The sequence below is a fragment of the Streptomyces sp. NPDC005820 genome (genome assembly GCF_040630255.1).
Lineage (GTDB): Bacteria > Actinomycetota > Actinomycetes > Streptomycetales > Streptomycetaceae > Streptomyces.
In genome coordinates this window covers 57,672-113,403 of record NZ_JBEXXE010000024.1, presented here as the reverse complement: position 1 = coordinate 113,403, position 55,732 = coordinate 57,672, and the positions used below count along the sequence as shown (strand labels likewise).

General features: G+C 72.2%; 56 protein-coding genes and 1 pseudogene (2 of these 57 only partly in view). 30 read left to right on the top strand and 27 right to left on the bottom strand.

The window, feature by feature from the left end:
- A protein-coding gene (locus ABZ464_RS28340; protein ID WP_359280995.1) for a hypothetical protein crosses the window boundary here: on the bottom strand, positions 1–229 show its start. It extends 305 nt beyond the left edge of the window; only the first 229 of its 534 coding nucleotides appear in the window; the start codon lies at positions 227–229; its stop codon lies off the left edge, out of view.
- Positions 226–684, bottom strand: a complete 459-nt coding sequence (locus ABZ464_RS28335; protein WP_359280993.1) for an ATP-binding protein — start codon at positions 682–684, stop codon at positions 226–228. The genes ABZ464_RS28340 and ABZ464_RS28335 overlap by 4 nt, the downstream gene beginning before the upstream one ends.
- Before the next feature lie 152 nt (positions 685–836).
- Between ABZ464_RS28335 and ABZ464_RS28330 the strand changes: the two genes are divergently transcribed.
- Both ABZ464_RS28330 and ABZ464_RS28325 read left to right on the top strand, forming a co-directional pair.
- On the top strand, positions 837–1,058 hold the full coding sequence (locus tag ABZ464_RS28330; protein ID WP_359281100.1) for a DUF397 domain-containing protein: 222 nt from the start codon (positions 837–839) through the stop codon (positions 1,056–1,058).
- Between the two features lie 131 nt (positions 1,059–1,189).
- The gene (locus ABZ464_RS28325; RefSeq protein ID WP_359280990.1) at positions 1,190–2,104 is read left to right on the top strand and encodes a helix-turn-helix transcriptional regulator; all 915 of its coding nucleotides are present in this window, start codon (positions 1,190–1,192) and stop codon (positions 2,102–2,104) included.
- Between the two features lie 20 nt (positions 2,105–2,124).
- Here ABZ464_RS28325 and ABZ464_RS28320 read toward each other — a convergent pair whose 3' ends face one another.
- Positions 2,125–2,943: an SAM-dependent methyltransferase gene (locus ABZ464_RS28320; protein WP_359280987.1), complete on the bottom strand. Its 819-nt coding sequence runs from the start codon at positions 2,941–2,943 to the stop codon at positions 2,125–2,127.
- A gap of 182 nt (positions 2,944–3,125) precedes the next feature.
- On the opposite strand from ABZ464_RS28320, the gene ABZ464_RS28315 reads away from it, so the two are divergent.
- From ABZ464_RS28315 to ABZ464_RS28305, 3 genes are all read left to right on the top strand, one after another.
- Positions 3,126–3,806: a PAS domain-containing protein gene (locus tag ABZ464_RS28315; RefSeq protein ID WP_359280985.1), complete on the top strand. Its 681-nt coding sequence runs from the start codon at positions 3,126–3,128 to the stop codon at positions 3,804–3,806.
- The gene (locus ABZ464_RS28310) at positions 3,803–4,780 is read left to right on the top strand and encodes a threo-3-hydroxy-L-aspartate ammonia-lyase (protein WP_359280982.1); all 978 of its coding nucleotides are present in this window, start codon (positions 3,803–3,805) and stop codon (positions 4,778–4,780) included. The genes ABZ464_RS28315 and ABZ464_RS28310 overlap by 4 nt, the downstream gene beginning before the upstream one ends.
- Positions 4,781–4,917: 137 nt before the next feature.
- On the top strand, positions 4,918–5,277 hold the full coding sequence (locus ABZ464_RS28305) for a cupin domain-containing protein (RefSeq protein ID WP_359280980.1): 360 nt from the start codon (positions 4,918–4,920) through the stop codon (positions 5,275–5,277).
- Between the two features lie 12 nt (positions 5,278–5,289).
- Here ABZ464_RS28305 and ABZ464_RS28300 read toward each other — a convergent pair whose 3' ends face one another.
- The gene (locus tag ABZ464_RS28300) at positions 5,290–6,642 is read right to left on the bottom strand and encodes a VWA domain-containing protein (RefSeq protein WP_359280977.1); all 1,353 of its coding nucleotides are present in this window, start codon (positions 6,640–6,642) and stop codon (positions 5,290–5,292) included.
- Positions 6,639–7,496, bottom strand: coding sequence for a MoxR family ATPase (locus tag ABZ464_RS28295; RefSeq protein ID WP_359280976.1), 858 nt, complete (start codon positions 7,494–7,496; stop codon positions 6,639–6,641). Before ABZ464_RS28295 ends, ABZ464_RS28300 begins: the two co-directional genes overlap by 4 nt.
- A gap of 108 nt (positions 7,497–7,604) precedes the next feature.
- Between ABZ464_RS28295 and ABZ464_RS28290 the strand changes: the two genes are divergently transcribed.
- Positions 7,605–8,177 carry a hypothetical protein gene (locus ABZ464_RS28290; protein WP_359280973.1) on the top strand — a complete coding sequence of 191 codons (573 nt, stop codon included), beginning with the start codon at positions 7,605–7,607 and terminating at the stop codon, positions 8,175–8,177.
- On the opposite strand, the gene ABZ464_RS28285 is transcribed toward ABZ464_RS28290, so the two are convergent.
- The 7 genes from ABZ464_RS28285 to rhaI form a co-directional block, all read right to left on the bottom strand.
- Positions 8,168–8,893 carry a hypothetical protein gene (locus tag ABZ464_RS28285; protein WP_359280970.1) on the bottom strand — a complete coding sequence of 242 codons (726 nt, stop codon included), beginning with the start codon at positions 8,891–8,893 and terminating at the stop codon, positions 8,168–8,170. The genes ABZ464_RS28290 and ABZ464_RS28285 overlap by 10 nt on opposite strands.
- 55 nt (positions 8,894–8,948) lie before the next feature.
- Positions 8,949–9,578: a lactate utilization protein C gene (locus tag ABZ464_RS28280; RefSeq protein WP_359280967.1), complete on the bottom strand. Its 630-nt coding sequence runs from the start codon at positions 9,576–9,578 to the stop codon at positions 8,949–8,951.
- Entirely contained in the window at positions 9,575–11,053 is a 1,479-nt protein-coding gene (locus tag ABZ464_RS28275; RefSeq protein ID WP_359280964.1) for a LutB/LldF family L-lactate oxidation iron-sulfur protein, read from the bottom strand. The genes ABZ464_RS28280 and ABZ464_RS28275 overlap by 4 nt, the downstream gene beginning before the upstream one ends.
- Complete coding sequence (locus tag ABZ464_RS28270) at positions 11,050–11,805, bottom strand: (Fe-S)-binding protein (RefSeq protein ID WP_359280961.1); 756 nt, start codon at positions 11,803–11,805, stop codon at positions 11,050–11,052. Before ABZ464_RS28270 ends, ABZ464_RS28275 begins: the two co-directional genes overlap by 4 nt.
- Positions 11,806–11,877: 72 nt before the next feature.
- Positions 11,878–13,266: a rhamnulokinase family protein gene (locus ABZ464_RS28265; protein WP_359281097.1), complete on the bottom strand. Its 1,389-nt coding sequence runs from the start codon at positions 13,264–13,266 to the stop codon at positions 11,878–11,880.
- Between the two features lie 53 nt (positions 13,267–13,319).
- Positions 13,320–15,359 (bottom strand): bifunctional aldolase/short-chain dehydrogenase, encoded by a 2,040-nt coding sequence (locus tag ABZ464_RS28260; protein WP_359280958.1) that lies wholly within the window; start codon positions 15,357–15,359, stop codon positions 13,320–13,322.
- A gap of 135 nt (positions 15,360–15,494) precedes the next feature.
- On the bottom strand, positions 15,495–16,655 hold the full coding sequence (rhaI, locus tag ABZ464_RS28255; RefSeq protein ID WP_359280955.1) for an L-rhamnose isomerase: 1,161 nt from the start codon (positions 16,653–16,655) through the stop codon (positions 15,495–15,497).
- Positions 16,656–16,928: 273 nt separating this feature from the next.
- On the opposite strand from rhaI, the gene ABZ464_RS28250 reads away from it, so the two are divergent.
- The 11 genes from ABZ464_RS28250 (at position 16,929) to ABZ464_RS28200 (ending at position 28,579) form a co-directional block, all read left to right on the top strand.
- Positions 16,929–18,446, top strand: a complete 1,518-nt coding sequence (locus ABZ464_RS28250; protein ID WP_359280953.1) for a sugar ABC transporter ATP-binding protein — start codon at positions 16,929–16,931, stop codon at positions 18,444–18,446.
- Positions 18,443–19,513 carry an ABC transporter permease gene (locus ABZ464_RS28245; RefSeq protein WP_359280951.1) on the top strand — a complete coding sequence of 357 codons (1,071 nt, stop codon included), beginning with the start codon at positions 18,443–18,445 and terminating at the stop codon, positions 19,511–19,513. The genes ABZ464_RS28250 and ABZ464_RS28245 overlap by 4 nt, the downstream gene beginning before the upstream one ends.
- Complete coding sequence (locus tag ABZ464_RS28240; protein ID WP_359280949.1) at positions 19,506–20,501, top strand: ABC transporter permease; 996 nt, start codon at positions 19,506–19,508, stop codon at positions 20,499–20,501. The genes ABZ464_RS28245 and ABZ464_RS28240 overlap by 8 nt, the downstream gene beginning before the upstream one ends.
- A gap of 55 nt (positions 20,502–20,556) precedes the next feature.
- A complete protein-coding gene (gene rhaS / locus ABZ464_RS28235) occupies positions 20,557–21,636 on the top strand; it encodes a rhamnose ABC transporter substrate-binding protein (protein ID WP_359280948.1) in 1,080 nt (359 codons plus the stop codon).
- A 47-nt stretch (positions 21,637–21,683) separates the two neighbouring features.
- Positions 21,684–22,004 (top strand): L-rhamnose mutarotase, encoded by a 321-nt coding sequence (locus ABZ464_RS28230; RefSeq protein ID WP_359280946.1) that lies wholly within the window; start codon positions 21,684–21,686, stop codon positions 22,002–22,004.
- 47 nt (positions 22,005–22,051) lie between these two features.
- Positions 22,052–23,476, top strand: coding sequence for a BNR repeat-containing protein (locus ABZ464_RS28225; protein WP_359280943.1), 1,425 nt, complete (start codon positions 22,052–22,054; stop codon positions 23,474–23,476).
- A 79-nt stretch (positions 23,477–23,555) separates the two neighbouring features.
- Complete coding sequence (locus tag ABZ464_RS28220) at positions 23,556–24,578, top strand: LacI family DNA-binding transcriptional regulator (protein ID WP_359280941.1); 1,023 nt, start codon at positions 23,556–23,558, stop codon at positions 24,576–24,578.
- A gap of 104 nt (positions 24,579–24,682) precedes the next feature.
- A complete protein-coding gene (locus tag ABZ464_RS28215; protein ID WP_359280939.1) occupies positions 24,683–25,984 on the top strand; it encodes an alpha/beta fold hydrolase in 1,302 nt (433 codons plus the stop codon).
- Positions 25,985–26,012: 28 nt separating this feature from the next.
- Entirely contained in the window at positions 26,013–26,756 is a 744-nt protein-coding gene (locus ABZ464_RS28210; RefSeq protein ID WP_359280936.1) for a PIG-L deacetylase family protein, read from the top strand.
- A 28-nt stretch (positions 26,757–26,784) separates the two neighbouring features.
- The gene (locus ABZ464_RS28205; protein WP_359280933.1) at positions 26,785–27,702 is read left to right on the top strand and encodes a sigma-70 family RNA polymerase sigma factor; all 918 of its coding nucleotides are present in this window, start codon (positions 26,785–26,787) and stop codon (positions 27,700–27,702) included.
- A 46-nt stretch (positions 27,703–27,748) separates the two neighbouring features.
- Positions 27,749–28,579, top strand: a complete 831-nt coding sequence (locus ABZ464_RS28200; RefSeq protein WP_359280931.1) for a pentapeptide repeat-containing protein — start codon at positions 27,749–27,751, stop codon at positions 28,577–28,579.
- On the opposite strand, the gene ABZ464_RS28195 is transcribed toward ABZ464_RS28200, so the two are convergent.
- Positions 28,541–30,067: a cytochrome P450 gene (locus ABZ464_RS28195; protein ID WP_359280928.1), complete on the bottom strand. Its 1,527-nt coding sequence runs from the start codon at positions 30,065–30,067 to the stop codon at positions 28,541–28,543. The two genes, ABZ464_RS28200 and ABZ464_RS28195, sit on opposite strands and share 39 nt — an antisense overlap.
- 117 nt (positions 30,068–30,184) lie before the next feature.
- Here ABZ464_RS28195 and ABZ464_RS28190 point away from each other — a divergent pair, with 117 nt between their 5' ends.
- Both ABZ464_RS28190 and ABZ464_RS28185 read left to right on the top strand, forming a co-directional pair.
- Entirely contained in the window at positions 30,185–30,793 is a 609-nt protein-coding gene (locus ABZ464_RS28190) for a TetR/AcrR family transcriptional regulator (protein ID WP_359280925.1), read from the top strand.
- Between the two features lie 101 nt (positions 30,794–30,894).
- Complete coding sequence (locus ABZ464_RS28185) at positions 30,895–31,620, top strand: DUF2470 domain-containing protein (RefSeq protein ID WP_359281094.1); 726 nt, start codon at positions 30,895–30,897, stop codon at positions 31,618–31,620.
- On the opposite strand, the gene ABZ464_RS28180 is transcribed toward ABZ464_RS28185, so the two are convergent.
- The 3 genes from ABZ464_RS28180 to ABZ464_RS28170 form a co-directional block, all read right to left on the bottom strand.
- Entirely contained in the window at positions 31,588–32,841 is a 1,254-nt protein-coding gene (locus tag ABZ464_RS28180; RefSeq protein WP_359280922.1) for a lactonase family protein, read from the bottom strand. The genes ABZ464_RS28185 and ABZ464_RS28180 overlap by 33 nt on opposite strands.
- Before the next feature lie 94 nt (positions 32,842–32,935).
- Positions 32,936–34,015, bottom strand: coding sequence for a hypothetical protein (locus tag ABZ464_RS28175; RefSeq protein WP_359280920.1), 1,080 nt, complete (start codon positions 34,013–34,015; stop codon positions 32,936–32,938).
- A 46-nt stretch (positions 34,016–34,061) separates the two neighbouring features.
- Positions 34,062–35,315 carry an FUSC family protein gene (locus ABZ464_RS28170; RefSeq protein WP_359280917.1) on the bottom strand — a complete coding sequence of 418 codons (1,254 nt, stop codon included), beginning with the start codon at positions 35,313–35,315 and terminating at the stop codon, positions 34,062–34,064.
- Between the two features lie 171 nt (positions 35,316–35,486).
- Here ABZ464_RS28170 and ABZ464_RS28165 point away from each other — a divergent pair, with 171 nt between their 5' ends.
- On the top strand, positions 35,487–36,875 hold the full coding sequence (locus tag ABZ464_RS28165; RefSeq protein WP_359280915.1) for an erythromycin esterase family protein: 1,389 nt from the start codon (positions 35,487–35,489) through the stop codon (positions 36,873–36,875).
- A gap of 19 nt (positions 36,876–36,894) precedes the next feature.
- Here ABZ464_RS28165 and ABZ464_RS28160 read toward each other — a convergent pair whose 3' ends face one another.
- On the bottom strand, positions 36,895–37,389 hold the full coding sequence (locus tag ABZ464_RS28160; protein WP_359280913.1) for an FBP domain-containing protein: 495 nt from the start codon (positions 37,387–37,389) through the stop codon (positions 36,895–36,897).
- Positions 37,390–37,497: 108 nt separating this feature from the next.
- Between ABZ464_RS28160 and ABZ464_RS28155 the strand changes: the two genes are divergently transcribed.
- A complete protein-coding gene (locus tag ABZ464_RS28155) occupies positions 37,498–38,547 on the top strand; it encodes a DUF3626 domain-containing protein (RefSeq protein WP_359280911.1) in 1,050 nt (349 codons plus the stop codon).
- 16 nt (positions 38,548–38,563) lie between these two features.
- On the opposite strand, the pseudogene ABZ464_RS28150 reads toward ABZ464_RS28155, so the two are convergent.
- Together ABZ464_RS28150 and ABZ464_RS28145 are read right to left on the bottom strand one after the other, a co-directional pair.
- Positions 38,564–38,882, bottom strand: a pseudogene (locus tag ABZ464_RS28150) (hypothetical protein); the annotation flags it as partial.
- Positions 38,883–38,895: 13 nt separating this feature from the next.
- Positions 38,896–39,492, bottom strand: coding sequence for an HD domain-containing protein (locus ABZ464_RS28145; protein ID WP_359280908.1), 597 nt, complete (start codon positions 39,490–39,492; stop codon positions 38,896–38,898).
- Positions 39,493–39,640: 148 nt separating this feature from the next.
- Between ABZ464_RS28145 and ABZ464_RS28140 the strand changes: the two genes are divergently transcribed.
- The 3 genes from ABZ464_RS28140 to ABZ464_RS28130 all read left to right on the top strand — a co-directional run bounded on the left by ABZ464_RS28140 (position 39,641) and on the right by ABZ464_RS28130 (position 42,299).
- Positions 39,641–40,930, top strand: a complete 1,290-nt coding sequence (locus tag ABZ464_RS28140) for an ROK family transcriptional regulator (RefSeq protein ID WP_359280906.1) — start codon at positions 39,641–39,643, stop codon at positions 40,928–40,930.
- Positions 40,931–40,985: 55 nt separating this feature from the next.
- Entirely contained in the window at positions 40,986–41,213 is a 228-nt protein-coding gene (locus tag ABZ464_RS28135) for a hypothetical protein (RefSeq protein ID WP_359280903.1), read from the top strand.
- Positions 41,214–41,393: 180 nt separating this feature from the next.
- Positions 41,394–42,299 carry a hypothetical protein gene (locus ABZ464_RS28130; RefSeq protein ID WP_359280901.1) on the top strand — a complete coding sequence of 302 codons (906 nt, stop codon included), beginning with the start codon at positions 41,394–41,396 and terminating at the stop codon, positions 42,297–42,299.
- 12 nt (positions 42,300–42,311) lie between these two features.
- Here the strand turns inward: ABZ464_RS28130 and ABZ464_RS28125 are convergent, their stop codons facing one another.
- From ABZ464_RS28125 to ABZ464_RS28115, 3 genes are all read right to left on the bottom strand, one after another.
- Entirely contained in the window at positions 42,312–43,340 is a 1,029-nt protein-coding gene (locus ABZ464_RS28125) for an SDR family oxidoreductase (RefSeq protein ID WP_359280898.1), read from the bottom strand.
- An 80-nt stretch (positions 43,341–43,420) separates the two neighbouring features.
- Entirely contained in the window at positions 43,421–44,410 is a 990-nt protein-coding gene (locus ABZ464_RS28120) for an SDR family NAD(P)-dependent oxidoreductase (protein WP_359280895.1), read from the bottom strand.
- 34 nt (positions 44,411–44,444) lie between these two features.
- Positions 44,445–45,467, bottom strand: a complete 1,023-nt coding sequence (locus ABZ464_RS28115) for a PHP domain-containing protein (protein WP_359280893.1) — start codon at positions 45,465–45,467, stop codon at positions 44,445–44,447.
- A gap of 113 nt (positions 45,468–45,580) precedes the next feature.
- On the opposite strand from ABZ464_RS28115, the gene ABZ464_RS28110 reads away from it, so the two are divergent.
- Positions 45,581–45,820, top strand: coding sequence for a hypothetical protein (locus tag ABZ464_RS28110; protein WP_359280891.1), 240 nt, complete (start codon positions 45,581–45,583; stop codon positions 45,818–45,820).
- Here the strand turns inward: ABZ464_RS28110 and ABZ464_RS28105 are convergent.
- Both ABZ464_RS28105 and ABZ464_RS28100 read right to left on the bottom strand, forming a co-directional pair.
- A complete protein-coding gene (locus tag ABZ464_RS28105) occupies positions 45,817–46,497 on the bottom strand; it encodes a VanZ family protein (RefSeq protein ID WP_359280888.1) in 681 nt (226 codons plus the stop codon). The two genes, ABZ464_RS28110 and ABZ464_RS28105, sit on opposite strands and share 4 nt — an antisense overlap.
- An 86-nt stretch (positions 46,498–46,583) precedes the next feature.
- Positions 46,584–47,246 carry a DUF4230 domain-containing protein gene (locus ABZ464_RS28100; RefSeq protein ID WP_359280884.1) on the bottom strand — a complete coding sequence of 221 codons (663 nt, stop codon included), beginning with the start codon at positions 47,244–47,246 and terminating at the stop codon, positions 46,584–46,586.
- Between the two features lie 192 nt (positions 47,247–47,438).
- Here ABZ464_RS28100 and ABZ464_RS28095 point away from each other — a divergent pair, with 192 nt between their 5' ends.
- The 3 genes from ABZ464_RS28095 to tuf all read left to right on the top strand — a co-directional run bounded on the left by ABZ464_RS28095 (position 47,439) and on the right by tuf (position 51,098).
- A complete protein-coding gene (locus ABZ464_RS28095) occupies positions 47,439–48,758 on the top strand; it encodes an alpha/beta fold hydrolase (protein ID WP_359281092.1) in 1,320 nt (439 codons plus the stop codon).
- 136 nt (positions 48,759–48,894) lie between these two features.
- A complete protein-coding gene (locus tag ABZ464_RS28090) occupies positions 48,895–49,848 on the top strand; it encodes a ribose-phosphate pyrophosphokinase (protein ID WP_359280881.1) in 954 nt (317 codons plus the stop codon).
- A gap of 56 nt (positions 49,849–49,904) precedes the next feature.
- Positions 49,905–51,098, top strand: coding sequence for an elongation factor Tu (gene tuf / locus ABZ464_RS28085; protein WP_359280879.1), 1,194 nt, complete (start codon positions 49,905–49,907; stop codon positions 51,096–51,098).
- Between the two features lie 25 nt (positions 51,099–51,123).
- On the opposite strand, the gene ABZ464_RS28080 is transcribed toward tuf, so the two are convergent.
- Together ABZ464_RS28080 and ABZ464_RS28075 are read right to left on the bottom strand one after the other, a co-directional pair.
- Positions 51,124–51,504 (bottom strand): anti-sigma factor antagonist, encoded by a 381-nt coding sequence (locus tag ABZ464_RS28080; RefSeq protein ID WP_359280877.1) that lies wholly within the window; start codon positions 51,502–51,504, stop codon positions 51,124–51,126.
- A 191-nt stretch (positions 51,505–51,695) separates the two neighbouring features.
- On the bottom strand, positions 51,696–52,088 hold the full coding sequence (locus tag ABZ464_RS28075; protein WP_359281090.1) for a MarR family transcriptional regulator: 393 nt from the start codon (positions 52,086–52,088) through the stop codon (positions 51,696–51,698).
- 179 nt (positions 52,089–52,267) lie between these two features.
- Between ABZ464_RS28075 and ABZ464_RS28070 the strand changes: the two genes are divergently transcribed.
- Positions 52,268–53,722 carry an aldehyde dehydrogenase family protein gene (locus tag ABZ464_RS28070; protein ID WP_359280874.1) on the top strand — a complete coding sequence of 485 codons (1,455 nt, stop codon included), beginning with the start codon at positions 52,268–52,270 and terminating at the stop codon, positions 53,720–53,722.
- A 30-nt stretch (positions 53,723–53,752) separates the two neighbouring features.
- Positions 53,753–54,859 (top strand): NAD(P)-dependent alcohol dehydrogenase, encoded by a 1,107-nt coding sequence (locus tag ABZ464_RS28065; protein WP_359280872.1) that lies wholly within the window; start codon positions 53,753–53,755, stop codon positions 54,857–54,859.
- 23 nt (positions 54,860–54,882) lie between these two features.
- Here ABZ464_RS28065 and ABZ464_RS28060 read toward each other — a convergent pair whose 3' ends face one another.
- Positions 54,883–55,732: the 3' portion of an NADP-dependent oxidoreductase gene (locus ABZ464_RS28060; RefSeq protein WP_359280870.1), read on the bottom strand. 101 nt of this gene lie beyond the right edge of the window; only the last 850 of its 951 coding nucleotides appear in the window; the start codon falls outside the window, past its right edge; it ends in the stop codon at positions 54,883–54,885.

Genomic DNA, 55,732 nt, shown 5'->3' with positions numbered 1-55,732 from the left:
CCCAGAGGAACGGCACCGTGGCCGCGGTCGCCTGGTCCACCACGAAGCCGTACCGGCAGATACGGCGGCGCAGTTGCCCGAGCGCGCTCCGGGCGGTCTCGGCGTCGCCGCGGGCGACGGTGGTGAGCAGGGCCGGGATGCCGGCCGCGGATCCGGTGGTGTCCTGGATCTCGGGCCAGGGCACGTGTCCCAGGTCCTCGAGGGGTGGGGTTCTCTTCGTGGCAGTCATGTCATGGAGGTGCGGGTCGGCAGCATGGCCCAGACGGTCTTGCCCACGGGGGAGCGGCGGGTCCAGCCCCAGTGCTCCGACAGGGCCTCGACGATGTGCAGCCCGCGGCCGTGCTCCAGCAGTTCGTCGCCGGGGTGCGGGTAGAGGGGCGGGCTGTCGCTGGGGTCGGTGACGGCGCACATGAGATGCGAGCGGCGCAGGGTGAGTCTGAGCCGTACGTCGAAGTGGTCCGTCGACAGGTGCGGCAGGCCGTGCAGAACGGCGTTGGAGGCGAGTTCGGTGACGACGGTGAGCGCGTCGTCCGTGCAGTGGTCCACGGACCAGCCGTCGAGCGTGCGGTGGGTGAAGTCCCGTGCCTCGGCGAATCCCTCCCGGTCGCCCCTGAGGTGCAGGCTTGCGGTTCTGGACGAGTCACGGACGGACTCGTGGCTCCGGAACTGCGCAGGTGATGACACGGGGCATCTCCCTGAGGCGAGGTCAGGACGGGTTGCCGGAAGTGCGGTTGACGGCATGGTTATTATCCACGCTGACGATGTCCTCGTGCAATTTCACGGGAAATTGCGCGTACGAAGCGAGGAGAGTTGCCGTGTCGTCAGGAACCGGATCGGTGTCGAACGGAGTGCGGGCGAGCTCGCTGGGCGTCCGCTGGATCAAGAGCAGTCACAGCAACGCGGAGGGCAACTGCGTCGAGGTCGCGGCGCTGGACGGGGGTGGCGTGGCGCTGCGCAACTCCAGGGACCCCGACGGTCCGGCCCTCGTCTACACGCCGGCCGAGGTGGCGGCCTTCCTGGCGGGGGCGAAGGACGGGGAGTTCGACCACCTGCTGTGAAGCCACCTGTCGTGCGCGTGCGGGGCGTGGCTCCGGCGCGGCGCGCGGTTCAATTCCCGTGCCCCATACGGTCGTAGGCCGTCGGATGCGATAATGGGGTTGTCGTCCGTCGGTCCGTGGGGAGTCACAGGATGTCTGCCGAGTCGCCTCGAGTCTCCCGCCTCGAACCGTATCTGAACCGCGCGGAGCCCGCCCCGACCTTGCTCAAGATGCTGGTCGGGGTCCAGCTCGCGGGTATGCGGGAGGATGCCGGGCTCGCCCAGGACCAGGCCGCGCGTGCGGTGCGGTTCAGCCCGGCGAAGCTGTCGCGCATCGAGGCGGGCAAGGGGCGCCGCCCTCCCACGGAGGGCGACGTCCGCGCGCTCCTGACGCTGTACGGCGCCGAGGAGCACGAGGCCTCGGTGCTGCTGGAGCTGCTGCGGCAGGCGGGGGAGCCGGGCTGGTGGCAGCGCTACGACAAACGGCTGATGCCCGAATGGTTCGATCGGCTGGTCGGACTTCAGGAGGCGGCCACCGCGATCCGTACCTTCGAGATCCAGTATGTGCCGGGTCTGCTGCAGACCCCCGCGTACACCCGTGCCGTCGTGGAGCGCGGGCTGCCCTCGGCCGCGCCGCGGGAGGTGGAGCGCCGGGTGGAGCTGCGCACCCGGCGGAGCGAGCTGCTGCACCGCGCCGACGCCCCGCGGGTGTGGGCGATCCTCGACGAGTCGGTGCTGCTGCGCGTCCTGGGCAGCCGCGAGGTGATGCGGGAGCAGCTCGGGCGTCTGGTGGAGCTGGCCCGGCTGCCCCATGTCACCGTGCAGGTCGTCCCGTTGGACGTCACGCACGCCTCGGCGCCCGCCATTCCCGTCACCTATCTGCGTTTCGGCGGCGCCGATCTGCCCGACATCGTCTATCTGGAGCAGATCAGGAGCGCCACCTTCCTGGAGGACCGGGACGAGACGGAGGAGTACCGGGTCGCCCTGGACCGGCTGGCCGACCAGGCGCTCCAGCCGCGCGAGTCGCTGAGGATGCTCGAGGAGACCATCCGACAGCGTTACGCCTGAGATCGAGAGCCCCGGGCCGGTCAGCCCAGGCGGCCCACGCCGCCGAACTCGATCCACTCCTGGGTGAGTTGGCGGGGCGCGACCTCGGTGTCGGGCCGCCAGGTGGAGACCTCCACCAGCCCCGGTTCGAGGATCTCCAGCCCCTCGAACCACCCGGCGACGTCCTTCTCCTCCCGCACCCGGCCCCAGTGCCCCTGTGTGGCCTTGTCCATGAAGTCCGTGACGAACTCCCGTACCGCCGGGTCCTCGCTGACCAGCTGACACATCACCAGATAGCTTCCCGGGGCGAGGCGTTCGGCCACCCGGCGGACCACGGCGGGCGGGCCGTCGCTCTCGCTGTCGGGGATGCAGTGGAAGACCGAGTTGAACAGCACGGCCACCGGCTGGGAGAAGTCGATCAGCCGCTCGGTGTCGGGGTGGGTGAAGACGGCCTCGGTCTCGCGCATGTCGGCGTGGATCACGGTGGTGCGCTCGTCCTGCTCCAGCAGGGCGCGGCCGTGCACGAGGACCATCGGGTCGTTGTCGACGTAGACGACGTGCGCCGTCGGGTCGATCTGCTGGGCGACCTGGTGGACGTTGTCCTGGGTGGGCAGGCCGGAGCCGTGGTCCAGGAACTGCCGGATGCCGTATTCCTGCGTCAGGGTCTTCACGACCCGTTGGAGGAAGCGGCGGTTGTTGAGCGCGAGGGCCCGGGTGCTCGGGACGACCTTGTCGAGCTCCGCGCAGGCGGCCCGGTCGGCCGCGTAGTTGTCCTTGCCGCCGAGATAGTGGTCGTACATGCGTGCGGCTGTCGGGATCGTGGCGTCGATCTCCGTGGACAGAGGCTTCCCGGACTGCATGTTTTTCCCCCAGCTCCCGGCCGTGGCCGCGCCGTCGCGGTCGGTAACCCATCCTAGGGAAACGGGGATTGGCGACGCCACCCCTTGATCGACCCATCGCCCGAAGGGGGTGCCGGAGGGATCGGCTCCCAGGCGGATTGGATCCCTGGTCCAGTGTCTGGACGTGTGGTCTAATCACTTCCATGGATGCCAGGGAAGCGGAGCGGGACACGATCCTGCGGGTGCTCGTCCCCGTCGTGGACGGGATCGCGGCCACCTTCGGGCCGGTGTGCGAGGTCGTCCTGCACGACTACCGGCGACCGGAGAAGTCCGTGGTCGCCGTCGCCGGGTCGGTGACCGGGCGGACGGTCGGCGGGGCGATGAGCGAGATCGGCCTGCGCGTCCTGGCCCGCGGCGACGAGGCCCGCGACGAGCTGAACTACCTCACCCGCACCGGCGCCGGCGGACTGGTGAAGTCGTCCACGATGGTGCTGCGCGACTCCACCGGCGCGGTGTTCGGCGCCCTCTGCGTCAACGTGGACGTCACCGAGGTCGACCGCGTCCAGGGCCTGCTCGCCGCGCTCGCGGGCACCGCCGCGGAACCGTCGCGGGCCCCGGTGACCACCTTCGGAGACGACATCGACTCCGTCGTGGACGCCCTGCTCGACGACCATCTGCGGCGCCAGGACCAGACCTGGCCCGGCCTCGACCGGAGCCGGCGCCTCGCCCTCTTCCGCGGCCTCGACGCCCGGGGGGTCTTCGCCGTACGCGGGGCCGTCGAACAGGTCGCCACCCGGCTCGGCATCTCCCGCGCCTCCGCCTACAACTATCTGGCGCAGGCCAGGGCCACGACCACCGACTCTCCCGAGGGAGCCCGCCCGTGACCACCGCACCCCCGCCGATCACCCTCGACGACGTCCGTGACGCGGCCGTCCGGCTGCGGGGGGTCGCCCATCGCACCCCCGTGCTGCGCTCCCGCACCCTGGACGAGGCCGTCGGCGCCCAGGTGTTCCTGAAGTGCGAGAACTTCCAGCGGGTCGGCGCCTTCAAGTTCCGGGGCGCCTACAACGCGGCCTCCCGGCTGACCCCCGGACAGCTCGCCAGGGGCATCGCCGCCTACTCCTCCGGCAACCACGCCCAGGCCGTCGCCCTGGCCGCCCGGGAACTGGGCGCCCACGCGGTGATCGTGATGCCCGAGGACGCCCCGCGCTCCAAGCGGGCGGCCACGGAGGGCTACGGCGCCGAGATCGTCACGTACGACCGCTACACCGGCGACCGGGAGGCCGTCGCCCAGGCCCTGGCCGCCGAGCGGGGCCTCGCCCTGATCCCGCCCTACGACCACCCGCACGTCATGGCCGGGCAGGGCACCGCCGCCCTCGAACTCCTCGACGAGGTAGGGGAGTTGGACTCCCTCCTCGCTCCGGTCGGCGGGGGCGGGCTGATCGCCGGCAGTGCCACCGCGGCGAAGGGGCTGCGGCCCGGCATCCGGATCGTCGGCGTCGAACCGGAGGCCGGGGACGACACCAGGCGGTCCCTGGAGGCCGGCCGGCGGATCGAGATCCCGGTGCCGCGCACCATCGCCGACGGCCAGGCCCTGCCCACGCCCGGTGAGCTGACGTTCTCGGTGAACCGGCGCCTCGTCGACGAGATCGCCCTCGTCTCCGACGACGAGATCCGCGCCGCGATGCGCTTCGCCTTCGAGCGCCTGAAGATCGTCGTGGAGCCGAGTGGGGCCACCCCGCTGGCCGCCCTGCTCGCCGGCCGGGCCGGCGCCCCGGGTCGCCGGGTCGGGGTGATCGTCTCCGGTGGCAACATCGACACCGGCCGCTTCGCCGCACTGTGCGCGGGCGGCGCCTGACGCCCGGTCCCCCGAATGGCGCCCCCCGGTGGCGGGGCGGACGATGGAGGTGTGGGGTGCGGCCCCCACCGGTGACGTCCGGGCCGCCGGGGAGACCGGCCCCGGCCGTGGCGCAGCACGGCCGGAAGGAGGACGCCATGCTGGAAGTGAAGACGCTCGACAAGCCGGACGAGCGACGCGACTTTCCCCGGGGCCACCTGGAAGCCGTCCACATGAGCGGGCTCGACTTCGCCATGGCGACGTTCGAGCCCGGTTGGCGCTGGACGGAGTCGGTGGCACCCCTGGCGGGCACCGCGACCTGCCAGATCCACCACAACGGCTATGTCGTCAGCGGACGCATGCACGTCGTCATGGACGAGGGCGGCGAGACCGAGGTCGGCCCCGGCGACGTCTTCGTCATCTCCCCCGGACACGACGCCTGGGTCGTCGGTGACGAGCAGTGCGTGGTCTACGACTTCGCGGGATCGATGGCCAAGGAGTACGCGAAGGCCGACTGAGCCGAGCGTGACTCAGATCGGGAGCAACCGCCCGACCAGCGCGCCGAGTTGGTGCGCGTTGCGGCACTCGTGCATCGCGACCAGCTCGGCGTACTCGGGCGCGGCCGAGTCGCCCGTGCCCCACAGCGGGCGGGGCTCCGGGTTCAACCAGTACAGACGGCGGGCCCGTGCGGAGATCTCCCGGAGCGCCGGCAGATTCGGGTCGCTCATGTTGGTCCGCGCGTCCCCCAGCACGAACACCGTCGTCCGCGGGCCCACGGCGGCGCCGTACCGCTCCGCGAACTCGCCCAGCGCGACCCCGTAGTCGCTGCTGCCGTGAAAACCCGTCAGCCGCGCCTCGGCCCGGATCCGGGCGCCCAGCCCCTCCGGATCGGCCCGCCCGTGCTCCAGCAGCCCCGTGACCTCGTCGATCCGGTTGACGAAGGCGAACACCCGCACCTTGCTGAACTGCTCGTGCAGCGCCTGCACCAGCAGCATCGTGAAGTCGGAGAAACCGGACACCGAGCCCGACACATCGCACAGCAGGACCAGTTCGGGCCGGGCCGGCCGCCGGCGGCGCAGCACCGGCCGCATCGGCACCCCGCCCGTGGACAGCGAGCCGCGCAGGGTGCGGCGCAGATCGATCGTGCCGCGCGTGGCACGGCGGCGGCGGGCGGCCAGCCGGGTGGCCAGCTTGCGCGCCAACGGCTGTACGGTCCGCCGCAGTTCGGCCAGCCGGTCCCGCCCCGCGTACAGGAAGTCCACCCGGTCCGCGGTCGGCGCCACCGCCCGCCGCGCGATCTCGTCCCGCCCCCGCCGCTCCGCCACCCGGCGCCGCGCCTCCACCGCCACCAGGGTGCGGAACTCCTCGATGCGGCGCCGGATCTCGTCCTCGAGAAGCCGCCCCGCGAAGCCGGATCCGCCGCCCCGCCGCCGCATCTCGTCCCGGACCCGGGCCAGCAGCGTCTGCGGACGCAGCCGGTCGAGGGTCTGGTACGACGACCAGCCGTCCGCCCCCGGCGAACTCCCGTACCCGCCCAGCCCGTCGACCGCCTCGATCGCCAACTGGCCCAGCAGGGCGCTGTCGTCGGCGGCCAGGGCGTCCGCGAGCCGGTCGCGCAGGGAGTCCCGGTCACCGGGCTCGCCCACGGGCCCGCCGACGCCGTAGGGGAAGTACAGGTCGAAGACGGTGTCGAACAGCCGCCGTTGCTCCGGTGTGTGCAGCAGCGTCGCGGCGAGCCCCTCGCGCAGCAGCCCCCGGTCGGAGAACCCGAGCACGGCCACCGCCTCGGCCGCGTCCACGGTCTCACCGGTGCCGATCCGGACGCCGTGCGCGCGCAGCGCGGCCACGAACCCGGTCAGCCGCTCGGCGGCGTCGCCGCTCACACGGCGTCCAGGTCGAGCTTGGCCCCGGCCTTCAGGACGTCGTCCTGATGCTTGAGGATCACGCCCAGACTGTCCCGTACGACGGACTCGTCCAAGGTGGTGGCGCCGAGCGCGAGCAGGGTGCGCGCCCAGTCGATGGTCTCGGCGACCGACGGCACCTTGCGCAGGTCCATCGCGCGCAGCGCGGCCACCACCCGGACCACCGACTCGGTCAGCGCCGTGTCCAGACCGGGCACCTTCAGCCGGACGATCCGCCGCTCCAGTTCCTCGTCGGGGAAGCCGAGGTGCAGGAAGAGACAGCGGCGGCGCAGCGCCTCGGACAGCTCGCGGGTGGCGTTGGAGGTGAGGACGACGAACGGGCGGCGGGTCGCGGTGATCGTGCCCAGCTCGGGGACCGTGACCTGGAAGTCGCTGAGCACCTCCAGCAGCAGACCCTCCACCTCGACATCGGCCTTGTCGGTCTCGTCGATCAGCAGGACCGTCGGCTCGTCGCCGCGGATCGCGGTCAGCAGCGGTCGGGGAAGGAGGAACTCCTCGCTGAAGATGTCCGTGCGGGCCTCGTCCCAGGTCTCGTCGCGGCCGGCGCTGATGCGCAGCAGTTGCTTGGCGTGGTTCCACTCGTACAGCGCGCGGGACTCGTCCACACCCTCGTAGCACTGCAGCCGCACCAGCCGGGCCCCGGCCACCTGGGCGACGGCCTTGGCGAGTTCCGTCTTGCCGACCCCGGCCGGGCCCTCCACGAGCAGCGGCTTGCCGAGCCGGTCGGCGAGGAACACGGTCGTGGCGACCGCGGGGGAGGCCAGATAGCCGGTCTCGGCGAGACGGGCGGAGACGTCGTCGACGGACGTGAACAACGGGGCCTCCGGGGGGTGCGGTCGAGGCGGGGCAGGTCCGAGCACATATCTAAGCGCTTGTTCACCCACCTTGTCGATGTTGTCAGTGGCGGCGGCTACCTTGCACGCATGGGGATCTATCTCGCGAACGTGACGCCGCAGGACTGGTCGACGCCCGGCGAGGACGGCCATGGCGACATCGCCGCGGCCCTCGACGAGGAGCTGGCCCGGCGCGGCGTGCCGCCGTACACGCCGGGCGAGCCTGGCGGACGGGGCCGGTTCGCGGAGAAGACGAGCCCGCCGATGGACGGCTTCGACGCGCTGTGCCGGGATCGGCTGACCCCGGAGGAGCGGCACACCCTTCTCAGCTGGTCGTTCGTGGTGCCCTTCGCGCTGGAGGAGCCCGTCCTGCTGCCGATCGAGAACAGCTACGACACCGAGACCCTGGTCGTCGGAGCGCCGTACGTCCTCGCCCTCGCCGAGCGGCTCGCCGCCGCCCTCCGTCTGCCGCTCGACCTGATACCGGAGCCCTCCGGCCCCCATGAGCTCAACGCGTGGTTCCTGGACGGCGACGCGGAGAAGACCGCCGCCGCGCGCCCCGGCCCCTGGGCCGACGACCTGGACACCGCGTTCTTCACGGCGCTGTATCTGCGCGCCGCCCAGTACGCGCAGCGCCACCACTGCCCGCTGACCTACTCCTGACCCGGCTCCACCAGGAACACCGTCAGCCACTCCGCGTCCGCCGCGTGATAGCCCAGCCCGACCAGCGCCTCCGAGGCCGCCCGCATGTGCTCGGCGCCGTAGACCACGGCGACCGTGAACGGCCCGGTGCGGCTCGTGTACGCCTGGTCGAACTCGGTGAGCACCCGCACGAGCAGCCGGTCGCGGCGGCGCATCAGCAGGTCGTCGAGTCCGGGCATGCTGTCCGCCACCGCCTGCTCGGTGTCGCTCACCAGATCCTCGGTGGTCATGTGCCGGGCCAGATAGCGACGGGTGCCGAACAGCCGCATGCCCGCGCTCATCGCCGGCACCAGCGTGGCGATCATCAGGCGCTCGCGCAGCGGCAGCCGCCGGAACCCGGACTCGAACTCCCCGCCCGACATGTCCGGGCACACCACCGGCACCCCGAGCGCCCGGTAGTCGATGTCCTGGACGACCAGCCCCAGCCGCTCGCTGTACTCCAGCTGCTCGTACGACGCGACCAGGGCCTCCGCGCCGGGGGAGCGCGCCTCCCGGCCGACGCCCTCGGCGAGCACCAGGTCGCAGCGGCGCAGCCGGTCCGCCACCTCTCGGTAGAAGGCCGGCTCCCCGATGTGGATCATCGGGAAGAGCAGGAAGGACAGGCCCGTTCCGGGCCTGGTGAACCGGATGACGGCGGAGCGCACCCCGGCCAGGCCGGTCACCTCGATGAACTGCATGGGAGCCCCCTGAGTCCGCGCGCGGCACCAGGCCCATACCCGCGCGGGGCCCCGCTCAGCCGACCAGGATCACCTCGAGGGTGCGCGGACCGTGCACTCCCTCCACCCGGTCCAGTTCGATGTCGCTGGTCGCCGACGGACCGGAGATCCATGTCAACGGCCGGGCGGGGTCCAGCCGTTCGAGGGCCTGCGGAACGGACGAGACGACCTGCCCCGGCACCCGCACCACGCACACATGGTGGTCGGGGACGAGCGTGATCCGGCGCCGCCCCTGGTCCGGCCCGCCGTCCAGCACGATCGTCCCGGTCTCGGCGATCGCCACCGCGCACGCCGTGACCACACTGTCGACCCGGTCCAGCTCGTCCGCGGTGCTCTCCGCGGTGTCCTCGACCCGGTCGGCCCCGGTCGCCGACAGCCAGCCCATGTCCAGCCCGGGCGGCACGACCACCGACTTCGCCCCGCGCTCGGCCAGCAACCGGCCGATCACGGACGGCAGTTCGTCCTCGGAGCAGCGGTGCACGAGCGCCCGGTAGTCCGCCAGGTTCTCGGCCAGCAGCTCCACCGTCTCCTCGACGCCAGGCTCTCCGTGCACGTGCAGATAGCCGCGCTCGATCGGCGTCTCGTCCCCTGCCACGTCGGCGAGCGCGCGCCGCACCCGCCCCAGGATCCGTTCCCTGCTGTTCACTCGGCCCCGTCCTTTCCGCCGTTCGTGCGCTGCCACCAGTCGCGGAAGGGTTCCGCGGGTACGGCCGGCAGGTCCCGGCTGCCGCTCCACGCCTTCCCCGGTCCGGGGAGCGTACGAGGGTGCAGCCGGCGCGTCCGGGAGGCGAGCCGCTGCCCGGTGCGCAGGGCGCCGGGGCGGGCGAAGGCCCAGCGCGCCGCGCGCATCGCCGCCCGCTCGGCCGCGTGCCCCTTGGCGGGCTTGAGCACCACCTTGTTGCCGTCCCGGGTCACCGGGCCGCCCTCGACGACCCGCTCCCGCAGGTGCACCAGCACCTCGGGGATGTCGATCGCGACCGGGCACACCTCGTAGCAGGCGCCGCACAGCGAGGAGGCGTACGGCAGCGAGGCGTCGATCTCGCTCTGTGTGCCCCGCAGTTGGGGGCTGAGGATGGCGCCGATGGGGCCCGGGTAGACCGAGCCGTAGGCGTGCCCGCCGGCCCGCTCGTAGACCGGGCAGACGTTGAGGCAGGCCGAGCAGCGGATGCAGCGCAGGGCCTGGCGGCCGACCTCGTCGGCGAGGGTGTCGGTGCGGCCGTTGTCCAGCAGCACCAGATGGAAGGTCCTCGGTCCGTCGCCGTCGGTCGTCCCCGTCCACGTCGAGGTGTACGGGTTCATGCGCTCGGCGGTCGAGGAGCGGGGCAGGGTCTGCAGGAAGACCTCCAGGTCCCGCCAGGTCGGCACGATCTTCTCGATGCCGACCACCGAGATCAGCGTCTCGGGCAGGGTCAGACACATCCGCCCGTTGCCCTCGGACTCGACGACCACCAGGGTGCCCGTCTCGGCGATCATGAAGTTGGCGCCGGAGACACCGACCTTGGCCCGCAGGAACTTCTCCCGCAGATGCAGCCGGGCCGCCTCCGCCAGTTCGGCGGGCGTGTCGGTGAGCCCCTCCGGGGCCGGGCGCCCCCACTCGCTCATCTCCCTCGCGAAGATGTCCCGGATCTCGCCCCGGTTGCGGTGGATGGCCGGGACGAGGATGTGCGAGGGCCGGTCCCTGCCCAGCTGCACGATCAGCTCGGCGAGATCGGTCTCGTAGGCGTGGATGCCCTCCGCCTCGAGCGCCTCGTTCAGCCCGATCTCCTGGGTGGCCATCGACTTGACCTTGACGACCTCCGACTCGCCCGTCTCCTTGACGAGCCGGGCGACGATCCGGTTGGCCTCCTCGGCGTCGGCCGCCCAGTGCACGGTCCCGCCCGCAGCCGTGACCGACTCCTCCAACTGCACCAGATAGCGGTCGAGATGACGGAGCGTATGGTCCTTGATCCGCTTGCCGGCCTCCCGCAGCTCGGCCCAGTCCTCCAGCTCTGCCACGGCAACCGCCCGCTTGGCGCGGATGGTGTGCGTGGCGTGCCGCAGATTCCCGCGCAGCGTCTTGTTGTTGACCGCCTCGTGCGCGGCCTCAGGGAAGGCCGGCATGCCCACGAACGTGCCGCTCATACGGCCGGTTCCTCCTCCGTGCTCGCCAGGATCTCCGCGAGGTGCACCGGCCGCAGTCCCGCCTTCAGCCGGGTCATGGTCCCGCCGATGTGCATCAGACACGAGTTGTCGGCCGCGCACAGCACCTCGGCCCCGGTCGACTCGGCGTTGCGCACCTTGTCCGCGCCCATCGCCGCCGAGACGTCGGAGTTCTTCAGCGCGAACGTGCCGCCGAACCCGCAGCACTCCTCCGCGCCCGGCAGCTCCACCAGCTCAAGCCCCCGGACGGCCTCAAGGAGCCGCCTCGGCCGGTCCCCGAGCCCGAGCCCGCGCAGCCCGTGACAGGTCGGGTGGTAGGTCACCTTGTGCGGGTAGTACGCGCCGACGTCCGTCACCCCGAGCACGTCCACGAGGAACTCGGTCAGCTCGTACGTCTTCGGCACGACCGGCGCCAGCGCCGTGGCCAGTCCGCCCCCGCGCCCTTCCGCCCTCGCCCGCTCACCCATCCGCGGATACAGCTCCCGCACCATCGCCCCGCACGACCCCGAGGGCGTCACGATCGCCTCGTACTCCCCGAAGACATCGGAGAAATGCCGGGCGAGCGGTTCGGCCTCATGGCGGTAGCCGGTGTTGTAGTGGGCCTGGCCGCAGCAGGTCTGCGCCATCGGGAAGTCGACCTCGACACCCAGTCTGGTCAGCAGTTTCACCACGGCGCGGCCGGTGTCCGGATAGAGCGTGTCGTTGACACAGGTCAGGAACAGTGCGACACGCATCGCGGCTCCTTGGGGTTGATCATCGGATGAGTGCAGGGTAGTCCGGCGGAAGCGCCCGGGGGAGACCCCGGCTCACCGCGTGGCGAGCCGGGCCTGTGCCTCGCGCCAGCGCCCGGTGCCGCCCTGCGGCTCGTAGCGGGTCAGCGGCTGGGTGTGGGCGAGCAGCCGCCGCATGTCGGCACGGTCGCCCACCAGCCCGTGCGCCCGCGCCTGCACCAGCACGTTGCCGAGCGCGGCGGCCTCCGTCGGCCCGGCCACCACCGGCAGCCCGCAGGCGTCGGCGGTGAGCTGGCACAGCAGCGCGTTGCGGGTGCCGCCCCCCACGATGTGCACGACGTCCGCCGGATGCCCGGCGAGCCGCTGGGCGTCCTCGACCGCCCGGCGGTGGGCGAGGGCGAGCGAGTCGAGGATGCAGCGGGTGATCTCGCCAGGCGTCCCGGGCACCGGCTGCCCGGTGGCCCGGCACGCCTCGGCGATCCGCTCCGGCATCCGCCCGGGTGCGAGGAACGCGGCGTCCCCCGCGTCCACGACCGACCGCAGCGCGGGCACGGCGGCCGCCTCCCGCAGCAGCACCCCCAGATCGGGGTCCCCCCAGGCCCGTACACACTCCTGGAGCAGCCAGAGGCCCATGATGTTGCGCAGGTACCGGACCGTGCCGTCCAGACCCAGCTCGTTGGTGAAGTTGGCGGCCCGGCTCTCCTCGGTGAGCACGGGTGCCTCCAGCTCCAGACCGGCCAGGGACCAGGTGCCGGTGCAGATGTAGGCGAACCGCTCCCCGGTCGCCGGCACGGCCGCCACCGCGGAGGCGGTGTCGTGCGACCCGACGGCGGTCACCGGCACGGGCCCGGTCAGCCCGGTCTCCTCCAGCACCTCGCCCCGCAGCACCCCGGCGGGATCGCCCGGCTGCCGCAGCGGCGCGAACAGCTCCAGGTCGATGCCCAGCCGCGCGGCGAGCTCGTACGACCACGTCCGCGTCCGGGGATCGATCAGCTGGGTCGTGGAGGCGTTGGTCAGCTCGGTGCCCTGTTCGCCGGTCAGCCAGTAGGCCAGCAGATCGGGGATGAGCAGCAGTCGCTCGGCATGGGCGAACTGACGCGTCCCCCGGGCGGCGACGAGCTGGTACAGGGTGTTGAAGGGCGCGTACTGCAGACCGGTCGCCGCGTACAGCTCCTCGGCCGGCACACCGGCCCACACCTTCTCCGCGATCCCGTCGGTCCGCGCGTCCCGGTAGTGCACCGGATTCCCGAGCAGCGCCCCGTCACCGTCCAGCAGCCCGTAGTCCACGGCCCAGCTGTCGATGCCGACGGAGTCGACCTGCCCGGCTGCCTTCAGCCCGTCCAGCACTCCCGCGTACAACGCCAGCACGTCCCACCGCAGCCCCTCCGGAACCCGCACCGGACGGTTGGCGAACCGATGCGCCTCCGCCAGCTCCAAGGTGTCCGGCCCGACGCGGCCGACCATGACACGTCCGCTGGACGCGCCGAGGTCGACCGCGGCGTACGACCGCACGCCGGTCACCGGAGGAACGCGGCTGCCACACCCGCGTCGACGGGCACATGCAGCCCGGTGGTGTGGGTCAGCTCCCCGCCGGTCAGCGCGAACACCGCGTTCGCGACATGCTCGGGCAGCACCTCCCGCTTGAGGATGGTCCGCTGGGCGTAGAACTCGCCGAGCTTCTCCTCCTGGACCCCGTACACGGCGGCCCGCTGGGCGCCCCACCCGCCGGCGAAGATCCCCGATCCCCGCACCACACCGTCCGGATTGACGCCGTTGACGCGGATCCCGTGCTCACCCAGCTCGGCGGCGAGCAGCCGCACCTGGTGGGCCTGGTCGGCCTTGGTGGCGGAGTAGGCGATGTTGTTCGGACCGGCGAACACGGCGTTCTTCGAGGCGATGTAGACGATGTCCCCGCCGAGCCCCTGCGCGATCATCACCCGGGCCGCTTCCCGCGACACCAGGAACGATCCCCGGGCCATGATGTCGTGCTGGAGGTCCCAGTCCTTGGCCGAGGTCTCCAGCAGCGGCTTCGAAATGGAGATCCCGGCGTTGTTGACGACGAGATCGACACCACCGAAGGCGAGCGCGGCGGCCCGGAAGGCCCCGGCGATCTGCTCCTCGGACGTCACGTCGACGGTGACGGCGACGGCCTTGTCGGCCCCGCCCAGCTCCTCCGCCACCTGGGCGGCGTTCTCCCCGTTCAGATCGGCGACGACGACACACGCCCCCTCGGCGACCAGCCGGTGCGCGATGGCCCTCCCGATCCCGCTGCCCGCGCCCGTCACCAGCGCCACCCGGGTGGCCAGCGCCTTCGGCTTCGGCATCCGCTGGAGCTTGGCCTCCTCCAGCGCCCAGTACTCGATGCGGAACTTCTCCCGTTCCTCGATCGGCGCGTACGAGGACACCGCCTCGGCGCCCCGCATCACATTGATGGCGTTGACGTAGAACTCACCGGCGACCCGGGCGGTCTGCTTGTCCTTGCCGAAGGAGAACATGCCCACACCGGGCACCAGCACGATGGCCGGGTCGGCGCCGCGCATGGCGGGGGAGTCGGGCTCGGCGTGCCGCCGGTAGTAGGCGGCGTACTCCTCCCGGTACGCGGTGTGCAGTTCCTTCAGCCGGGCGACGGCCTCCTGAAGCGGAGCGGTGGGCGGCAGGTCGAGGACCAGCGGCCGCACCTTGGTGCGCAGGAAGTGGTCCGGGCAGGACGTCCCCAGCGCGGCGAGCCGGGGGTGCTCGGCCCGCGCCACGAAGTCGAGGACGACGTCCGGGTCGGCGAAGTGCCCGACCTGCGGCCGGTCCTGCGAGGCGATCGCCCGCACATACGGCGCGAGCGCGGCGGCCCGCTCCCGGCGCTCGCCCTCGGCCAGCGCCTCGTACCCCTCGACGACGGGCCCGAAGGGCTCGGCCTTACCCCGCTCGGCGAGGAACGCCTCCGCGGTGCGGATGATGTGCAGGGAGTTGCGCTCGCACTCCTCGGCAGTGTCACCCCAGGCGGTGATCCCGTGCCCGCCCAGGACGACCCCGATGGCCTGCGGGTTGGCGGCCTTGATCGCGGCGATGTCCAGGCCCAGCTGGAACCCGGGCCGCCGCCACGGCACCCACGCCACACTGTCCCCGAAGCACTCGGCGGTCAGCTTCTCCCCGTCCGCCGCACAGGCGAGCGCGATCCCGGAGTCCGGGTGCAGATGATCCACGTGCGCGGCGTCGACGAGTCCGTGCATGGCGGTGTCGATGGAAGGCGCCGCCCCACCCTTGCCGTGCAGGCAGTAGTCGAACGCGGCGACCATCTCGTCCTCGCGCTCGACCCCGGGGTAGACGTCGACGAGCCCCCGCAGCCGGTCCAGCCGCAGCACGGCCAGCCCGCTCTCGGTGAGCGTGCCGAGGTCGCCTCCCGACCCCTTCACCCACATCAGCTCGACATCCCCACCGGTGACGGGGTCGGTGTCGGTGCCCTTGGCGGACGCGTTGCCGCCGGCGTAGTTCGTATTACGGGGATCAGCACCGAGTCGGTGCGACCGCGCGAGGAGGGCGGCGGCTTCGGGGTGCGGTGACATGAACGTCCAGTCCTTACTTGAAAGAGGTGCGATTCCTTAGGGGCGCGGGGCTGCATCAATATGCGGCTCCGCCGCGTGGGCGCGACCAGCCACAACCGGCCCGCAGCCCGCGACGAAACAGATCAAGGCAGACGCTTACGCGCCCCAACCGGCCTGCTCTCCCCCGACACGCTCGGCGACAACCTTCTCGGCCCACCCCGACGCCCGGTAGGCGACAAGCGGCTCGGGGTCCAACCCCATCTCCTCGCGCACCTCACGAAGCAGCGGCCGCACATCCGTGTTGTACGCGTCCATCAGCACGGCATTCGCTTCCAGCACATCCCCGGCCGCCTGCGCGGCAGCCAACGCGTCCCGATCCACCAGCAGCGCCTTCGCCGTGGCCTCCTGCACGTTCATCACGGACCGGATGATCGCGGGGATCTTCGCCTCGATGTTGTGGCACTGATCGAGCATGAACGCCACCTCGGAGGTGAACCCACCCCCACGTACGACCTCGTACATGATCCGGAACAGCTGGAAGGGGTCGGCCGCGCCCACCATCAGATCGTCGTCGGCGTAGAAGCGCGAGTTGAAGTCGAACCCGCCGAGCTTCCCCTCCCGCAGCAGCGTCGCCACGATGAACTCGATGTTGGTCCCCGGCGCGTGGTGGCCCGTGTCGACCACGACCTGCGCCTTCGGCCCCAGCTTCAGACAGTGCGCGTACGCCGTGCCCCAGTCCGGGACGTCGGTCGAGTAGAACGCCGGCTCGAAGAACTTGTACTCCAGCAGCATCCGCTGCCCGTCCCCGAGCCGCTCGTACACCTCGGCCAGCCCCTTCGCCAGCCGGTCCTGCCGCGCCCGGATGTCGTCCTGGCCGGGATAGTTCGTCCCGTCGGCGAACCACAGCTTGAGATCGGCGGAACCCGTCGCGTCCATGATGTCGACGCACTCCAGCAGATGATCGACGGCCTTGCGCCGCACCGCCGCCTCGGGGTGGCAGATGCTGCCCAGTTTGTAGGCGTCGTCCTGGAAGGTGTTGGAGTTGATCGCCCCGAGCCGCACCCCCCGGTCCTCGGCGTGCTTCGCCAGCGCCGCGTAGTCCTCCACCTTGTCCCAGGGGATGTGCAGCGCCACGGTCGGGGCCACGCCGGTGACCGCGTGCACCTGTGCCGCGTCGTCCAGCTTCTCCTGCGGGGTGCGCGGAACGCCCTGCTGGGCGAACACCTTGAAACGGGTCCCCGAGTTCCCGTACGCCCACGACGGCGTCTCGACGGCCTGGGTCTTCAGCGCGGCCTTCACGGCGGCGAGGTCGGTCACTTCGGGCTCCTGTGACATCGGTCCGGGACAGGGCCCGGATGAAACGATTCAGAACGGGAAGCTATGAGGCCGCGAGGGGAGTGTCAACCCTTTCGACCGCGCACCCTTTTCGTGACCGCCGCGTGACCTTCGACTATCGAAAACTTTTCGAGACGGACCCATTGACGTGACATGCCCCGCGTGCCTAACGTCCCGGCAATCCAGTTGAAACCTTTCACGACGCCGTGGCGGGCCCCAGGGGCACCGCCGCGGACGTTCGTCGAGGAGCCACCCATGACCCACCCGTCCGACACGGGACCGGCCCCGGTGCTGGCGCTCAAGGACGTCGCCAAGTCCTTCGGCGCCGTACGCGCCCTGCGGGGCGTCTCCCTGGAGCTGTTCCCCGGCGAGGTGCACGCCCTCGCCGGGGAGAACGGCGCGGGCAAGTCGACCTTGATCAAGACCCTCGCGGGGGTGCACCGGCCGGACACCGGCCGGGTGCTGCTCGACGGCGAGCCCGTCGTCTTCCACGGACCCGGCGATGCCCGCGACGCCGGCATCGCCGTGATCTACCAGGAACCCACGCTCTTCCCCGACCTTTCGATCGCCGAGAACATCTTCATGGGCCGCCAGCCCCGGCGCGGCCTCGGCCGGATCGACCACAAGGCCACCCACGCGGCGACCGCCGCCCTGATGGCGCGGCTCGGTGTCGACCTCGACCCGGACCGCCCGGCGCGCGGACTGTCCATCGCCGACCAGCAGATCGTGGAGATCGCCAAGGCGCTCTCCTTCGACGCCCGCGTCCTGATCATGGACGAGCCGACCGCCGCCCTCACGGGCAGCGAGGTCGCCCGGCTCTTCGGAGTCGTGCGGACCCTGCGCGAGCAGGGCGCGGCCGTCCTGTTCATCTCGCACCGGCTGGAGGAGATCTTCGAGATCTGCCAGCGGGTGACGACCCTGCGCGACGGCGCCTGGATCGCCAGCGAGCCCCTCGCCGGCATGACCGAGGACGACCTGGTCCGCAGGATGGTCGGCCGCGACCTCGACGAGCTCTACCCGAAGCAGGACGTCACTCCGGGCGAGGTCGCCCTGAGCGTGAGCCGGCTGACCCGGGAGGGCGTCTTCACCGACGTCTCCTTCGAGGTACGGCGGGGCGAGATCGTCGGCCTGGCCGGACTGGTCGGCGCCGGACGCACCGAAGTCGCCCGGGCCGTGTTCGGGATCGACCGCTGGGACGCCGGCGATGTCACCGTCGACGGCAGGGCGCTGGTCAACGGCGCCCCCTCCACCGCGATGGCCGCGGGCCTCGCCCTGGTGCCGGAGGACCGGCGCGCCCAGGGCCTGGTGATGGACATGTCCATTGAGCGCAACATCGGCCTCACGGGTCTGCGGACGACCGTGAAGGCGGGCCTGATGGACCGGGGCGCCGAGCGCAGCCGGTCCCTGGACTGGGCGGTCAAGCTCCAGGTGAAGTACGCCCGGATCGCCGACACCGTCAACACGCTCTCCGGCGGCAACCAGCAGAAGGTCGTCCTCGCCAAGTGGCTCGCCACCGCCCCCAAGGTGCTGATCGTCGACGAGCCCACCCGCGGCATCGACGTCGGCACCAAGGCCGAGGTGCACCGGCTGCTGAGCGAGCTGGCCGCCGACGGGGTCGCCGTCCTGATGATCTCCTCCGACCTGCCCGAGATCCTCGGCATGGCCGACCGCGTGCTGGTGATGCACGAGGGCCGGCTCACCGCCGAGATCCCCCGCTCCGACGCCACCGAGGAAACCGTGATGGCCGCAGCCACCGGGAGGGCAGCCGCATGACGGTCGCCACTCCTGAACAGGCCCCCGTCGCCGAGGCGCCCAAGTCCAGCGGCACCCGGCTCGTCGACCGCGTCTTCAAGATGCGCGAACTCGCCATCCTGGTCGTCTTCCTGGTGATGATCGCCGTCACCCAGGCCGGCAACAGCGAGTTCCTCTCCGAGCAGGGCATCAAGGACCTGCTGCTGAACGCGACCATCCTGGTGCTGGTCGCCACCGGCCAGTCCCTGGTGGTGATCACGAGGAACGTCGACCTGTCGGTCGGCTCCACCCTCGGCATCACCGCCTTCGCCGCCGGCACCTATCTGCACGGCGGCGGCAACCCGGTGATCGCGATCGTGCTGGCCGTCCTGCTCGGTGTCGGCTTCGGGCTCCTCAACGGCCTGCTGGTCAGCCTCGGCCAGGTGCCCGCGCTCGTCGTCACCCTCGGCACGCTGTACATCATCCGCGGCATCGACTCCATCTGGGTCGGCTCCCGGCAGATCACCGCGGCCGACCTGCCCGCCGGCTTCGTCGACTTCGGCTCCGGCGGCCTCTCCGCCGTGCCGTATCTCGCGCTGATCGCCCTGGCGGTGCTGGTCGCCACGGCGTACTACCTCAAGCACTTCGGCAGCGGCCGGGAGCTGTACGCCCTCGGCTCCAACCCGGAGGCCGCCCGCCTCGCCGGCATCCCCGTGCGCAAGCGGATCCTCGCCGCCTACACCTTCTGCGGCGGACTCGCCGGACTCGCCGGCGCGATGTACCTGGCCCGGTTCGGCAACGTCGACTCCGGGACCGGCAACGGCTACGAACTCACCGTCGTCAGCGCGGTCGTGGTCGGCGGCGTCGTCTTCACCGGCGGCTCCGGCAGCGTCTACGGCGCCGCCCTCGGCGCGCTGCTGCTGACCTCCATCAACAGCGTCCTGCCCGCCCTCGGCGTCAGCTCGGTGTGGGTCCTCGCCATCAACGGCGTCCTGCTCCTGCTGGCGATCGCGGTCGACCGGATCGTGGCGCTGCGGGTGGCGACCGCCCTGAAGAAGAAGTCGGCGTCCGTCGCGCCGGCCGTGGAGAAGGGGGAGACCCGTGCGTGAGTCTCTTGCCGGTCGGGTGGTCCGCAGGTCCGCCTTCAGGTGGGATACAGCCGTCAGTGCGCTGCTGATCGTCCTGCTGCTGTTCTCCTTCTCCTTCGTGGACGGCTTCGGCAACGCGCTGAACCTGTCCTTCCTCATCGGCAACACCCTGCCGATCGCGCTGGTCGCGCTCCCCATGACCCTGCTGGTCGTCTCCGGCGAGATCGACCTCTCGGTCGCCTCCACGGCCGGGCTGTCCGGCGCGGTGATGGGCGCCCTGTGGAACCAGGGCATGACCATCGAGACGATCATCCCGATCTGTCTGCTGCTCGGGGTCGTCTGCGGGCTGGTCAACGGCCTGCTGGTGACCCGGCTCGGACTGCCCTCCCTCGCCGTCACCATCGGCACCCTCGCCGCCTACCGGGGCATCGCACAGATCGTGCTCGGCTCCGACGCGGTGACCGATTTCCCGTCCCAGTACCTGGACTTCGCGGCCGGACGGGTCGGGGACAGCTTCCTGCCGCAGGCCTTCCTGCCCTTCCTCGTCCTGCTCGCGATCGCCGTGATCGTGCTGCACGCCACGCCGTTCGGGCGGTCGCTGTTCGCGACCGGGGCGAGCGAGGAGGCGGCGCGGTTCGCCGGGATCCGCGTCAAGCGGCAGAAGCTGATCCTGTTCACGATGACGGGGTTCATGGCCTCGCTCACCGGGATCTTCTGGGCGCTGCACTACGCCAGTGCTCGCTATGACAACGCGACCGGCCTCGAACTCTCCGTGGTCGCGGCGGTGCTGCTCGGCGGTATCGACTTCGACGGCGGCAAGGGCACGTTGGGCGGTGCGATCGCGGGGGTGTTCCTCCTCGGTGCGCTCCAGAACGTGATGAGCCTCGTCAATGTCTCCGCGCAGTCCCAGATCGTCGTGACCGGTGTGCTGCTGGTCGTGTCGGTGCTCGGCCCTCGGGTCGCTCGTCAGATCTCCGTCGCTCGGGCGGCGGCTCGTTCCGCCGGTTAGTTCCCCGCGCCCCAAGAGAAAACCCTCACCTCACCTTTCTCACGAAGGAACCCTCATGCGTAAGTCATCCCTTCGGCGTGCCTGTGCCGCCCTCGCCGTCGTCTCCTCGCTCGCCCTCGCCGCCACCGCCTGTGGGGGCACCACCAAGGAGGACGTGAAGAGCGAAGGCGCCTCCGCGGCCGCCACCGGCAAGGCCGACCCCAACGCCGCCACCAAGAAGGGGCTGACCGTCGGCTTCCTGCCGAAGCAGGTCAACAACCCGTACTTCACCACCTCCGACAAGGGCGGCGAGGCGGCCCTGAAGGAGCTGGGCTCCAGCTACAAGGAGGTCGGTCCGTCCAGCGCGACCGACACCTCGGGGCAGGTGTCGTACGTCAACACGCTCACGCAGCAGAAGGTCGACGCGATGGCCGTGTCCGCGCAGGACCCGGGCGCGCTGTGCACCGCCCTGAAGACGGCGATGAGCAACGACATCAAGGTCGTCACCTACGACTCCGACACCAACCCCGAGTGCCGCAACGCCTTCGTCTCGCAGGCCTCCGCCGAGGACCTCGGCCGGACCGAGGTGCAGCTGCTCGCCGAGCAGATCGGCTACAAGGGCGAGATCGCGATCCTGTCCGCCGCGCAGACCGCGACCAACCAGAACACCTGGATCGAGTTCATGAAGGACGAACTCAAGGACGCCAAGTACAAGGACATCAAGCTCGTCAAGGTCGCGTACGGCAACGACGACGCCCAGCAGTCCTTCCAGCAGACCCAGGGCCTGCTCCAGGAGTACCCGAACCTGAAGGGGATCATCTCCCCGACCACCGTCGGCATCAAGGCCGCCGCCCAGTACCTGTCCGGCTCGAAGTACAAGGGCAAGGTCAAGCTGACGGGCCTCGGCACCCCCAACGACATGCGCAAGTACGTCAAGAACGGTACCGTCGACGGCTTCGAGCTGTGGGACCCGGCCAAGCTCGGCGCCCTCGCCGCGCAGACGGCCGTGGCGCTGGTCTCCGGGCAGATCACCGGCAAGGAGGGCGAGACCTTCACGGCCGGCGGGACGTCGTACACCATCGGCAAGGACGGTGTGATCAGCCTCGGCAAGCCGACCGTGTTCGACGCCAAGAACATCGACCAGTTCAACTTCTGATCCCCGTCCCCTGATCATCCCCCCACACCCATCGGGAGCGGTACTTCATGCAGCGCGTCTGTTTCCTGCTCAAGGTCCGCCAGGACCGCCTCGCCGAGTACCGCGAACGGCACGCCGCCGTGTGGCCGGAGATGCTTCAGGCTCTCTCGGCCACCGGGTGGCACAACTACTCCCTGTTCCTCAGGGACGACGGCCTGCTCGTGGGCTATCTGGAGACCGAGGACTTCGCCGCCGCCCAGGCCGGCATGGAGGCCGCCGAGGTCAACGCCCGTTGGCAGGCCGAGATGGCGCCGTTCTTCGAGTCCCTGGACGGCGCCCGGCCCGACGAGGCCATGAAGCCCCTCACCGAAGTGTTCCACCTCGCCTGACACCACCCCGTACCTCCCGCTCTCGTACGACAATGGAGTCCCCCGAGATGAGACGACGCACCCTGCTGGCCGGCGCCCTCGCGACCGCCGCGGCGACCCCCCTTCTCGCCTCCGGCACCGCCCGCGCCGCCGACCCCGGCCCCTCGGTCACCCAGAAGGCCACCACCCAACTCGACGCCACCGCCGTCTTCTTCGTGTCCTACGACGGTCTGGTCAACAACAACTCGTTCCAGAAGAACGGTCTGTTGACCTACAAGGGCTACCAGTACGCCACCTGGTACACCTCCACCGGCAACGCGGTCGTCGCCCGCCGCGTCCTCGGCGCCACCTCGTGGTCGACCGTCACCCTCTCCCACGTGCTCAAGGCCAGCGACTCCCACAACGTCATCTCCATGGGCGTCTCCAAGGTGGACGGCCGGCTCCACCTCAACATGGACTCCCACAGCAACGGCTACTTCTACGTGAAGTCGACAGCCGGACTCCTGGACAACCCGGCGTCCACCTCCTGGACCTCGTCCGTCTTCGGCGCCGTACAGACCAGCCTCGACGGGCTCGCGCTCACCTCGCAGTTCACCTACCCGCAGTTCGTCTCCACGCCCGAGGGCAAGCTCCAGCTGAGCTACCGCGTCGGCATCTCCGGCAACGGGCGCAACGCCCTCGCCGAGTACGACGGTTCGTCCTGGACCGCGCTCGGGGAGTGGTCCGGCTCGACCGGGACCTACACCAGCTCGCACGGCTCCTCCACCGCCCGCAACATGTACCTGCACGGCATCGACTACGACGTCAACGGACGGCTGCACTCCTTCTTCACCTGGCGCGAGCAGTCCGCGGCCGTCATGTGCAACAGCGGCGGCATCACCAACCACGACACCGGCTACGTGTACTCGGACGACCGCGGGCGGACCTGGCGCAACAACGCGGGTACGCTCGTGGGCACCACCGGCACCTCGGACACGGTGGCCGTCACCGACTCGGGGCTGGTCGTCGACTCGCTCAACCCCGACCACTCCCTGATGAACCAGGAGAGCCAGTTCACCGACTCCAGCGGCCTCCCGCACGCGATCATCAGCTATGTCCCCGGCCGCTTCGGGCAGTGCACCACCAACTACGTCAGCGACCGCACCGCCAACGGCCGTGCGTTCCACGTCCGCAAGAACTCCTCGGGCACCTGGCAGAAGACGGAGATCCCCGTCGTCCTCGGCTCCAGCCAGCGCACCAAGCTGATCCTGGACAAGTACGACAACGCCTACGCGATCTTCCCCTTCGGGCGGATCGCCGGCGCCTCGAAGTCCTCCGGGTACACCGACTGGACCGTGCTCTTCGACGGCAGCGGACTGAACGCCTTCGGCGAGGTCGTCATCGACGAACTGCGCGTCAAGTACGACAACACCCTGTCGTTCATGTACCAGGAGAAGTCGAGCGGGACGACCCCCTCGGCACTCCACGTCATCGACTTCGCACTGCCCGCATGACACGAACGGCCAGGGGTCGGCGTGACGGTAATGTGAAGCCCGTCCCGCCGTACCCCGTTCACCTGGAGGTCCCCGCCTGATGGCCCAGCCGGTGGGTATCAAGGACGTCGCCCGTGCCGCCGGAGTCTCCGTCGGCACGGTCTCCAACGTCATCAACCGCCCCGACACCGTCGCCACGGAGACCCGGGCCCGTGTGCTGTCCGCGATAGACCGGCTGGGATACGTCCGCAGCGAGTCCGCGCGCCAGCTCAGGGCCGGGCGGTCCCGGATCATGGGGCTGCTCGTCCTCGACATGGGCAACCCCTTCTTCGTGGACGTGGCGCGCGGCGCCGAGCGCGCCGCCCGGGACGCCGGGCTCGGAGTGATGGTCTGCAACAGCGCCGAGAGCGTCGGCGAGGAGGCCGAGTACCTCTCGCTCTTCGCCGAGCAGCGGGTGCGGGGCGTGCTGCTCACGCCCGCCGACGCCACCGGCCGCAACATCGAGTCCTTCCGCCGCCACGGCATCCCGTTCGTGCTGGTCGACCGGGTCTCCGAGGGCACCACCGAGTGCTCGGTGTCGGTGGACGACGTCGCGGGCGGCGCGCTCGCCGTCCGGCATCTCATCGACGCCGGACACCGCTCCCTCGCCTACGTCAGTGGCCCGCCCGGCTTCAACCAGGTCCGCGACCGCCGCACCGGCGCCCTCAACGCGCTCGCCGAGGCGGGCCTCGGCCCCGAGTGCCTGCGCGAGCTGCCCACCGAGCGGCTCGACGTGGCCGCGGGACGCGACGCCGGCGCCCGGCTGCTCGGGCTCGCCGACCGCCCCACCGCCGTGTTCTGCGCCAACGACCTGCTCGCCCTCGGCGTGCTCCAGGCCATGTACGCGGCCGGCGTCGGGGTCCCCGACGACCTCGCCATCGTCGGTTACGACGACATCGAGTTCGCCGCCGCCGCGGCCGTCCCGCTCACCTCGGTCCGTCAGCCCGCCGTCACCATGGGCGCCCTGGCCGCCGAGATGCTGCTGGAGGAGACCGAGGAGGACACCGGCCGACGGCACGAGCACCGCAGGGTCGTGCTCCAGCCCGAGCTGGTGGTACGCCGGTCCAGTCTGTCGGCCCGCTGAGTGGCCGTTCAGTAGCCGTTCATGATCCCCTGGGCTCCACGCCCGCCCGGACATGTGCTGAACTGGGACGCGGCCCGTACACCGAGCGTCCCAGGAGACCCCTGTTGTCCCTCAGCTACCGCCAGCCCGGCGTCGTACTCACCGACCGCCGTTTCACCGTCCCCCTCGACCACGCCGACCCGGCGGGGGAGACGATCGAGCTGTACGCCCGTGAGGTCGTCGCGAGCGACAAGGAGGGCCAGGACCTGCCCTGGCTGCTCTACCTCCAGGGCGGCCCCGGCTTCGGGGCGAACCGTTTCGTCGGCAGCCCGGCCTGGCTCGGCCGCGCCCTGAAGGAGTACCGCGTCCTCCTGCTGGACCAGCGCGGCACCGGCGCCTCCAGCCCCGCCAACCGCCAGACGCTCCCGCTGCGCGGCGGCCCCGCCGCCCAGGCCGACTACCTCACGCACTTCCGCGCCGACTCGATCGTCCGCGACTGCGAGGCCGTCCGCCGCGAGGTCACCGGCGGCGCCCCCTGGACCGTGCTCGGCCAGAGCTTCGGCGGCTTCTGCACGGTCAGCTATCTCTCCCTCGCCCCCGAGGGACTGGCCGCCGCCCTGATCACCGGCGGTCTGCCCGCCCTCGACGCCCACGCCGACGACGTCTACCGCGCCGCCTACCCGCGCATGGAGCGCAAGAACGCCGCGCACTACGCCCGCTACCCGCAGGACGTCGAACGGGTCCGCCGGATCGCCGACCACCTCCTCCAGCACGAGGTCACCCTCCCCGGCGGCCACCGGCTCACGGTCGAGGCGTTCCAGACCCTCGGCATCCTGCTCGGCACCGGCGACGGCAGCCACCGGCTGCACCACCTCCTCGAGGACGCGTTCGTCCCCACCCCGCACGGCCCCGAACTGTCCGACGCCTTCCAGGAGCAGCTCCGGCAGCAGCTCTCATTCGCCGGACACCCCCTCTACGCCCTCGTCCACGAGGCGATCTACGGCCAGGACGCCCGCCCCACCGCCTGGTCGGCGGAACGGATGCGCGCCGAGTTCCCGCAGTTCGACGCCGCCAAGACCCTCACCGGCGACGGACCGCTCCTGCTCACCGGCGAAACGATCCACCCCTGGATGTTCACCACCGACCCCGCGCTGCGCCCCCTGCGCGAGACCGCCGAACTCCTCGCCGCCCGCACCGACTGGACACCGCTGTACGACCCCGCCCGCCTCGCCGCCAACGAGGTCCCGGTGGCGGCGGCGATCTACCACGACGACCTGTACGTCGACACCGCCCACTCCCTGCGCACCGCCCACGCGATCCGGGGCCTGCGCACCTGGGTCACCGACGAGTTCGAGCACGACGGCGTGCGGGCCGGCGGCCCCCGTGTCCTGGACCGGCTGCTGGCCCTCGTCCGTGACGAAGCGTGATGTCGGTGTCACCGATTAGTCTTCGGGCATGACCGTGCCGACGATCCCTCAGCTCCAGCCCATGCCCGAGGACTGGCGGCGTGCCCTGGCCGTCGTGGCGCATCCGGACGACCTGGAGTACGGCTGCTCCGCGGCCGTCGCCGCCTGGACCGACGACGGCCGGGAGTTCGCCTATGTCCTGGCGACACGCGGCGAGGCGGGCATCGACACCATCGCGCCCGCCGAGTGCGGCCCGCTGCGGGAGCGGGAGCAGCGGGCGAGCGCGGCCGTCGTGGGCGTCACCGCGGTGGAGTTCCTCGACCACCGCGACGGCGTGATCGAGTACGGGCCCGCCCTGCGCCGCGACATCGCCGCCGCGATCCGCAGACACCGCCCCGAGCTCGTCATCACCCTCAACCACCGCGACACCTGGGGCGGCGTCGCCTGGAACACCCCCGACCATGTCGCCGTGGGCCGGGCCACGCTCGACGCCGCCGGGGACGCCGGCAACCGCTGGATCTTCCCCGAGCTGGCCGAACAGGGCCTCGAACCATGGAACGGCGTGCGCTGGGTCGCGGTCGCCGGATCCGCCACGCCCACCCATGCCGTGGACGCCTCGGCGGGCCTGGAGCGGGCGGTGGGCTCCCTGCTCGAACACCGCGCCTACATCGAGGCCCTCACCGACGAGGATCCGGAGACGTATGTGCGCGGCTTCCTGACGGGGGTGGCGCACTCCGTGGGGGAGCGGTTCGGCGGCAGACCGGCGGTCGCCTTCGAGCTCTTCAACCGATAGAAACCGATGCCCCAGGGGGAGCGGCACGATGACCGACACGGACGTACTGGCGAAACGCTTCGAGGAGCACCGCGCCCATCTCAAGGCCGTCGCCTACCGGATGCTCGGCTCGCTCGCCGAGGCCGAGGACGCGGTGCAGGAGACCTGGCTGAGACTCGGCCGCAGTGACGTCGAGGAGGTGCGCAACCTGGGCGGCTGGCTGACCACCGTGACCGGCCGGGTCTGCCTGGACCTGCTGCGCTCGCGCACCGCCCGCCGTGAACTGCCGATGGACGAAGGACAGGAGGGGTACGCGGGGTACGCCGCCTTCGTCCCCGACCCGGTGATCGCTCCCCTGCCCCGGACCGACCCCGAGGAGGAGGTGCTCCAGGCCGACGCGGTGGGGCTCGCCCTGCTGATCGTGCTGGAGACCCTGGAGCCCGACGAGCGGCTCGCGTTCGTGCTGCACGACATGTTCGCCGTGCCGTTCGACGACATCGCGCCGATCGTGGAGCGCACCCCGCCCGCGACCCGGCAGCTCGCCAGCCGGGCCCGCCGCCGGGTCCAGGGGGCCACGCCGTCGGCGGAGCCGGACCTCGGCCGGCAGCGCGAGGTGGTGTCCGCGTTCCTGGCCGCCGCCCGGGCCGGTGACTTCGAGGCGCTGGTCTCCGTCCTCCACCCCGATGTGGTGCTGCGGGCCGACTCCGGGGCGCTGGTGCGCGGCGCGGCGGCGTCCAAGATCGTGCAGGGGGCGAAGGCGGTCGCCGAACAGGCGGTGTTCTTCCGGCAGTTCGCGCCGGCCGGGCGGCTGGCGCTGGTGGGCGGGGCGGTCGGGATCCTCAACGGGCCCGAGGGCGAGGTGCGGTCGGTCATGGGCATCACGGTCGCCGACGGCCGGATCGTCGCCCTGAACATCCTGGCGGACCCGGAGCGGGTGGCCGCCCTGGACCTGCCGGAAGGGGCGTGAGCGCAGGTCAGCAGGGTGTCGGTAGGGAGTCAGTAGGGTGGAGGGCATGCAAGACAAGACGGTGGACCGGGCCGGACTGCGCGGCGACTGCGCGGACTGCTTCGGCCTGTGCTGTGTGGCCCTGCCCTTCGCCCGCTCCGCGGACTTCGCGCTCGACAAGCCCGCGGGGCGGCCCTGCCCCAACCTGGCGGAGGACCACCGCTGCGGCATCCACGAACGGCTGCGGCAGAAGGGTTTCACCGGCTGCACGGTGTACGACTGCTTCGGCGCCGGCCAGAAGGTCTCGCAGGTCACGTTCGGCGGGCGGGACTGGCGGGGCGCCCCCGCCGAGCACGCCCGGGCGATGTTCGAGGTGTTCCCGGTGGTCCGCCAGCTCCACGAGCTGCTCTGGTACCTCACCGAGGCGCTCGGCCTGCCCGCCGCCCGCCCGGTCCACCCGGAGCTGCGCCGGGCCCTGGAGCGGACCGAGACGCTCACCCGGCAGAGTCCCGAGGAGCTGGCCGCCCTGGACGTCCCGGCCCACCGCCAGGAGGTCAACGTCCTGCTGCTGCGGACCAGCGAACTGGCCCGCGCCGGTGTCCGCGGCCGGAAGAAGGACCGCCGGGGCGCCGACCTCATGGGCGCCCGCCTCAGGGGCGCCGATCTGCGCGGGGCGAATCTGCGCGGGGCGTATCTGATCGCCGCCGACCTCACCGGCGCCGATCTGCGCGGCGCGGACCTGATCGGGGCCGACCTGCGCGACACCGACCTCACCGACGCCGACCTGACCGACGCGATCTTCCTGACCCAGCCCCAGCTGAACGCGGCCCGGGGCGGCGCGGGCACCCGGCTGCCGGGCTCAGTCACCCGCCCGGTGCACTGGACAGCGGGGCGCTGAGGCCTCCGGGGCGGGTCCTTCCGCCGGTGCCCCCGCCGCTCCGCCCGTCGTGCGCCGCTCCAGCCCCATCCGCAGCCCCTCCGGCATCAGCGTCAGCCGCTCCGTGACCCGCAGCCGGTACGCCGGGTCGGGGCGCAGGTCGTAGCGGCGCAGGAGCAGGCCGAGGACGAGGGTGGCCTCGTGCAGGGCGAACTGGCGTCCGATGCAGGCGCGGGCGCCCGTGCCGAACGGCTTGAAGGTGTGCGGGGCGCGCCCCCGCACGGCGGGGGCGTCGAAGCGGTCCGGGTCGAACCGTTCGGCGTCCTCGCCCCACACCTCGGGGTCCCGGTGCAGCATCGCCGTCAGGACCAGCGCCCAGGCGCCCCGCCGCATCGGATGCTCCCCGCCCAGCACCGTGTCGTCGCGGGCCTCCCGGGCGAACCCCGGCGCCGTCGGCCACAGCCGCAGCGCCTCGTCGAGGACCCGGCGGACGTACCGCAGCTTCGCCACCTGGTCGTACCCGGGCACCCGCGTGTCGCCCCACACCCGGTCCACCTCGGCCCGGGCCCGGGCGGCGATGTGCGGGTTCAGGGAGAGGTAGTGGAGGGCGAAGGAGAGCGCGCCCGAGGTGGTCTCGTGGCCCGCGACGAGGAAGGTGATGACCTGCCGCCGTACGTTCTCGGCGGACAGCCGCTCCCCGGTCTCGGGGTGCGCGGTGTCGAGCATCCGGTCGAGCAGGTCGCCCTGCCCGCCGCCCCCGGCGCGCCGCTGCCGTACCAGCTCGTCGACGGTGCGGTCGAGATGGGCGATGTCGGCCTCGTTCTGCCGGGCGGCGCCCTTCAACAGCCCGGGGAACGGCAGGGTGTTGAGGCGCTGGGCGTAGGTCAGGGTGCCCACCATCGCGGTCACGAAGGGATGCGGGCGGGCGCGCTCGAAGGAGCCGAAGTCGTGCCCGAACCCGGTGCGGGCGATCGTTTCCAGGGTCAGCTTGGTCATGTCGCCGGGCACGTCGACCGGGCGTCCGGCGGCGGCCTCCCGGTCCCAGTGGGCGGTGAGCCGTTCGGCGACGTCCAGCATCATCGGGTGGTAGGCCGCCATGGCCTCCCGGCTGAACCCGGGGGCCAGGACGTCGTGCGCGAGCTGCCAGTTGGGCTCGTGGTTGTACGCGGTGAACAGCGCGTCCCCGACCACCGGCCTGAGGTTGGCGATGCCCAGCCCCACGTGCTTGGCGAACCGCGACTCGTCCGCCATGTCGGCGGCGAGCTCCGCGCCCCACACGAACACGAACTCCCGGCCGAACGCCTTGCGCCGGAAGATCGGGCCGAGCTGCCGGGCATACCGCAGGGTGTCCTGGAGGGGAGTGCGCCGGCTGGCGCCGAGGAGGTCGCCGAGCAGTGGGATCCGGTGCGGGGGATGCGGGATGCGCCGTAGCTCGGGCCAGCCCAGCTCGGCGCTGCGGAACCCCTTGGGCAGGACGCCCCCGGTCGTCGTCGACACCGTCTCCGCCATGACGCGATCTCCCTTGATCTCCCTTGAACCAGCGGCAGGTTGGAGCTGTTGTACGTGGGTTCAATAACGCGCCCAGTCTCGTCCCGTCGTTGAACCGGCGTCAAGTAAAGTGCGGGCATGGCCGCGAACCAGGGGGAGCGCACCCGGCGCCGACTCAGTACCGAGGAGCGCAGGGAACAGCTCCTGTCGGTGGGCGCGCGGCTGTTCTCGGAGAGTCCGTACGACGAGGTCCGGATCGAGCGGGTCGCCGGGATCGCCGGGGTCTCGCGCGGGCTGCTCTACCACTACTTCCCGACCAAGCGGGACTTCTTCGCGGCGGTCGTCGAGCGCGAGAGCGAGCGGATGCTGCGGATGACGGCGGCGGTGCCCGGCGTCCCGGTCCGCGAGCAGCTCGCCGCGGGCCTCGACGCCTATCTGGAGTACGTCGAGACCCATGCGCACGGCTACCGCGCCTTCCACCGCGCGGACGCGGCGGGCGACCAGGTCGTGCGCCGGGTCTACCAGCGGGCCCTCGCGGCGCAGGAGGAGCAGATCCTGGCCGCCCTCGGCGCCGACCCGGAGTTCGGTCCGCTCTTCGAGGAGCGCGCCGAGGTGCGGCTGGCGGTGCGCGGCTGGCTGGCGTTCATCACGGCCGTCTGTCTGGAGTGGCTGCGCGGTCCGGATCTGACGAGGGAGCAGGTGCGGGACCTGTGCGCGCGGGCGCTGCTCGGGGTCATCGCGCCCTGACGGATGACATAAAAGATCACCTGTGCCGGTTGGCGTGCGCCCCGATCTCCGATAGGTTAGGCAAGGCTTACCTAAGGAGGTTCGGGATGGGTGACAGCCACATGGGCGACGGCCACAGCTGGACGGCGGTGCCCGGTGCGGCCGAGCGGGCCCGGTCGGTACTGGCCGCCTCGTGGTCCTGCGCGGTGACCGCGGACGGCGGACGCGAGGAGTTCGTCGGCGCGCACACCGTCGACGAGGACGGCCGGGTGCACCTCCATGTGCCCGACGACAGCTCCCTGCTCACGGCGGCCATCTGCGCGCCCCGCGGCGAGCCGTCCGCCGTCCTGGAGTTCGCCGACGTGGCGCCCGTCCCCGTGCGCAACCGTATCCGGGGCCGGCTCTGGCTCGCCGGCTGGTTCGCCCCCGAGGACGACCACCTCGTCCTCCACGCCACCCGGGTCGTCCTGAAACAGCCCACCGGCGCGGTCGTCGTCGGCCTCGACGAGTTCGCCGAGGCCCGCCCCGACCCCCTCGCCACCGCCGAGGCCCAGCTGCTCACCCATCTCGCCGACGCCCACCCGGACGCCGTCGAGCGGCTCACCCGGCTGGTCCGGCACGACAGCCTGCACGGCGCGGTACGGGTCCAGCCGCTCGCCGTCGACCGGCACGGACTGACGCTGCGCATCGAACGCGCCCGCGCCCACGGCGACGTACGACTGCCCTTCCACGCGCCCGCCGACGACGTCGGCCAGCTCACCGAGCGCATGCACGTCCTGCTCACCCAGGCGAGCACCGCGTCCTGCCCGCGCGCCCTACAGCGGCAGCGCACAGACGGCGACGGGTGACGCGAACGGCTCGCCCGCGAGCCGCAGTTCACCACTGGCGCCGTCCACCTCGAAGACACCGACCGTGCCCGAGCGCTGGTTCGCCGCGAACAGCAGACCGCCGTCCGGGGAGAGGGCGATCTGCCGGGGGAAGTCCCCGTGCACCGGGACCGTGCCGAGCAGCCGCAGCCGGGCGCCGTCCGCCTCCACCGCGTACCGGGCGAGGGTGTTGTCGCCCCGGTTGGCCAGATAGGCGTACGCGCCGTCCGGCGTGACCGCGAACTGCGCCGGATAGTTGGGGTCCGCCTTCGCGCCCGTGGACTGCGGCGCGCCGATCGTCACCCGGCCGCTGCCGGCGTCGTACCCGCAGACCGCGACCGTGTCGTCGCCCTCGTTGGCGAGGTAGGCGTGGCGGCCGCCGGGATGGAAGGTGAGGTGGCGGGGTCCCGCGCCCGGCCGGGTGTGCGCCTGCGCGACCTCGGTGAGCGTGCCCTTCCGCTCGTCCAGGCGGTAGCTGTACACGGTGTCCGTGCCCAGGTCCACGGCCAGCACATGCCCGCCGTCCGGCGCCGTGAGGAACTGGTGGGCGTGCGGCCCCTGCTGACCCGGTCCCGGCGCCGGACGGGAGTGCACGACCCGGTCGGTGCGCTCGCCCAGCGCCCCCGAGGCCTCGATCGGGTGCACGGCCACACTGCCCGAGCCGTAGTCGGCGCTCAGCAGCCAGCGCCCGCTCGGATGCACCGACACATGGCAGGGGTGCTCCCCGCCCGTCGCCCGGCTCCCGAGCACCTTCCGGTCGGACAGCCGTACGGCGGTCACCGTGCCCTTCGCCCGTTCGTTCGCCGCGTACAGCGTGCCGCCGTCCGGGTGGATCGCGAGGTACGACGGGTCGGGGACGCCGGTGATCGTGCCCCGGCCGGTGATCCGGCCCGACGAAGGGTCGTACGAGGCGACACCGATGCCCTTTCCGCCGCCCTCGGCGGAGGTGTAGGTGCCCAGGTAGAGGGGCCGGGGGCCGGAGGGGCTGGGCGCCGGCTCCGGCGAGGCGGAGGCGGCGGCGGACGACGAGGGCTGCGGGGCCGACGCGGTCTCCCGCGCTTCCCGTGCCGCCCCGGTCGAACCGTCCCCGTCACCGTCTCCGCCGCAGCCCGCCACCGCCGGAGCCACCGCCGCACCGCCGAGCACCGCGACGAACCGCCGCCTGCTCCAGCTTGCGCGCACCCCTTGCGTCCCACCGTTCATGTCCCGCACCTCAGGTCGTCCCGCGCCCCCGTCGTACACAGCACCTTGACGCGGAACGACCCTCGAACGCAAAAGCGGCGGAGCCGTGGCCCGGCTACCAGTCGCCGTCCTGCACCGGCTCGCCCGGCGCGTCCTTCAGCTGGTGCACCTGGCCGGGCGCGGGCTGCTGCCAGGGGTCGAGGTCGTCCCCGAGCCAGTCGCCGACCGGCTTCACCCCGGACAGGGTCTCGCTCGGGGCGAGGTCCCGCGCGCCCTCGTCGTAGTAGTCGAACCACGGCAGCCCGGCCTTGGTGTACGCGGCGCGGTCGACCGGGGACGGCGGGGGCTCCTCGCCCGTGATGCGGCGCCACTCCGGGGGAGTGACCAGGTGCACGAAGACCCGCGCGGCGGGTTCCCGCGTGTAGTCCTCGACCGGGCGGGTGTCCCGGTAGACCTCCTGCCGCATCGAACCGCCCACGCCCAGGCCCATCGCGGCGGCCGCCCGGGGCCGGGGCGCGCCGGGCGGGGCGGGGACCGCGGCGGGCATCATGGGCATGGCCGCCTGCGGGGGCATCGCACCGGGGGCCGGCGGCATCCCGCCGTACCCGCCGCCGCCGACCGACTTCACGCTCCGCGTCTCCAGGGAGAGGACCCGCTGCGCCTCCTCCCACTCCGCGCGCTTCGCCTCGTTCAGCGGGAAGGACTGCAGCTGGACCCCGCCCCACACCTCCTCGCCGGTGACCTGGCCCTCCACGGTCGCGCCCAGGCCGAGCGGCACCGCCACGAACTGGCGGACCGTGCCCTTCCCGGAGTTGATGCCGTCCAGCCAGGGCTGACGCGGCAGCGCCAGGTAGTTCTGCGGGTCGGGGGAGAGCCGGTCGCTCCACGGCTTTCCGGAGACCGCGCACACCTTGCCCGCCCCGACCTGCAGCGCGGCCGGTTCCGTGGAGCCCGCGAAGCCCAGCCACATCGCCTCGCGGAGATACATCGGCAGCATCACGCCACCGCGTGCCAGCCACTCGGCGGGCACGGTGTCCTCGTGGTCGGCGACCCGCCGGAGCGGGAAGGTCCCCAGCCCGGGCGGCAGGTCGTGCTCGCCGCTCTCCGGCAGCCGCAGGGTCCGCATGAACCGCACGGCCACCCCGCCCGGCAACCTCAGTGTGTCCCCGTCGATCCGTACGGTGGTGTCGGCCACAGGCGCGCTCCCTCGCATCCGGCGCCGGCCCCGTCCCGGCGCTCCCTCACAGAGAACGCCCGCCGATCCCCGTACGGTTCCGCCACAGCTCCTCCTGAATGCCGAGGCGCTCGCGCAACCGCGTCAGCCGCGGCATCCGCGCCCGCTGCTCCGAGGAGACCCGGTCCAGCTCCTCCAGGAGGCGGCGCGAGCGGTGCTCGGTGTCCAGCTCGTCGAGCATCCGGTTGACCTCGGTGAGCAGGGCGCCGTGCAGCTGCCACTGCCGGGCGTCGTGCTGGAGCCGCTCCAGCAGCAGCTGGGCGAGCTTGTCGCGGGTGGCGGCGGCCTGCCGCAGCTCCGCGGTGAGCCGGGCCTCGGCGGCGTCCGCGTTGAGGCTGACGTGGGTGGTGACCAGCACCGCGAAGCTGACCACGGCGTTGGCGATCTCCGACAGCAGCCGCTCCACCACCTCCCCGGTCTCCTTGGGGAACAGTGGCTCGGGTTCGCGCTCCTTGGCGAGGTCGGTGAGGGTGCGGGCCAGCACCCGCAGGACGACCGTGCAGATCTCCAGGGTGTCCAGGCCGGTGCGCAGCACCACCCGGTGCAGCAGGCCCTCCCGCACCCGGGGATTGAGCCGCAGTGAGTCCTCGGCCTGCCGCAGCGCCGCGTCCACCTCGACGATGTCGTGGTCGAGCCGGCGTGCCTCGTGCAGCCGGGCGGCCGCCTCCTCCGGCGCCGGGCGGCCGGCCGCCTCCTCGCCGATGCGCAGCATCAGCCGGCGCAGCCGTCGGGCCAGCCCCTCGATCGACTCGCCCGCCTCCTCGATCCACACCGGGGGCGGCAGCAGCAGATTGACGGCGAGACCGACGACCGCGCCGATCAGGGTCTCCACGATCCGCGCCCAGGCCGTGTCCCCGACGGTGGTCACGCCCAGCACCAGCATGGCGCTGATCGCCACCTCCGGCACGTACTCGTCGACCCGCACCAGGTTCCCGACCGCCAGCGAGGCCACGATCAGCAGCGCGAGGCTCCACCAGGTCAGGCCGACCAGTTGGCTGAAGGCGATGGCGACCAGCACACCGGCCACCACCGAGTTGACCCGCCGGATGCCGTTGGTGAGCGTGGCGAACAGGGTGACCTGGACGACCAGCAGCGCGGTCAGGGGCGCGGTGAGGGGGGCCGCCTCGGGGCTGAGCCGCAGGGCGACGACGTACGCGAGCGTCGCCGCCGCGGCGGAGCGGAACGCCTGGACGACCGCGGGTTCCCGGTGACGCTGCAGAAACCGTACGAACGGCGCCGCTCGCTGACTTACCTCTCGCATTCCCGGACCAGTTCCCCTTCCCCATGGTGCTCGAACGTTTCTTCTGTACCCAGGGTGCCGTCGGGAACACGGTGCGGGGAATCCCCCGTCTCACTCCTCGGGTCATCCGCACCCCCAGGACGGCGGTCCGCTGGATGGTTTCCACGGGTGCCGCGGGGCGACGCTCGGTTCATGAGACTTCACACCATCCGACTCGGCATCCCCCTGGTCCTCTCCCTGCTCTGCGTCACCACCGCCACGACCGTCACTGTCGCGGCATCCGGGGCATCCGCGGCCCCTGCTGCCACCACGGCCCGTGCGGCGCCCGGCGACGGCGGGCCGTCGGTCGTCGCGGCCCTCGACCGCGCCGCCCACCCCCTGCGCACGGTCGAACCGGGCGGCGCGACCGGCGATCTGCGGCCCCTCGACCGGATGATCGGCGACGCGCGGGTGGTCGGCCTCGGGGAGGCGACCCACGGCTCGCACGAGTTCTTCGCCCTCAAGGACCGTGTCTTCCGCCATCTGGTGGAGGAGAAGGGATTCCGCACCTTCGCCCTGGAGGCGCCCTGGAGCACGGGCGTCCGCCTCGACGACTACGTGGTGCACGGCCGGGGCGACCCGGTGCGCATCATGGACGAGGAGTTCCAGCGGGACTACCGGTGGTGGAACAACACCGACTACCTGCGTCTGGTGCGCTGGATGCGGGCGTACAACGTGGACCACCCCGGCGATCCGGTGCGGTTCGTCGGCGACGACATCGCCTGGACCGGCCCCGAGATGTACGACCAGGTCACCCGGTACGTCGCCGACCACCATCCGGAGCTCTCGGCCCGGCTCGCCGAGCTCTACCGGGGGCTGCGGCCCACCCGGGCCACCGGCGCCTACATCGCGGCGTACCTCGCCAGGCCCTACGCCGAGCGCGCCGAGATGGCCCGGCGGACCGGGCAGGCACGGGAACTCCTGCGCGGGCTGCCGCCGGGCGCGGACCGGGAGGCGTTCGAGCGGATGCTGCAGAGTGCCACCGCCATCGACCGGACCGCAGGGCAGTACGCCTTCGACTTCGACGATCCCGCGCGGGCCGCCGCCGCCATGCGCTACCGCGACGAGGCGATGGCCGACAACGTGCTGTGGTGGCAGCGGCACACCGGCACCAGGGTGCTGTTGTCCGCGCACGACACCCACCTCGGGTACGTCTCCCCGGATCCCGCCGAGCATCCCGAGGTGCAGGGCGCGTTCCTGCGCGACGCCCTCGGCGCCGGATATCTGAGCGTCGGCGTCACCTTCGACCGGGGGTCGTTCCGGGCGACCGGCTCCGACGACGGCGCCGTACGGCGCTGGACGCTGGGACCCGCCGGCCCCGGCAGCAACGAGGCGACGCTCGACCGGGTGCGGTACCGCGACTACGCCGTCGACCTGCGGTCCGTGGGCGAACCGGCCCGCACCTGGCTGTCGGCGGCCCGGCCGACGCGCGCGATCGGCACCGCCTACCCCGAGGAGCCGCAGGACATCGCCCTCGCGTCCACCCATGACGTGCTGATCCATCTGCACCGGGTGGCGGCGGCCGCGCTGCGGGGCCGGTAGCGGACCGTTCCCGACCGGTTCACGCGTACAGCGTGTCGAGGAAGGCCGACAGACGGCCCGTCGTACGGGCGATCTGCTGGTCCAGGGTGAGGCTCTCCTCCAGCCGGCCGCCCGACTCCGGGACCTTCCTGCCGCGCACGTACAGGGAGCAGGCCAGGTCCGTGCACATGTACAGGCCGACCGAGTTGCCCTCCCGGCCGGCCGCGCCCGCCTTGCGGGCGGTCATCAGCGAGACCCCGCCGCCGGGGTGGGTGGTCAGACACAGCGAGCACATGCTGCGGTGCAGGGCGCCGTGCCGAGAGGGCGGGAAACGCAGTGCGACGCCCAGGAGTTCGCCCCGCCGCTCGGCGACGAGATGGCTGCGGTCGGGCGCGCCCGGATCCCGCCAGCCCAGGAAATCCAGGTCCGCCCACGGGAGTTGATCCAGATCACGGGGGACGTATATCCGTTTGGCGTCTCCCTTCGAGCAGTTGACGAACGAGGTGCGGATATCGCTTTCGGTGAGTGACCTCATGGGGGAGTCTCCTGGGTGTCTGTCCGTGTTCCGTGCACAACCTAGGACCTCACAACCTAGGACCTCTAGGTTTTAGCCTAGACTAAGCAGTCGCACCCAGGAGAGCCAGTGGATTTCCCGCACTTCCCCGCGTCGCCGCGCGCCCGGACCGCCCTGCGGCATGTCGCCGCCCGCTCCACCGGCCCCGCCCTCGGCCCGGACCTGCGGATCACGCTGAACTTCCACCCGGACCGGGAGGCCGGCGGCCTGTCGGTCCTCGCCGCGCTCGCCCGGGACGGTGCCTACCGCTCGCAGTTCGCCACCGGCACGAGCAACGGCGGCCTCACCGCCCACGCCGGCGGCGACCGTTGGCGCTGGGAGAGCCGGATCTTCGGCGGGGCGTACGACGACGCGGACCCCGGCGAGCGACCGGTGTACGGCGCACTGGACTTCCGCCGCCAAGTCGTGGGCGCGGCCCCGAGGTTCGGTTCCTCGCACCTCCGGCTGCACCCGGGCGCGCTCACCCGTGCCACCTTCTGCTACCCCGACAGCGCGGCCGAGCCCGCCGACTTCGGCGTCGCCGCCGCGATGCCCCTGATCGCCCTGGCCGAGGCGGACGAGCGGGACGCGCTCAACGACTACGTCGAGGCGCATGTCCACGGGGGCGTCGATCTCGCCCGGGACGTCGAGGCGCTGGTGCTGGACCCGAGTTACCGCGGCACCCCGGTCGAGGAGGCGGCCGGCGCGCTGCCCTGCCCGGTCGAGTGGCACCCCGGCTACCGCATCACCGTCGCACAGCTGTACCGGTACGCCGAGTACCGGGGCCGCGCGTACGCCGAGCTGGGCGCCCGGATCGCCGAGGACGGAGTCGTCGACCCGCGCATGATCGGCGACGCGGCCCGCGGCGGACGGCATGCCCCGCAGGACCTCAAGATGGTCTGGCACACCCTCGCCCGCTTCGGCGCACCCCGGGGCGCGGGCACGGCCGAGGCGACCGAGGGCGCCGTCGCCCGCCACCTGACCGACACCGCCGGCCTCCCCACGCCGACGACGGCAACGCCCTGTGCGCCACCGACGGCAAAGCCCCATGCGCCTAGGGCGGGAACGCCCTGCGCACCGTCGGCGGGGGCGGCAGGCTCCGGCGGTCACACGCCCGCCGTAAGCACGCCCGACGCATAGGTGCGGGCGGCGCGGGAGGTTCGCGCTCGCCGAGGACGCGCGGCATCACCAGCAGTGCGGGAGCCTCCTCGACGCTGTCGCTCACCGGGTCCGCTGTGAGCTCCCCGTACCGCTCCCCGTACCGCTCCCCGTACCGCTCCCCGTACCGCTCCCCGTACCGCTCCGCGCCGCCGGGTGCCCGCCGGCGCACCGACACCTGGTGGCGCGAGCGGTGCCTTCAGCGGCAGGACATGGCCGTACACCTCGCCCACGGCGACCGGCACCGTCACGCGGTCGAAGAGGGGCAGCGCGCGATTGCGCCACGGCACGCCGGACCGGTCGGTCTCCTGAACCATGGAACACGCGCTCTCAGCCGACGGGATGAGCCGCCTGCCAGGCCAGTCGGCGCCGAGCGCCCTCGCCGACACCGGTGAGGAACTCGTCCAGCGCCAGGAACTCCTCCCAGACCGGCCGGCCGCCCGCCCGGGACAGCTCCGCCACCACCAGGTCCTCCAGGTCGGCCACCCGTTTGTCCTTCCACACCTTGTCGGCGAGGCTCACCAGCAGGTCCTCGATCTCGACGCCCGGCGCCTGCCAGGAGGCGTGACTGCCCGCGAAACGCGCCAGACCGGGAGCCACCCCGCGCGCCAGCAACAGCTCCCGCCCGGCCTCCTCGTGCCGGGCGCCCGGACCGGACAGCTCACCGGGGTGCAGCACCTTGCCGATGTCGTGCGTGGCCGCGCCGAACAGCACCGCCGATCCGTCCACGGCCAGTTCCGGACGGTGCTCCCCGATCCACTCCACGATCCCGGCGGCGACCTCGTGCACCGCCCGCAGATGGGCGACCAGCCGGGGCGGCGCCCCGAGTTCGGCGAGCAGCCCGGCGACGCCCGCCGGCAGGGGCCGCAGCGGCGGATCCGACGTCTCGGCCAGGGCGATCGACAGCACGTCCGGGGTGGAGGTCATCGATCGAGCCTAATAACCCGAGTCGGACGACCGGGCAAGCACCCCGGGCGTCGCTTGTCTCGCATCATGAACTAAGGGTTGGGGAAAGTCGCGCCCCGCCCGTTCCCGAGGGTATGTTGCAGATCGGGCAGGGGGCGAAAGGAGCGTCATGACGGGGCGGAACGGGCGAACGGTACGCGACCTCAGGCGGGCCAACCGCACGGCCGTCCTGCAACGGCTCTACTTCGACGCCCCCCTCAGCCGCTTCGAACTGGGCCCGGCCACCGGCCTGAGCTCCGGCTCGATCAGCAATGTCGTCGCCGACCTGGTCGCCGACGGACTGGTCGAGGAGGCCGGCAGCGTCGACTCCGACGGGGGCCGCCCCCGCATCCTGCTGCGGGTCGCCCCCACCAGCGGCCACATGATCGGCGTGGACGTCGGCGAGACCCGGGTGCGGATCGAGCTGTTCGACCTCACCCTCACCGAACTCGCCCGCGCGGAGCGCCCGTTGGAGCAGCAGCGGTACGAGGTCGAGGGGATCGTCGGCCACATCCGGGACGGCGTCGCCGAGGTGCTCGAAGCGGCCGGCCTCGCCCCCGAACGGCTCCTGGGCGTCGGTATCGGCGTCCCCGGCATCGTCGAGCACACCCCCGACGGCGGCGCCGTCGTGCACGGACAGACGATCGGCTGGGACGCCGTCCCGCTGGAGGCGCTGCTGCGCGAGGGCTCCCCGCTGCCCGACACCGTCCCGTACTTCATCGACAACGGTGCCAGGACCCTCGGCCAGGCCGAGATGTGGTTCGGCGCCGGACGCGGTGCCCGCAACGCCGTCGTGGTCCTCTTCGGCTCCGGCGTCGGCGCCAGCCTCGTCACCCCCGAGGCGGAACAGGGGCGCGCCCTCGAATGGGGGCATCTGACGGTGCGGGTCCGGGGCCGCCGCTGCCGGTGCGGAGCCCTCGGCTGTCTGGAGGCGTACGCGGGAGCCGAGGCGCTTCTCGACCGCTGGCGCGAGGAGGGCGGCCGGCCGCCCGCGGACACCGACGAGGAGACCGCGCTCGCCGTGATGCTCGCCGCCGCCCACCCGGAGGACGGCGCCGAGGCCGATCCGGTCGCCCGCGCCGTCCTCGAGGAGACCGCCGAGTACGTGGGCGCCGGCCTGTCCGACCTGATCAACCTCTTCCAGCCCGAGCGCATCCTCATCGGCGGCTGGGCGGGGCTGCAGCTCGGCGCCCGCCTGCTGCCCGCCGTACGCCGCCACGCGACCGCCTACGCCCTCGGCCACCCGGCCCGCAAGGTCACCGTCGACCTCGGCAGGCTCGGCCCCGACGCGGTCACCGTGGGCGCGGCGATCCTCCCGCTCGCCGACTTCTTCGCCCGCGGCGGCCGACGCCCCGAACCGCGGCCCGCCGTTCCCCGACCGGCCTGGCACACCGCCCTCCAGGAACGCACCCCCCACTGAGGTTTCGCGGGCCGCAGTCGAGGTACCCGCCACCGTCCCCCGAAGGGAGCACACCGTGGCCGCCCACCCCGACGAGGGCCCCGACGAGACCGGCGCCCCGATCCCCCGAGACCTGCCCGACCAGCAGACCCGCCCGGGCGAGGACCCCTGGGACGTCACCACCCCCGATAGGCCCGACACCGAACTCCCCGACCCGGACGAGGCGGGCACAGGCCGCCGCGGCGCCCCTCACGCACCAGGCACCCACCCCGACCGCCCGGTACCGGACGAGCCGTCCGACTGAGCCGCTCCACCGGAGCCGCCCCACCGAGCCTTCCGGCTGAGGCGCGCCACCGAGCCGCGCCACCGAGCCGCTCCACCGAGCCGCTCCACCGAGCCGCCCGGACGAGCCGTCCGACTGAGCCGTCCCGCCGAGGCGAAACGCAGGTGCGTGCGCGCCGGACCCGCTGCGATCATCGGCCGCATGGCTGACTGGGCGACATACGTCGTCGCGCCGGAGGACGGCACGCACGAGGTGTACGAGGCGCGTTTCGGGGCGGTGGGCATCGACCACGACCTGCTGGCGGGTCCCGACGTCGTCCTGCCCGCCGTACGGTCCCGCCCCCGCGTCGACCGGTGGCGCGGAGACTGGATGTGCGAGGCGGCGGCCCTGTTCGACCTGCGTCGCCGCCTCCTGCTGTTCTCCGCGAGCGAGGGTCCGGTCACGCAGTTCCGGCATCGCGCCGTCACCTTGCGGGCGATCGCCCACGCCTGGCCGGGCTGGGAGCTGCGCTGGACCTACGACGGCCCCGCCGACCTGCGCCGCCACCTGGGCCTGGACCCGGCCGCGGTGCGCGAGCGGGACGCCCGGGTGTTCCCGGCCCCGCTGCTCGACCCGGACGACGAGGAGTTCGGGGAACGCGACCCGCTGGTCACCGCCGTCACGGTCGGCGACCGGCGCTGCCATCTGCTGGCGGCGATCAACGACCATCCGGTGGCCGAGGGCCCGGCCCTGCTCGACCGGCTCGCGGACGCCCATGACCACGGCCGGTGCACCGTGGCCGCCGAGGCCGGTCTGCACGTCGACCCGGTGGGCCGCCGGGTCGGCTGGTGGACGCTGAGCGCGGTGCCGGAGGCCGCGGAGATGGGCGGGCGCTGGCCCGGCTGGACCGTGGAGTGGTGGCAGGACCGGTGGCAGGAGCACGCCCGTGCGGCTCCCGGCCGACTGGTCCCGCCCCGCGTCGACCCGGAGCAGGCACGCGCCGAACTCCGGGAGGGCGCCATGGAGCACTGGTCCCAACGGCCGGGTGACCCGTGGTGCGGCTGGTTGCAGGCAGCGGTGTCCGACGCCGTCGCCGCACGGGTCGTACCGACCTTCGACAGCTGGTGAACGCCGTCCGTCTCAGCCGACCTTCCGGCCCCGCATCGGCGCCGTGGCCGCGCCGTTCCCGGACCGCAGGCCCTGCACGAACTCCTGGAGCACCTCCGTCGCCGTGCGCTCCGGGCGCCAGCCGAGTTCCGTGCGGGCCCGGGTGCAGTCCATCAGGGGGAGCCTGAGGACCGCGTCGAAGAGCTGCGGGGAGGCCGGCAGGAGACGCAGGCCCCAGGCCGCGGCGACGGCCGAGCGGGCGGCTGTGCGGGGGAGGCGTACCGGCCGTGCGTCGAACAGCTCGCCCAGCAGCTCGGCGTCCACGGCGGGCTCGGCGGCGAGGTTGAACGCGCCGCGCGCCTCGCTGCGCAGGGCGAGCCGGTACGCCTCGGCCGCGTCGTCGGTGTGCAGCGCCTGCACCCGCAGCCCGGGAATGTCGGGCAGGAAGGGCAGCAGGTCGGGGCGGGCGACCTGACCCGGCAGGAACCGGCCGCCGAAGATGCGCCGCTGCTCGCTCGCCGACTCCCGCTTGAACAGGAAGGCGGGCCGCATCCGCACCACCCGCACCTGCGGATGGTCGCGCTCGAAGGTGTCCAGGGCCCGTTCCAGATAGGCCTTCTCCCGGCAGTACGCGGCGCCCGGCCAGCCGTGCGTCGGCCATGACTCGTCCACCGCGCGCTCCTTCGGACCCGGCGAGTACGCGCCCACCGACGAGGCGTGCACCAGCACCGGCACCCGTGCGGCGGCCACCGCCTGGAACACCCGGATGCTGCCCAGCACATTGGTGCGCCAGGTCACCGCCGGATCGTGCGTGGGCTGGAACGCCCACGCCAGATGCACCACCGCCGCCGCGCCCTCGAACAGCCCGGCCAGACTGACGCCCTCGGACGCCAGATCGACCCCGGTCCACTCCGTCTTCGGCGGCGCCCACTCCGGCACCCGCCGGGCCAGGCCCCGCACCGAGGCGACGCCCGGATCCTCCGACAGCAGACGCACCACACTCGTGCCGACGTTGCCGGTGGCCCCGGTGACGACGACATCGCTGCCCGTTGAGCTGCTCACCTTCGGCTCCTCTCGGCGGTTCCCCCACGGGAGACGACCGCCGAGTACCCCCATGGGAACCCGGCACGCCCGTTCGGCGGCTAGGCGGCGAACGCGTTCACGCCGGTCAGCTCGGCCGACAGCTCCCACAGCCGGGCCGCCTGCTCGCGGTCCGTCGCCCAGGCCTTCACCCCGGCCCGCTCACCGCTCTCGGGAGCGGGCTCGGCGATGTCGCAGTCGTCCAGATAGACGCCGCCCATACCGTCCAGCTGCGGCGAGGTCGCCGCCCACACCTGGGTGGCCGCGCCCTGCTCCGGCGTCTTGAAGCCCGGCTGCGGGATCGGGTTGCCGTCCTCGTCGATCCAGCCGTTCGCCATCATCTCCTCCCTCGGCAGATGCCGCTGGAGCGGCGTGAGGATGCCGCCCGGGTGCAGGGAGAAGGCCCGTACGCCGCGGTCCCGGGCGAGTGCGTCGAGGTGCACGGCGAACAGCACGTTCGCCGTCTTCGCCTGCCCGTACGCCTGCCACTTGTCGTAGTCCTGCTGCCGCCAGTGGACGTCGTCCCAGCGGATCCCGGAGAAGTGGTGGCCGCGCGAGGACACCGACACCACCCGCGCCCCGCCGGGCTCGATGGCCGGCCACAGCCGGTTGACCAGGGCGAAGTGACCGAGGTGGTTGGTGGCGAACTGCGCCTCCCAGCCCGGCCCGACCCGGGTCTCCGGGCAGGCCATGATCCCGGCGTTGTCGATCACGAGGTCGAGCGTGCGGCCCGAGGCGAGGAACCGGTCGGCGAAGGCGCGCACACTGTCCAGGTCACCGAGGTCGAGCTCGTCCACCTCGACGTTCTCGACGCCGGCCAGATTCTCCCGGGCCGTCTGCGGGCGCCGCGCCGGGACGACGACCCTTGCGCCGGCCCTGACCAGCGCGCGGGTGGTCTCCAGTCCGAGTCCCGAGTAGCCGCCGGTCACGATCGCCAGCCGTCCGCCCAGATCGATGCCCCGCAGGACGTCGTCGGCGGTGCTCGTGGCACCGAAGCCCGAGCCGATCTTGTGCTGTGCGGTGAAGAGGTTGTTCTTGTCGCTTTCGCTCATGTCCGAAACGCTACGGATTGGAGCGCACTCCAAGTCAAGCGGAGACACCCTTCCGGGACCACTCCAGCAGCCGGCCCATCGGCCAGGTCGTCACGATCCGCCCGGCGGGCACCCCGCACTCCTCCGCCCGCGCGCAGCCGAGGATCTGCCAGTCCAGCTGGCCGGGCGCGTGGGCGTCGGTGTCGACCGAGAACAGCACCCCCGCCTCGACCGCCCGCCGCAGCAGCCGCCGGGGCGGGTCCAGCCGTTCGGGCCTGCTGTTGATCTCCACGGCCGTACCGGACTCGGCGCACGCCGCGAACACCTCGTCGGCGTCGAACTCCGACTCCGGCCGCCCCCGACCCTGCACCAGCCGCCCCGTGCAGTGCCCGAGGACGTTCGCATGCGGATCCCGTACGGCCCTGACCATGCGCCGGGTCATCGCCCGTCGCTCCATCCGTAGTTTGGAGTGCACGGACACCACGACCACGTCCAGCCGGTCGAGCAGCTCGGGCTCCTGGTCCAGGGAGCCGTCCTCGAGGATGTCGCACTCGATACCGGTCAGCAGCCGGAACGGCGCCCAGGACGCGTTCAGCTCCCCGACCACCTCCAGCTGGTCGCGCAGCCGCTCCGGCGACAGCCCCCGGGCCACCGTCAGCCGCGGCGAGTGGTCGGTCAGTACGGCCCACTCGTGGCCGAGGGCGGCCGCGGCGCGGCCCATCTCGTCGATGGGGCTGCCGCCGTCCGACCAGTCGGAGTGCAGATGGCAGTCGCCCCGCAGCAGCGCCCGCAGCTCCTCACCGGCGCCGTCGGTGAGCGGCCGCCCCACCTCGTCCTCGAGTTTTTGCAGGTAGGCGGGCACCTCCCCGGCCAGTGCCGCGCGCACCACCTGGGCCGTCTTCGGCCCCACCCCCTTCAGCGACTCCAGCGTGCCGGCCTCCGCCCGGCCCGCCACCTCGCCCTCGGGCAGTCCCGCCAGCACCCGGGCGGCCGTGCGGAACGCCTTCACGCGGTAGGTCGGCGCCAGGGACCGCTCCAGCAGGAACGCGATCCGGTCCAGGGCTTCGAGGGGATCCATCGCCACCTCCTCGCTCCAGAGTTCCCCAGCACGGCGCCCGCCGCACGACGGGCGCCGCCGGGGGGCGATTTCCGGCGATCCGTACCGGCCGGTTGCGATTTACGCTCTATTACATGACCGAAGTCGCGAGCCCCTTTATGAACCAGCCACGGATCTTGGTGCTCGGGGTGCAGCCGGGCACACCCCCGTTCCGGATCGTGGAAATCGACGGCGAAGTGGTCGGTTCGGCGCATACCGTCACCGACGTCCTGGAGACGGCCGCCGCGTTCGGCATCACCGTCCACGACCTCGACGACCCCGATGTCGTGCGCTGGGTGGGCGGCGACAAGTACACCTGGAGGCCGCGCCTCTAGGAGTCGCCGCGGCGGGGCCGGGGAGCGTGCACCGCGCGGCTCATGCGGCGCCCCAGGAGCAGATAACCGAGCAGCGCGCCCGTCGTGTTGAGGATGACGTCGTCGATGTCGAAGGCGCGCCCGGTGATGAGCGCGCCCTGCGCGAACTCCACCAGCAGCATCACGGACGCCGTGAGCAGCAGCACCCGCAGCACACCGCGCGCCTTCGGCGCGAGCACCGGCACCAGAATGCCGAACGGCACCCCGAGCAGCACGTTCCCGCCGATCTGCTTGACCGCGTCCCGCAGCGCGGGCTGGTCCAGATAGGCCTGCAGCGAGCGGCCCGGACGCAGGTTGGAGTGCACGAGCGCCTCGGAGGCGGGCGACGGCTCCAGCGTCAGCCGCGCCAGCACGACGGCGAACCCCACCATGAAGGCGAACGCGAACAGCATCGCGAGCAGCCGCAACGGAAAGGGCACCATCCGCGGCCCGGAACGCGCCGGTGCCTTCTTCTTCCCCTTCTCCGCGCCGGCTTTCTTCTCGGGGCCGGTCTTCTTGCCGGACGCGGTCTTCTTTCCTGGCGCCGCGGTCTTCCTGGACGCGGCCTTCTTTCCGGGGGCGGCCGGGTCGGGTGGCCGGTCGCCCTTGGGCGGGCGCAGGCGGAACACGGTACGCGGACGTGAGGCGGCACGGGCCATGCGGTCCTCCAGTCTTCAACTTACCTGCGTCCTAAGGCGGTTACCCGCGTACCGCCCGAGAATGCCGCCGAGCGGGAGGGGGCCGATCAGGACGCGTAGGTGACCTTGACGTCCTTGAAGCCCAGGGAGTGCAGCAGACCCTCCAGCATGTCGGTGGTGTTGGTCTCGGCGCGCGCCGTCAGCTCGCTGTCCTTCGCCGCCTCGCCGATGTGCTTCACGGCGAGTTTCTGCACGGCCTGCTCGCTGTTGGGGTTGTCCGAGAAGAGATCGCCGAGGCGGTCGAGGAGACCGCGCTGCTTGGAGACCGCGTAGGAGCGGTCCGGGTCGAGCGCCGGCTTGCCCAGCTGGGCGTGCGGCAGCCGGAGCGTGGCCGACGTACGGTCGCCGTCGACCGTCACGTCGTCGTCGCCCACCTTGCCGAGGTCGACATAGGCGTCCACGGTGCCCGCCCCCACGTACAGCGTGCGGGTGCCGCGCAGGGCGTCCGGGAGGTACTTGGCGTCCTTCTCCAGGTCCACGACGACCTGGAAGTTGCCGGAGGCGGCGTCGTAACGGCTCATGTCCTGGATGGACTTGAGCAGGGCGGGGCCCGAGCGGTCCTTGGTCTCGGTGCCGAAGAACTCGCGCAGCCCGGGCAGCAGGCTGAGCCGGATCCCGGCGAACATCACGGTGAGCACGACCACGACCGCGATGAGCACCTTGGCCCAGCCGGGTATGCGCCCCTGGAGGCGCTTGACGGGAGTCGTCATGGCGACGGCCCTCCTTCCTGTCAGGACGGATTCCCGTCAAAGCCGTTGCCAGACCGCCTTGTTGACGACCTGTGACAGAACTCGACGTCCCGGGGTCATGATCCGCCCGGTCGCACCAGTCCATGGTCGAAGGCGAACACGACGGCGTGCACCCGGCCCCGCAGCCCCACCGACGGCGATCACGGCCGACAGATACGCGACCACGACAACACCGGGGAGGGGAGGCACCCGCCCGGACCGGCGGACGCGGCCGACCGACCACCGCCCGCAGCATCGCCGTATGACGACCACTCGACTCATCGCAGAACCGCCCCGGTTGCCTTCCCGCCACCGTCGCCTGCGGCTGACCGCCCGTGCCGCGCTCGCCGTCCCCGGGGCGCTGCTCGCCCCGGTCGCCGCCCTCGCGCCCGCGGCCGGCGACGCGCTCGTCGTGACCTGCACGCTCCCCGTGTACGCGGGTGTACGCGCAAGGGGGTCGCCGCGCTGGTCACGGCAGCCGTCCTCCTCGTCACCGCCGCCGGCGCCCACCGTCCTGCGACCGCTCGACGAGCCGGCGCCCCGGCCGCACTCCACCCCGACCGGCTCCCGCCTCGCCTGCACCCGGCTGCCGGCCGAGGGGGCCGCCCGGGCGAGCCCGGTGATCGTGCTGCACGGCGGGCCGGGGACACCCGGCGGCGGCCCCGGCTCCTCGAACATCTCCTCGCCGAGCGCGGCTACGACGTCTACGCGTACGACCAGCTCGGCTCGGGCCGCTCCACCCGGCTGGCCGATCCGACCGGCTGCACGGTCGCCCGGCAGATCGCCGACCTGGAGGCGGTACGGCAGCCGATCGGCGCCGAGCGGGTCGTGCTCCTCGGCGCCTCCTGGGGCGCCACGCTCGCCGCCGAGTACCTGGCCGCCCGCCCCGGCCCCGTCGCCCGCATGGTCCTGACCTTGCCCGGGGCGCGGGGCGGCCGAGGGGGACATCTGGGACCGGCTCACCCGCGCGCAGCAGCGCCGGATCGACGTGCTGGAGGCGAGTCCCCGGCCGGCCGCCCGGTCCCTGCTGATGGGGGCCGACCCGCGCGCCGCCCACGCCTTGGTGCCGGACGCCGAGATCGACCCGGTCTTCGCCCGGCTCCTCGCCTTCGCGGCCCCGGCGGCCACCTGCCACCCGGACCGCCCCCCTGCCCGGCCTGCCCGGCCTGCCCGCCCCCCTGCCCGGCCTGCCCGCCCCCCTGCCCGGCCTGCCCGCCCCCTGCCCGGCCTGCCCGCCCCCTGCCCGGCCTGCCCGCCCCCTGCCCGGCCTGCCAGCCCCCTGCCCGGCCTGCCCGCCCCCTGTCCGGCTTCTACGCCAACCAGCTCACCACCGCCGACCGGCTCACGGTCCCGGACCCGCGCCCCGCCCTGTGGCACAGCCACGTGCCGGTGCCGGTCGTGCGCGGCGACTGGGACACAAGAACCCCGGCATCGCCCACCGTCCCCCTCGCGGGCCATCTCGTCGACCTCGAGCAGCCCACGGTGTACCGGTGACCGGATTCCTGGACTCCTGACGCGGGGCCCCCGGTGCCCGAGGGGCTCCTGAGGGTGGGTAAATCGGGAGGGATCCGTAGCATGAGAGATCCCGTGAGAGATCCCCTCCAGCCGGACCTGGTCGAGGAGTCCTTTCGTGCGAGACATCTCCGTGTTCAGCGGCAGCGCCCACCCCGAGCTGGCCGCCGAGGTCTGTTCCCACCTCGGCGTGCCGCTGAGCCCGACCCGGCTCAGCAGATTCGCCAACGACTGTCTGGAGGTGCAGCTCCAGGCCAACTGCCGGGAAAGGGATGTCTTCCTGGTCCAGCCCCTGGTGAGGCCCGTGCAGGAGCATCTCGTGGAGCTGCTGCTGATGTGCGACGCGGCCCGCGGCGCGTCCGCCGGCCGGATCACCGTCGTCATGCCGCACTACTCCTACGCCCGCTCCGACAAGAAGGACGCGCCCCGGATCTCCCTCGGCGGCCGGCTGGTCGCCGATCTGATGGCGGCGGCCGGCGTCCACCGGGTCCTCGCCATGACCCTGCACTCACCGCAGGTGCACGGCTTCTTCTCGATGCCCGTGGACCATCTGCACGCCCGCCGGGAGCTCGCCGCCCACTTCCGCCGCTACGACCTGACCTCCACCACCGTCGTCTCGCCCGACCTCGGCAACGCCAAGGAGGCCGCCGCGTTCGCCCGGATGATCGGCGCCCAGGTGGCGGCCGGCGCGAAGCAGCGCTACGCCGACGACCGGGTGAGCATCAACTCCGTGATCGGCGAGGTCACCGGGCGGGACGTCATCGTCCTCGACGACGAGATCGCCAAGGGCAGTACCGTCCTCGAACTGCTCGACCGGCTAAGGGAGTTGGCGCCGCGCTCGATCCGGGTGGCGTGCACGCACGGCCTGTTCGCGGGCGGCGCCCTCAAACGGCTCAGCGAGCAGCCCGACGTCCTGGAGATCGTCTGCACGAACACCGTGCCGGTGCCCGCCGAGGAGCACACCGACAAGCTGCGGATCCTGTCCATCGCGCCCGCCCTGGCCGAGGCCGTGCGCCGCATTCACAACGGTGAGTCCGTCAGCGCCCTGTTCGACGCGGCCCGCAGCGAATAGACAGGAAGGAGTGGATACGCGCATGTCGTCACCCATGTGACCAGGGAGGGCTCGCAGTGGCGAAGGCGAAGTTCGAGCGGACCAAACCACACGTCAACATCGGCACCATCGGGCACATCGACCACGGCAAGACGACCCTCACGGCAGCCATCACCAAGGTGCTGCACGACAAGTTCCCCCAGCTGAACCCCTTCACCCCGTTCGACCAGATCGACAAGGCGCCCGAGGAGCGGCAGCGCGGCATCACCATCTCCATCGCCCATGTGGAGTACCAGACCGAGCGCCGGCACTACGCGCACGTGGACTGCCCCGGGCACGCCGACTACATCAAGAACATGATCACCGGCGCGGCCCAGATGGACGGCGCGATCCTGGTGGTCGCGGGCACCGACGGGCCGATGCCGCAGACCAAGGAGCATGTGCTGCTGGCCCGGCAGGTGGGCGTGCCGTACATCGTCGTCGCCCTCAACAAGACGGACATGGTCGACGACGAGGAGATCCTGGAGCTGGTCGAGCTGGAGGTGCGGGAACTGCTCACCGAGTACGAGTTCCCGGGCGACGAGGTGCCCGTCGTACGGATCTCCGCGCTGCGGGCCCTGGAGGGCGACCCGCGGTGGACGCAGTCGGTGCTGGACCTGCTGGACGCGGTCGACGAGGCGGTGCCGGAGCCGCAGCGGGACGTGGACAGGCCGTTCCTGATGCCGATCGAGGACGTCTTCACCATCACCGGGCGCGGGACGGTCGTCACCGGCCGCATCGAGCGCGGCACGCTGCGGGTCAACAGCGAGGTGGAGATCATCGGCATCCACCACCAGAAGACGAGGAGCACGGTCACCGGCGTGGAGATGTTCCGCAAGCTCCTCGACGAGGGCCGGGCCGGGGAGAACGTCGGCCTGCTGCTGCGCGGGATCAAACGGGACGAGGTGGAGCGGGGCCAGGTGGTGATCAAACCGGGCTCGGTCACCCCGCACACCCGGTTCGAGGCACGGGCGTACATCCTGTCCAAGGACGAGGGCGGCCGGCACACGCCGTTCTTCCAGAACTACCGCCCGCAGTTCTACTTCCGTACGACGGACGTGACGGGCGTGGTGACCCTGCCGGAGGGCACCGAGATGGTCATGCCGGGCGACAACACCACCATGCTCGTGGAGCTGATCCAGCCGATCGCGATGGAGGAGGGGCTGAAGTTCGCCATCCGCGAGGGCGGACGGACCGTGGGGGCCGGACAGGTGACGCGGATCGTCGCCTAGCGCGGCTGTCCGGCGGGCGGCGCGGTCATAAGGTGCCGGAGGTGGCCTCGGGCTGCCCCAGGGCCGCGTCCAGGGTCGTGGCGGGCGGCAGCAGCCGGTGCAGTCCGGTGGCCTTGAGCACGCGCAGGGCCAGCGGGTGGGTGCACACCAGCCGGAGCTCGCCGTCCTGGTCGAGCACCCGGCTGCGGGCCCGGTACAGCAGGCGGAGTCCGGAGCAGTCGAAGAAGTCGATCGGCGACAGGTCGATGACCACCCGCGGCGCGGGCCCGGCGGTCGCGTCGTCGAGCCACGGACCGATCTCCGTCGCCGCGACGATGTCGATCTCGCCGCGGAACTCCAGCACCGTGTACCCCCGCTCCTGCCGGACGCACAGGTGCGGGGTGTCCGCGGCGGGTTCCTGCTGCACGACGACATCGCCTCCAACCCGCTCCACCGGTCGGGAGCCTTCAACGGGGGGGAAGCGCACAGCAGTTCCCCGCCCCAGCAAGGTACCCCCGATGGAGTGAATTTCAGCATGTTCGATTGACATATGTCTTCGAAATGCGGGCGTGTCTCGACCGAGTTTTTTCGCGCCGTGAGCGAAGGGGTGCGAGAAGCTTACGAGAGGGCGTGCCAGGCCTTGGACAGGGCCGTGCGGAACTGCTCCCTCTGGTGTGCCGTGAGGTCCCGCACCATCCGCTCCTCCAGCTCCCGCACCCGGCACGCGTACTGCTCCAGCAGCTCGCGCCCGGCCTCGGTGAGCAGGATCAGCAGCTCGCGCCGGTTGCGCGGATTGCGCTCGCGACGGATCAGGCCGCGGTTCTCCAGGGTGCGCACCAGATCGGCGATGGACTGCGCGGTCACGAAGGAGTCCCGGGCCAGCTGGGCGGCGGACAGCCCGTCGTGCCGCTCCAGGACGGTCAGCGCCGTGTACTGCAGGGCGGTGATTCCGGACGGCTTGACGAGCTCGTCCAGATGGGATCGCGCGACGAGCTCCACCTGTTTCACCATGTACAGCAGGGACGGGGGTTCCCGGTGGGGCGGGCGCGAGGGTGTCGCTGCCTGGTCTGTCTGGGTGCCGGCCATGAGTCCGAGCGTAGACCATTGACAGGAAACCTGTCTGTAATGAGACTGCGGACCAACAGGAATCCTGTTAGTTGAAATCTTGGCGACGATGCTGAGGAGTGGTGATGACCACCTTCGAGATCGACCCCGGTCGACTGTTCATCGGGGGACAGTGGCGCGAGGCCGCGGACGGAGCGCGGACCGAGGTGGTCGACCCGTCCCGGGGCGCGGTCGTCACCACCGTCGCGGAGGCGGGCGCCGCCGACGTGGACGCCGCGGTGCGGGCCGCCCGAGAGGCCTTCGACTCCGGCCGGTGGTCCGGGCTCAGCGGTCGCGAGCGCGGCCGGATCCTGCTGCGTGTGGCCCAGCTGATCCGGGAGGAGGCCGACGAGATCGCCCGGCTGGAGAGCCTGGACGTCGGCAAGCCGATCACCCTGGCCCACGCGGTCGACGTCACCAACGCGGCCAACGACTACGAGTACTACGCCACCCTCGCCTTCTCCCTGGAGGGCGGCAACCGCGACACCCCGATGAACGCGCTGGCCTACACCAAGCGCGGACCGATCGGCGTCGTCGCGGCCATCACCCCCTTCAACTTCCCTCTGATCCTGGCCGGTTCGAAGCTGGCCCCGGCCCTCGCCGCCGGCAACACCGTCGTCCACAAGCCCGCCGACGAGACCCCGCTGAGCGCCCTGTACATGGCGGGCCTGCTCCAGCGGGCGGGTGTGCCCGACGGTGTCGTCAACGTCGTCACCGGCACCGGGCCGGTCGCCGGCGAGGCGCTGCTGCGGCACCCCGGCGTCGACAAGATCGCCTTCACCGGCTCCACCGCGATCGGCCGGCACGCCGCGAGCATCGCCGGCGAGAACCTCAAGCCGGTCACCATGGAACTCGGCGGCAACGCCGCGCACATCGTCTTCGAGGACGCCGACCTGGAGAAGGCCGTGGGCGCGGTCATCAAGGGCTTCGTCTTCAACACCGGCCAGTTCTGCATGGGCGGCCCGCGTCTGCTGGTGGCCCGCCCGGTCTACAGCACCCTGCTGAACATCCTCGCCGAGGCCGTCCCCGGCGTGCCCGTGGGCGACCCGCGCGCGGCGGAGACCGTCGTCGGACCCATGGCGGGGGAGAAGCACCTGCGCAAGGTCGAGGAGTACGTCGACCTCGCCCGCAAGGAGGGCGCCCGCATCGTCTGCGGCGGTGAGCGTCTCGACCTCGACGGCGGCTACTACTACAAGCCCACCGTCCTCGCCGACCTCCCCAACGACTCCCGGGTGATCCAGGAGGAGATCTTCGGCCCGGTCCTCACCGTCCAGCCCTTCGACGACGAGGACGAGGCGGTCGCCCTCGCCAACTCCACGCCGTACGGCCTGGCCTCGGGTGTCCAGACCGGCAACCTCGCCCGCGCCCACCGGGTCGCCGACCGCCTCCAGGCCGGCATCGTCTGGGTCAACGACTGGGCCATGCTCGACCCGGCCGTCCCCTTCGGCGGCGTCAAGGACTCCGGCTTCGGCCGCGAGTACGGCCCCGAGGCGCTCGCCTCGTACACCAAGGTCAAGTCCGTCGTCGTCTCGCTCGACTGAACGCGCCGCACTGCAAAGGGAGTTCAACCCATGTCCATCACCACACGCGCGGCCGTCGTCGAGTCCGGCGGAGCACCCTTCACCCTCTCCGAGGTCGTCCTGGACGAGCCCCGCCCGAACGAGGCGGTCGTCCGGCTGGTGGCGGCCGGCCTGTGCCACACCGACCTCGGCGTGGCGAGCGGCGGACTGCCCTTCCCGCTGCCCGGAGTCCTCGGCCACGAGGGCGCCGGGGTCGTGGAGGCGGTCGGATCGGCCGTCACCGGAGTGGCCCCCGGCGACCATGTCGTCCTCTCCTTCACCTCCTGCGGCGAGTGCCGCAACTGCCACGGCGGCCACCCCGCCTACTGCGCCACCTGGCTGCCCCTGAACCTCCTCGGCGGCAGCCGCGCCGACGGCACCGGCACCATCAGCCGCGACGGCGAGCCGCTCGGCGGTCACTTCTTCGGCCAGTCCTCCTTCGCCGAACGGGCCCTGGTCGACGAGCGCAGCCTGGTCAAGGTCGACCCCGACGTCCCGCTGACGTCGATCGCCCCGCTGGGCTGCGGTGTGCAGACGGGCGTCGGCGCCGTCTGGAACGTCCTGAAGCCCACCGCCGGCGACACGATCGTCGTCCTCGGCGCCGGAGCCGTCGGCCTGTCCGCCGTCATGGCCGCCGCCCTCAGCCCCGCCACCACGATCATCGCCGTCGACCGCGTCGCCGAACGCCTGGAACTCGCCAAGGAGTTGGGCGCCACCCATACCGTGGACGCCGGACAGGCCGCGCTCGGCGAGGCCGTCGCCGAGATCACCGGCGGCCGGGGCGCCGACGGCATCGTGGAGACCACGGGCAGCACGGCCGTGCTGCGCCAGGGCGTCGACGCGCTCGCCGCCCGCGGCACCCTGGTCGTCGTGGGCGCACCGCCCTTCGGCAGCGAGGTCGCCCTGGACGTCAACGGGTTGCTCGGCGGCAAGCAGGTCGTCGGCCTCACCCTCGGCGACAGCGAGACGCAGACCTTCATCCCGGCCCTGGTGGACCTGGTCAAGTCCGGACGGCTCCCGCTGGACCGGCTGATCGGCACCTATGCCTTCGAGGACATCGACCAGGCGGTCCAGGACATGACCTCGGGCAAGACCGTGAAGCCGGTGCTGACCTTCTGACGGACGGGCCCGTCGACGGGCCGTCAGTCCACCGTCAGGACCAGCTTCCCGGTGGTCCGGCCGGTGTCGCCGAGCCTGTGCGCCTCGGCGGCATCGGCCAGCGGGAACGTCCCCGCGATCGTCGCGCGCAGCTTCCCCGCCTCCACCAGCTCGGCGATCGTCCGCATCCCGGCCCGGTCGGCGTCCACGAGCATCCGGACCGCGCGCACCCCGAGCCGCCCGGCCTCCTCGTGGAACTCCCGCGACCCCGCCGGCAGGATCGACACCACGACGCCGCCCGGCCGCAGCACCCGCAGTGAGCGCGTCGCGTTCTCCCCGCCCAGCGTGTCCAGGACGACGTCGACGTCCTTCACGGCCTCGGTGAACTCGGTCTCCCGGTAGTCGATCACCTCGTCGACGCCCAGACCCCGCAGGAACGTGTGCTTCCCCGCGCTGGCCGTCCCGATCACATACGCCCCGCGCGCCTTGGCGATCTGCACCGCCACATGCCCCACGCCCCCGGCGGCCGCGTGGATCAACACCCTCTGCCCGGCCTCGAGTCCGGCGTTCTCCACCAGTGCCTGCCAGGCGGTCAGCGAGACCAGCGGCAGCGCGCCCGCCTGGACGTGGTCGACACCGGCGGGCTTGTGCCACAGGGCACGGACCGGGGCGACGGCGTACTCGGCGTGCGAGCCGTGGCCGTAGGGGTACGGCAGCATCCCGAAGACCTCGTCGCCCGGCGCGAAGGTGGCGACGCCGATGCCGACGGCCTCGACGGTGCCGGAGAGGTCCCAGCCCAGGACGAAGGGCGGCTCGCCCAGGAACCCGCCCGTGGCGCGGTGCTTCCAGTCGGTCGGATTGACGCCGGCGGCGCGCACCCGCACCAGTACCTCG

Coding starts and splice junctions, on each gene's coding strand:
- ABZ464_RS28325 (WP_359280990.1), top strand. CDS start 1,190: ATGTCTGCCGAGTCGCCTCGAGTCTCCCGCCTCGAACCGTATCTGAAC.
- ABZ464_RS28320 (WP_359280987.1), bottom strand. CDS start 2,943: ATGCAGTCCGGGAAGCCTCTGTCCACGGAGATCGACGCCACGATCCCG.
- ABZ464_RS28315 (WP_359280985.1), top strand. CDS start 3,126: ATGGATGCCAGGGAAGCGGAGCGGGACACGATCCTGCGGGTGCTCGTC.
- ABZ464_RS28305 (WP_359280980.1), top strand. CDS start 4,918: ATGCTGGAAGTGAAGACGCTCGACAAGCCGGACGAGCGACGCGACTTT.
- ABZ464_RS28290 (WP_359280973.1), top strand. CDS start 7,605: ATGGGGATCTATCTCGCGAACGTGACGCCGCAGGACTGGTCGACGCCC.
- ABZ464_RS28285 (WP_359280970.1), bottom strand. CDS start 8,893: ATGCAGTTCATCGAGGTGACCGGCCTGGCCGGGGTGCGCTCCGCCGTC.
- ABZ464_RS28275 (WP_359280964.1), bottom strand. CDS start 11,053: ATGAGCGGCACGTTCGTGGGCATGCCGGCCTTCCCTGAGGCCGCGCAC.
- ABZ464_RS28270 (WP_359280961.1), bottom strand. CDS start 11,805: ATGCGTGTCGCACTGTTCCTGACCTGTGTCAACGACACGCTCTATCCG.
- ABZ464_RS28265 (WP_359281097.1), bottom strand. CDS start 13,266: ATGGTCGGCCGCGTCGGGCCGGACACCTTGGAGCTGGCGGAGGCGCAT.
- ABZ464_RS28260 (WP_359280958.1), bottom strand. CDS start 15,359: ATGTCACCGCACCCCGAAGCCGCCGCCCTCCTCGCGCGGTCGCACCGA.
- ABZ464_RS28250 (WP_359280953.1), top strand. CDS start 16,929: ATGACCCACCCGTCCGACACGGGACCGGCCCCGGTGCTGGCGCTCAAG.
- ABZ464_RS28245 (WP_359280951.1), top strand. CDS start 18,443: ATGACGGTCGCCACTCCTGAACAGGCCCCCGTCGCCGAGGCGCCCAAG.
- rhaS (WP_359280948.1), top strand. CDS start 20,557: ATGCGTAAGTCATCCCTTCGGCGTGCCTGTGCCGCCCTCGCCGTCGTC.
- ABZ464_RS28230 (WP_359280946.1), top strand. CDS start 21,684: ATGCAGCGCGTCTGTTTCCTGCTCAAGGTCCGCCAGGACCGCCTCGCC.
- ABZ464_RS28225 (WP_359280943.1), top strand. CDS start 22,052: ATGAGACGACGCACCCTGCTGGCCGGCGCCCTCGCGACCGCCGCGGCG.
- ABZ464_RS28220 (WP_359280941.1), top strand. CDS start 23,556: ATGGCCCAGCCGGTGGGTATCAAGGACGTCGCCCGTGCCGCCGGAGTC.
- ABZ464_RS28210 (WP_359280936.1), top strand. CDS start 26,013: ATGACCGTGCCGACGATCCCTCAGCTCCAGCCCATGCCCGAGGACTGG.
- ABZ464_RS28205 (WP_359280933.1), top strand. CDS start 26,785: ATGACCGACACGGACGTACTGGCGAAACGCTTCGAGGAGCACCGCGCC.
- ABZ464_RS28200 (WP_359280931.1), top strand. CDS start 27,749: ATGCAAGACAAGACGGTGGACCGGGCCGGACTGCGCGGCGACTGCGCG.
- ABZ464_RS28195 (WP_359280928.1), bottom strand. CDS start 30,067: ATGGCGGAGACGGTGTCGACGACGACCGGGGGCGTCCTGCCCAAGGGG.
- ABZ464_RS28190 (WP_359280925.1), top strand. CDS start 30,185: ATGGCCGCGAACCAGGGGGAGCGCACCCGGCGCCGACTCAGTACCGAG.
- ABZ464_RS28185 (WP_359281094.1), top strand. CDS start 30,895: ATGGGCGACGGCCACAGCTGGACGGCGGTGCCCGGTGCGGCCGAGCGG.
- ABZ464_RS28180 (WP_359280922.1), bottom strand. CDS start 32,841: ATGAACGGTGGGACGCAAGGGGTGCGCGCAAGCTGGAGCAGGCGGCGG.
- ABZ464_RS28170 (WP_359280917.1), bottom strand. CDS start 35,315: ATGCGAGAGGTAAGTCAGCGAGCGGCGCCGTTCGTACGGTTTCTGCAG.
- ABZ464_RS28165 (WP_359280915.1), top strand. CDS start 35,487: ATGAGACTTCACACCATCCGACTCGGCATCCCCCTGGTCCTCTCCCTG.
- ABZ464_RS28160 (WP_359280913.1), bottom strand. CDS start 37,389: ATGAGGTCACTCACCGAAAGCGATATCCGCACCTCGTTCGTCAACTGC.
- ABZ464_RS28145 (WP_359280908.1), bottom strand. CDS start 39,492: ATGACCTCCACCCCGGACGTGCTGTCGATCGCCCTGGCCGAGACGTCG.
- ABZ464_RS28140 (WP_359280906.1), top strand. CDS start 39,641: ATGACGGGGCGGAACGGGCGAACGGTACGCGACCTCAGGCGGGCCAAC.
- ABZ464_RS28130 (WP_359280901.1), top strand. CDS start 41,394: ATGGCTGACTGGGCGACATACGTCGTCGCGCCGGAGGACGGCACGCAC.
- ABZ464_RS28120 (WP_359280895.1), bottom strand. CDS start 44,410: ATGAGCGAAAGCGACAAGAACAACCTCTTCACCGCACAGCACAAGATC.
- ABZ464_RS28115 (WP_359280893.1), bottom strand. CDS start 45,467: ATGGATCCCCTCGAAGCCCTGGACCGGATCGCGTTCCTGCTGGAGCGG.
- ABZ464_RS28110 (WP_359280891.1), top strand. CDS start 45,581: ATGACCGAAGTCGCGAGCCCCTTTATGAACCAGCCACGGATCTTGGTG.
- ABZ464_RS28105 (WP_359280888.1), bottom strand. CDS start 46,497: ATGGCCCGTGCCGCCTCACGTCCGCGTACCGTGTTCCGCCTGCGCCCG.
- ABZ464_RS28100 (WP_359280884.1), bottom strand. CDS start 47,246: ATGACGACTCCCGTCAAGCGCCTCCAGGGGCGCATACCCGGCTGGGCC.
- ABZ464_RS28075 (WP_359281090.1), bottom strand. CDS start 52,088: ATGGTGAAACAGGTGGAGCTCGTCGCGCGATCCCATCTGGACGAGCTC.
- ABZ464_RS28070 (WP_359280874.1), top strand. CDS start 52,268: ATGACCACCTTCGAGATCGACCCCGGTCGACTGTTCATCGGGGGACAG.
- ABZ464_RS28065 (WP_359280872.1), top strand. CDS start 53,753: ATGTCCATCACCACACGCGCGGCCGTCGTCGAGTCCGGCGGAGCACCC.